This window comes from Ekhidna sp., from assembly GCF_964218185.1.
In the GTDB taxonomy this organism is placed as follows: domain Bacteria; phylum Bacteroidota; class Bacteroidia; order Cytophagales; family Cyclobacteriaceae; genus Ekhidna.
Genome location: NZ_CAXPLV010000012.1, coordinates 57672 through 115342, shown reverse-complemented (window position 1 = coordinate 115342; position 57671 = coordinate 57672). Strand labels below are relative to the sequence as shown.

Below are 57671 nucleotides of genomic sequence, written 5' to 3'. Positions count from 1 at the left end.
AGTCAGATACCTCAGAAAAATGATGATGAGAGTTGATTTCCAAAACGAATTGAAATCATGATTGCAGTATCGCCAATATTCAGCCAACAGGACTAAAAGAATAATAATAGATACTATGGCATCAACCAGCTTATCAGGCATCCCCGACACGTCATAAAACAGCAGATTTCTATATTGATATTCACCTGAATTTGCAGAGAGATTATCAATACTCTCGTGCAGTAATTCACTCCTATCTTCAGTGAGATATTGATTGGTAATTGAATACTTTTTTAGGAGCTGATGGCATGACAGATACTCACATGTTTCATCAGAAATCTGCTGTACGAGGAATACTCCAAGTTCATTAGTGACAACCTGAATCGTATCATTCGATAAGTTGGAAATAAAGGGTCGATTGTCACTCCATGATTCTAATCTTCCTTTACAAACTGTTCGTTTGCTAAAAGCCTCATTCGTAGACTGACCGGACTTCCAAAGCATCAGGTCCTCATATTGAAACTCAACAATCTCATTCAAGGCTCTATTCGCCTTTTCTCGAGTCACATTCTCCCAGTCAATAAAGAAATGATTCCCAAGCAAAAGAAGGATACAGCCGATCAGTAACCCAATGGATATCTTTTGATTCACAGCCTGAATATAACAATAATCAAGCCTTTAAGGATAGCTAGCTTCGCCAAATAAGGTAAAGAAATATAACGCGCGAATACCTGAAATTGAATGGAAACAAGAGAAGTGAGGCACTCACTATAGCTATCAAATAAACACTGATCGATGGATCATTAAAGAAATAGTAGAGAATGAAAGCCGTAACTAAAAAAATAGCTGTGGAAAAACCATAGCTTACATACATAGCCCCATAAAAATTGCCGGGCTCTTTCTCATACCTAAGATTACAATTTGGACAATTGGCATGCATGGATGCCATCTTATTTATATTGAGGGTTGGATGGGTGAAAATTTCACCTTCTTTGCACCTGGGGCATTTAGCTTTTAAAACGTTCGCTAATACTGACACGATTATTCACTTTACTGTTTTTATACCAGAGAAAGATTAGGACGAAAACTACAATGTAGGGTGTGAAAAACAGGAACATGATTCCGTTGTTCAGTCCTTCAGCCATCGATGTTTCGCCAGCACTCACATTGTTTTTGATTTGCGTTCGGCACATGGCGCACTGTGCCCAGTTTATCAACGGAATCAAAAACGTCAGTACAAGTATGCTAGCCCTCTTCATTAGAAATAATAGGGTTTGATCAAAAAGTATACAATTACCCCTGTAATTGAAACATACAACCACACAGGATAAGTAAACTTCACTATCTTTTTGTGTCGCTCAATTTGGTTAGTCAAGGCATAATAGAATGCAAAAAGAACAAAAGGAACCACCAAAATAGATAGCAAAATATGACTTGCAAGAATAACCAAATAAACGGTGCGACTGGTTCCAGCTTTTAGCAGTTCTTCTTCACTTAATTCCCCATCGAAATTGAGATCTCCAAACTTTACGGACTCCACACTGGAATGGTAAAGCACATATGATAGCAAAAACAGAACACCCAGAAATAGTGAGGCAAACATGAAAGTACGATGGAGCTTTATATTACCCTTTTTGATTGATATGAATGCCGCTACAAGTGTCAGTACGGTCAAGGAATTCACAGTGGCATGTAAGCCAGGTAATAGCTTTACCCAATCACCTGCCAATCCCAGCTTCGCAGGAAAATAAATTAAGAAAGCCACCACCAGAGGAATAAGTATGGAGATCAAATAGATCATCCTAAGATAGACTTTATTATCGGCTTGTTCCTTTACCATAGTTCTGTTGAAGTGTAAGTATGTCTAATTCAGTGAGAAGTTGGTCTACCCCATCCCTAGATAATTGATAGGTACCCCATAAACCTTTTTCATTGACCAAGGCTAAATCCGATTCTAATTCGTCAATGCAATTGAAGAAATCTGAATTTTGATAAACTAGATTAGCTTTCCTCTTCTCAGCGCCGAACTTGACTCTGTTCATATAGTTAGTTTCTACCAGCGATAATGAATCAGAGATGGAGACGATTGTGATAGCCGTGTATTTTCCACATTCCTTAGGAAGCTCCTGCTTCAATGAAAGCGCAAAATTATTGCTCCCAAACAATTGGAGTATGAGATACCAGGCTACAGGTATCAGAAAGACAACAAAAATTAAGAGTCGTTTGAGTCCTCTACTTTGCAATGTATTTAGCTAAGCGCTTCAAGAATGGCTCCTCCCTGGTAAATCATGATGAAGATGAAGAATACTACGAAAAGCATAGGCAAAACGATAGACATTTTCAGCGACTTCTTCTCATGACCGAGGTGCATAAACTCAGCAACGATGTAATAAGCTTTTACAATTGTCAGAGCGATGAAAACGATGATCCGAACCCACTTGTGCTCGTGAGGCACAGTAAATGCGATACCGAATTCCACAGCTGTGATGAGTGCTAAGTACCACATCACTTTTAGGAAGTTCTTCACTTTAGCCTTATTTACAGGCTGTACTTCGACTTGTGGAGTTTGTTGTTCCATTTATATAGACAATTATAAGATTATACTAAGTAAAAGAATGTGAATACGAAGACCCATACAAGGTCTACAAAGTGCCAGTAAAGACCTACTTTTTCTACCATTTCGTAGTGACCTCTCTTTTCAAAGATGCCAACAGTGGCCTGATAGAAAATAATGAAGTTTATCAATACTCCACTAAACACGTGGAATCCATGGAATCCTGTAATGAAGAAAAACAATGCCGCAAAGTTTGGAGGTCCGTACTGATTCGATGAAAGTCCAGCTCCCTGGAAAAGGTTACCAACAGCATTCATAGACATATCCGATCCATGGATGAAGTGAGCCCACTCCCATGCCTGACATCCCAAGAATGTAAGTCCACCAAGAATAGTCCAAAGCATCCACTTTTCTACTCCTTTTCTGTCCATTCGCTCACCTGCTTCTACCGCAAGTACCATTGTCACACTACTAACGATGAGGATAAACGTCATTAACCCCACAAAAACCAATGGTGCGCTCTCAATTCCCAAAGCGTGCATTCCAGGGAATGCTTCAAACACTTTTTCCGGAATTGGCCACCATTCTTGAGAGAATTTAAAATCTGCTACACTCCCGGCATACGCAGGGTGACTGAATCGGATCAGACCATAAGTAATCAATAAAGCTGAGAAGGTAAAAGCATCTGACAAAAGGAAAAACCACATCATCAGTTTGCCGTAGCTTGCTTTCATTGGTGATACACCGCCACCCCAGATATTCTTCTTGTTTTCGTCAACTATTACAGCCGTGTTAGCCATTCCGTTTAGGTTTTGTTAGATTAATTATTGAGTATCAAAAATAAGTATAAATACAACCAAAGTCCACCAAGAAAATGCCAGAAAGTGGTGCACATTTCAATGCGAACCATACTTTTTGAATGCACCTTATACTTGAAAGCTTTGTTTAATACAATGAGTAAGAAAACGATAGCACCAAACAGGTGAACAATATGTAATCCTGTGAATACATAAATAAATGAACTAGCAGGGTTTCCCACAAAGTGATAGCCTCCATCCACCAATTGACCCCAGGCCTGAAACTGACCGATAACAAACACAATAGCCAGTACCGCAGTCACAGCAAGTCCAATTCGAATATTCTTAATGTTATTTCGCTTTGCCGAGATATACGCAAAGTGCATGGAAACACTGCTTAGAATGATAATAGCAGTAGTTGCCTGAAACAATGGAGGAAAGTCAATATATAACCAATCTCCTACTGACTTTTTTACGATATAGGCACTGGACAGTGATATAAAAATCATCACTACAGAAACCAGAAACAGCCACATCGCAAATTTCTGCGGGTGCATCGATCTTACCTTATTTGCTGGCATCTCTCCCGTCATAGCTTATCTATTAAAAAGGTAATTTGTACAATTGGCAAATAAATGAATGATCCAAACATGATCCTTCTTGCCTTTTGGTTAGAGGTATCTTTCATAAGGCTAAAAGTAGTAGCCAGGAAAAGAACACCACAGATCGTTGCTACTACTCCACTTGTAAGTCCTGTCAGTCCAAAAATGGTCGGCAAAAGACCTAATGGGAGTAAAAACAACGTATACACCATAATGTTTATCGCCGTATTCAAATCTTTGGCTCCACCTCCAGGTAGTAGCTTGAATCCAGCTTTCTTATAATCTTCATCCGACACCCATGCGATTGCCCAGAAATGAGGAAACTGCCAAATGAATTGAATACCGAAAATGATCATCGCTTCATAAGAAAGCACTCCACTGGCTGCCGCCCATCCAATGAGTGGAGGTAATGCTCCTGGTATAGCTCCAACAAACACGGCGATAGAACCAACTCTCTTTAATGGTGTATATACAAATGCATATAAGATTAGCGAAATCAGCGAAAGTCCGGTGGCCAATGCATTAGTAGATAGAAGCATTAGCCCTAGTCCTGCGATTCCTGTGAGAACACTAAACCAGATAGCTTCGTTTTCACTAATTCTTCCAGATGGGATTGGACGGTTTTTCGTGCGATTCATGATCGCATCATATTTCTGCTCGATCACCTGATTGATCGTGACGGACGATCCTGAAACTAAAAAACCTGCCAGAAGAAACAGGATGAAACTCCCCCAGTTAATCACAGATTGACTAGCCAAAGCATATCCAAAGCCCGATGAGAATACCACTAGAAATGACAAACGTGGTTTTAGCAACTCATAATAAGCTTTTGCCTTTACAGCAGTGTTGATTTCTATATGTGAAACAGTCGTACTCACCTGACAAATTTGAGTCGCAAAGTTAAGTAAAACAGGAGGCTAAAGATGCCTACAGCCAGAATTAAATGCAGTGGCTGAAGCCAAAAAGGAAACGAAAATCTCACCATTCCAATCCCAGCTATCATAGCCAGAAAAGTAAGGAACACAAGTCTCATCGATATATTCACCAGCCAAACCTCCTTCACCTTTTTGGCATAAAAGAATATCATCACAGAACCTATCAAAATCAACCATGAATATGATCGATGAGTCAGGAAAACAGATCCTAGCTGTTTGCTCCAACCAGATCGTCCCAATTCAGAAATCAATAAATCATCGATCACTCCTCTTACTTCTGTTCCTAGAATAACCTGAGGAATGAAAAGGATGGTGGTAAGCAAACTCACAATGAAAAGTGGATTATGCTTGTAAACCTCTTGATCCTTTGCTTTGACATTCATCCAAATCAATAACGCAACAATCAGCAACGCTAGCAACATGTGAAAGGTGATGAATCCGTGGAGCAAGTTGGTAGAAACTACAAGTGAACCAACCCAGCCTTGGAATCCTGTTAATATGAATATGCTTACTCCCATTACTGGGATCCAAATAGATTTATTTCTGAGCGAAAATGACAAAACCATATTTAGGAACACCAGTAGGCCAATCACTACACCAATCAATCGATTGACATATTCTATCCAGGCCTTGGTCACGTTAAATTCCTGCTCAACTAAAACCGCCGGATCTTTGGTTATCCTCTCGCTTAAATCCTGATAACCCAGTCTATCAAAAGTTCTGGCTAGTCTTTCATTTTTTGAAATGCGTTGCTCTCTGAAAATATCCTGATAGTTTTCGGGAAGTCCTTCCGCTGAGGTAGGAGGAATATATGAACCAAAACACTTAGGCCAATCGGGGCATCCCATGCCTGCTCCGGTCACACGCACAATGCTTCCCACCAGGATCAGTACGAATACTGATCCTAGTGTGATTGCATTGATTCTTAAAAAATTCTTTTGATTAATTAGCTTTCTCAACTCCAGTCAAATCTTCATCCTTCGTTAGCTCATTTTCATGCTCAAGGTTAGATTCAGGAGTGTGTGAGTAAGGTACAGTTTGAGGGATAAAATCATCTTTCGCTCCCGGCTTACTATAGTCGTATGGCCATCTGTACACCTTCGGGATTGCGCCCACCCAGTTGCCATGCTCTGGGAATCTCGGAGTTGTCCACTCCAGTGTGTTCGACTTCCATGGGTTTGCCGGAGCAAGTTTTCCCCTAAAAATCGAATAGAAGAAATTGAACAGGAAGATAAACTGAGCCGCAAATGTCAGTATTGCCGCAATACTTACTAGCGCATTCAAGTCAGCATACATGTTGAATGTCTCAAACGACGTGAACGAGTAATACCTTCTTGGAAATCCTGCAATTCCGATATAATGAAGCGGGAAGAAGACCATGTAAATCCCAACGAATGACAACCAGAAATGTAGCTTGCCGAGTTTATCATCCATCATTCTACCAAAGAACTTAGGGAACCAATGGTATACCCCTGCAAGCAATCCGAAGAACGACGCACTTCCCATCACAAGGTGGAAGTGAGCTACTACGAAGTACGTATCGTGAAGATTGATATCTAACACTGAGTTTCCAAGGAATATACCTGTAAGACCACCAGAGATGAAGAAAGACACCAAACCAATAGAGAACAACATAGCTGGAGTGAAAACGATGTTTCCTTTCCACAGTGTTGTGATGTAGTTAAATGCTTTGATAGCTGAAGGAACCGCAATTACCAGTGTTAAGACTGTGAATACAGATCCAAGGAATGGATTCATACCTGTCACGAACATGTGGTGTGCCCACACGATGAATGATAGGAAACCAATACCCAGCATTGAGCCAATCATTGCTTTGTATCCAAAGATTGGCTTACGTGCGTTAGTAGAGATAATCTCAGATGTGATCCCAAGTGCCGGAAGGATTACAATATAAACCTCAGGGTGTCCAAGGAACCAGAAAAGATGCTGGTATAGAATTGGGCTACCTCCTACATTTGGAAGTGCTTCACCAGCAATAAATATTTCAGACAGATAGAAGCTTGTACCGAATGATCTATCGAAGATCAAAAGCAATGCTGCTGAAAGAAGTACCGGGAAAGATAAAAGTCCAAGAATAGCAGTGATAAAGAATGACCAAATCGTCAATGGCATTCTGCTAAAGGACATTCCCTCAGTACGTAAGTTGATAATCGTTGTGATGTAGTTAATACCTCCTAACAGAGATGAAGCAATGAACAATGCCATAGAAACTAACCATAGTGTCATTCCCAGTCCAGATCCCTGGATAGCTTGAGGCAATGCACTCAAAGGAGGATATACTGTCCATCCGCCCCCTGCAGGTCCTGTCTCGATGAAAAGAGAAATGAACATTACAACACTGGAAGCAAAGAAGAACCAGTAAGAGAGCATGTTCATAAAGCCAGAAGCCATATCCCTCGCTCCAATCTGAAGTGGAATGAGGAAGTTAGAGAACGTGCCACTTAAACCTGCTGTAAGAACAAAGAATACCATGATGGTGCCGTGCATGGTAACCAACGCAAGATAAAACTCTGCATCAAGCTTACCTTCAGCAGTAATCCACTGACCAAGCATTGGTCGCAACCACTCAAGATCCATTTCTGGAAATCCAAGTTGAAGTCGGAATATAATAGAAAGACCCCCTCCTATCAATGCCCAGAAAATTCCTGTAATCAAGAATTGCTTCGCGATGGTCTTGTGATCAGTCGAGAAAATATACTTGCTTACAAACCCTTGCTCATGATGTTCGTCGTGGTGATCACCATGGTCTAAATCTTCGTGTAGTTGTATATCTGTTACTGACATATCTAATTATTTTGAACTGCTTGCCGCAGATGTAACCTTTTGTTCGTTCTCAATGTTTTCAATTCCTGCAGCAATCTTAGCTGCCTCTTTCAAATCTTCAGGAACCTGACTCAAGTAACTTGGATTTTGCTTTAGGAAAGTGTTTTCCTGATTCTCTTTATACCAGCTATCGTATTCATCCTGCTCCAATACTGTGATGATACCTTTCATGCCATAGTGGCTCTTTCCGCAGATCTTATTACAAACCAGTTCGTAGTTAAAATCAGGATTTTCTGTGATTTCTCTCATCTCAGCAGTACTCACCGTTGGTGTAAACCAAAACTGAGTAGGCATACCCGGCACGGCATTCATCTGCATTCTAAAGTGGGGATTGTACACACTGTGAATTACATCCCTACCTCTGATTTTCAACAATACCGGTTTTCCTTTTGGTAATACAAGCTGAGAAGGCATGAAGTCATCGTGTCCGCTCTGATCCTCAAGGTCTATACCCATTGAATTGATGGCATCAATCTTTCGGAAGTCGTGTTTTCCAAGCGCTCCGTCCTTACCAGGATATCTGAATGCCCATGCATATTGATATCCCATCACTTCAATCAATTCAGCATTTTCAGGGGCAGGACCAGTCACTACATTCCATTGCTTTAGACCTGAAATGATCAACCATGCCAAGACAATCGCTGGAACAATTGTCCAGATCATCTCTAGTTTGTTATTGTGAGGGTAGTAATGTGCTGTATTAGACTCCTTATATCTGTACTTCCATCCGAATCCAAACAGGAATATCTGAGTGACTATGAATACCGCTACAGTAACCCACATAGTCGTCCAGAACAGTCCTTCTGTAATCACCGCATGCTCAGAAGCAATTGGCAAATTGTAATTATCGTACTCCGTCATGGAGAAGTAAAAGAATCCTGCAATTCCAGCAACCAGGAATATGATCATCAGCACTCCCTGAAAGCTGTTTCCAGAAGGAACGTGACTCTTGTTCTTATCTTTTTTTACAACATCAACTAACGTAGTAACACGGTAGGCTGTGAACACCACAGCTATGACTAAAACGACCGCTATAACAATGATTAAATTAAGCATAACCTATCCCTCACTTATTAAATATGATGATGCAAACTTTCTTTCAACATTGGGTGATTCTTGGCATAAAGTGGAGCCTTTGCCATGGCATTGAACACCACATAAAGGAATGCACTCGCATAAACCAAAATCAATCCTATTTCTAAGAATCCAAAACCTCCATTGTCACCCACAGTTCCAGGAGAAACCATCAGGTAAAAATCTAACCAATGGCCAAACACAACAGCAGGACATACCACTTTCAATATTCTTGACTGTCTCTTCGAATCCCTTGTCATTAAAACTAAGAATGGGAAGAAAAAGTTAAATATCAAATTGATATAAAATACAGGAGCATAATGATCACTCTTCCATCTATCAAGGAAATAAACTGTTTCCTCAGGAATGTGTGCGTAGTAGATCAATAAGAATTGAGAGAACCATACATATGTCCAGAAGATCGTGAATGCAAATACGAACTTACCCAGGTCGTGAATATGATTCTCATTTACTACTGATAAGTAGCCTTTGTCTTTCAGCATGATTACGATAAACAGCGTAAGTGCTAGACCAGCAACCCACCAGCTGGCAAATGAATACCATCCGAACATCGTAGAGAACCAGTGTACGTCGATTGACATAATCCAGTCCCATGCAGCCATAGATGATGAAACAGCGAAGAATACCAAGAAGATCGCAGATGTAGATCGCATCTTATACCACTTCTGAGTACCACCTTCTAGATCTTCAGCGAATGCCAGAGATCTCAATTTTCTAAATAGCAAGTACCACACGGCGAAGAAGATCACCAATCTAGCTACCCAAAATAATGGAAACTCTCCACCTTCTAATGGCCAGAAGAAATAAGGAGCTTTTCCCTGTACAATTTTATCTCCTCCCTCTCCATAAAGATCGGCATGTGTCCAGTGAAACAGGTCGTGGCTCCCGAATAGAAATACTACAAGCATCAACAAGAATGCGATAGGAAGCCAGCTACCAAAAGCAAATGGAATCCGCTTGATTCCGGCAGACCATCCAGCCTGGGATGCATACTGGATCGCAAAGAAGAAAACTCCTATGATTGATAATCCAGCAAAAAACACATTGTTAATCCAAAGGTTGGACAATAGTCTTTTAATAGAAGGACTGCTACCATGATGAGCTTCTTCACCATGTCCGTCTTTCTCACTCTCACCATGACTCTCAGCGCCATACGGCTCTTCACCATGGCCATTTTCTACTACCTCTGAGTGATCTTCATCTCCATGACCTGAACCATGATCGCCCGATCCAAGAGTAAAATACCCTAGCACAGATAGCACCAATCCCACCAGTAAGGTGATAATCAGTCGCTTCTTTGCGGTAGCCGTAAATTCATATCTTTCTTCTGATACCATGAGTAGACTTAGTTCTTCTTTTGCAATTCTTTAACATAACGAGCAATTCTCCACCTGTCTTCAGGGCTAACCTGAGAACCGTGAGCACCCATCAATCCTTTTCCGAATGTGATCACGTGAAAGATGTGACCTTCGGTAATTTCTAGATATGCAGCACCATTAAGGTTTGCTACACCTGCGTATGCATCTGCTACTGGTCCATCCGCATTTCCGCTAGCTCCATGGCAGTGTAAGCAGTAGCTTTCATATAATGCTTTACCATCCTTAACTACACTTTCATCATCTGCAGCAAACGGGCTTACCAAAGTAGCTGCAGCCTCTTCTAAATCATCTTTAGTCAATCGAACTGGAAGCGGCTGACCTCTTCTTACCGTGTTAGCAACAGGCTCGCGCATGTTCATTTTGAATTCATTGTAAGGATTTGAGTTGTAAAACTCGCCATGTCCATCCTCGTCATTAGAATCCAGCCAGGTTCCTGCATCTTCATCCTGAATCTGAGTAAGCGGCTCGTAAGGAGTTGTGTGATACATCTGAGGTGCGTACTCCAGACCTGTATCATCTACACCTGCTGCACATGAAGCCAGAATAGCTCCCGCTGTGATAATTCCTAAATATCTAAATGCCTTTAGTTTCATTATCAATCAAACTTTTTATTGTTCACCTCAGAAGCTCCGCTACCCTGCAATACCTTCTTAATATCAGCCTCAGATTTATCATTTCTATCAAGATCGATTGCCATTACATGCTTATCGTCTGTGATTCGAATGTCATAGATTCTAGGTCGTCCCCATGGCTTCAAATTTGAAATCACAAAGAAAGTACCTACCATACCGAAAGAGGCAAGCAACACAGTCATCTCGAATGTTACCGGAATGAAAGAAGGAATAGGAATGTAATCTTTTCCTCCTATGATCATTGGCCAATCTACGCCCATCATCCCCACCATCATTGTTAGTGCCAAAGTGGTACCAGTGATACCGAAAAGGAATGCTGCTATTGAAAGCCAGCTTCGCTTGTACCCAAGCACATCTTCGATTCCGTGAACAGGAAATGGTGAATAAACCTCTTCGATCTTCACACCTGATTCCCGAACTGTCTTGATGGCATCCATCAAAACATCCTCATCTTCATAGACGCCCAGTACGTAATTCGTTCCTTGAGACATAATCTATCTTTTATTTACTCGACTGTGTCGGCTTTTCGCCAGTTGCTTTAATAATACTCTTTACTTCAGCCATGTTGATTACAGGGAAGAACTTCGCAAAAAGGAAGAACGCCGTGAAGAACAGACCGAAGGTGAACACATAAACTCCAATGTCATACATGGTTGGGTAGAACATTGCCCAACTTGAAGGGAGGAAGTCTCTGTGCAATGAAGTAACAATAATTACAAATCGCTCGAACCACATTCCAATGTTTACAATGATTGAAATGATGAAAGTAGCAGCGAGATTTGTTCTAATTTTCTTAAACCAGAATAGCTGTGGTGAAATCACATTACAAGTCATCATTGACCAGTAAGCCCACCAGTAAGGTCCAGTAGCTCTATTGATGAAGGCGTACTGCTCTGCTTCTACTCCGGAATACCATGCAATGAAAAATTCTGTTATGTAAGCTATTCCTACAATTGATCCAGTCACAATGATGATTATGTTCATCAACTCCACGTGTTGGATTGTGATGTAATCTTCTAGTTTATAGACTTTCCTCGTTACAAGTAGAAGCGTCAATACCATTGCAAATCCTGAGAAGATCGCTCCTGCCACAAAGTATGGAGGGAAAATGGTCGTGTGCCATCCCGGAATTACCGAAGTAGCAAAGTCAAAGGATACAATGGTGTGTACTGAAAGTACAAGTGGAGTAGCTAAACCAGCAAGCACGAGAGAAACGGTCTCATAGTGCGACCAGGTCTTAGCACCACCTGTCCATCCGAAGCTCAATGCTCCATAAATGGCTTTTGAAATTTTGTTAGTTGCTCTATCTCGGATTGTGGCAAAATCGGGAATCAGACCAATATACCAGAAAACCAAAGAAACCGAGAAGTAAGTTGAAATTGCAAATACGTCCCATAAAAGTGGTGAGTTAAAGTTCACCCACAAAGAACCGAACGTATTAGGAAGCGGCAATGCCCAGTAAAATCCTAACCATGGGCGACCCATGTGTAGTACCGGGAACATAGCAGCACAAATTACGGCGAAAATCGTCATCGCCTCAGATGCTCTGTTGATGGACATTCTCCATCGCTGACGGAAAAGCAGGAGTACCGCAGAGATCAAGGTTCCTGCGTGACCGATACCTACCCACCATACGAAGTTGGTAATATCCCAGGCCCATCCTACAGTTTTGTTAAGACCCCACATTCCAATTCCATCCCAAAGTGTGATGGCAACCGCATACCCTCCGGCAAGGAGAAGTGCTAAAGAAACAGCCATTGCCAACATCCAGGTGATGGTTGGCTTCTGCTCTACTCTTCCAGCAATATCCTCAGAAACATCGTGGAGTGTCTTTCCACCCGTTATTAAGGGTATCCGTACTTCTGATTCTGCGTGCATTATGCTTCTATTTTATCGTTTTTGTCTTTATTTCTGATTTTAGTCAAGTACCAAACGTTTGGCATCACTCTCAGCTCTTCCAGCACGTGGTATGCTCTATCCTCAGTAGCCTCTACGCTCTTCTCGTTGTACTTAAGCTTCAATGTTTTAGAAATTCTGCTTTCAGGATCTTTCATATCCCCGAATACCAATGCATCGGTAGGACAAGATTTCGCACAAGCAGTTTGGATTTCGCCATCAACTGGTCGTCTTCCTTCTTTCTTCGCATCAAGTTTTCCAGACTGGATTCGCTGCACACAGAATGTACATTTCTCCATTACCCCTCTAGCTCTCACAGTCACATCTGGGTTCAATACCATTTTACCCAAATCATTATTCATTGGAGTGTTCTTATCGAACTTGGAATTGTCGTGATACTTGAACCAGTTGAATCGACGTACTTTATAAGGACAGTTGTTCGCACAATATCTTGTACCGATACATCTGTTGTAAGTCATTTGGTTTAGACCCTCGCTAGAGTGCGTAGTTGCAGCAACAGGACATACAGTCTCACAAGGAGCGTTATTACACTGCTGACACATCATTGGCTGGAAGGTCACTTCAGGATTTTCAGCAGCTAGTTCTTTCTGCTTCACTTCCATCAGGTTCTTGTCCTCAGCGGTAAGCTCATTTTCAGGACGCTCACTGTAGTATCTATCGATACGAATCCAGTGCATCTCCCTTCTGTTGAGTACTTCTTCCTTACCTACTACCGGAATATTATTTTCCGTCTGGCACGCCACTGTACACGTACCACAACCTGTACATGAGTTCAGGTCTACAATCATTCCCCAGTGGTGATTCGGGTACTCATGACCTTTCCATAAGGAAACTGCATGAGGTCTTACTTTCGAACCATCAGCCTTAGAAATCATCGGGAAGCTTCTTCCTGCTTGAGGATCCTTCTGGTATTCTCCAAGCGTTGCTTCCTGAATAACTGTCTCTCTTCCTGCGTAAGTTTGTGAAGTTTGTGTTTGAGCTACTTTTCGCTGCTCACCATTCAACTCCAACGTAGCTTTTCCGCTGTAGCTTAAACCATTGGCTGTATTTCCTATTAGCTGATAAGCGTTTACTCCAACACTATTTCCTACTTTACCAGCTTTGGTACGTCCATACCCTACCGCCAGTCCAACAGTACCGTATGCCTGACCTGGCTGAGGGACAACAGGAGCAGTAACCGACTGACCATTTACGGTAAGAGTCGCCACTTTGTAATCCATGTCTCCACCTTTGACATCCCATCCATTCTCTCTGGCCTGACGTGGAGAAACAGTAAAGTAGTTATCCCAACATGCTTTGGTAATTGGATCAGGCATTTCTTGCAACCATGGGTTGTTTGCCTGAACACCATCACCTACTGAGTAATTTGTATACAAGGCAAGCTCAAGTCCATCTGACTTAGCTGAGTATCCTTTTAGATTTCCTGCAACAACAACTGCATCTACTGAAATTGATTTTGATGCTGCTGGTGCTTCTACATTGTAGAATCCATCGTGCAGGCACTTATCAAAGAAACTGTTGAAGTTTCCGGAAGAAAGTGGCTGCCATCCTTCACGCAAGAAATCGTAGTATGAAGTTGAATTATCAGACCATCTCAAGAATGAATCCTGAGCTTGTCTGGTGTTGAAAATATTTTTAATCGTTGGCTGAGAAAGGGTAATATGCCCAGTCACAGGCTCGAAATCATTCCATGACTCAAGGTAATGGTGATCCGGAGCAATGTATTTAACCGAGCTTCCAGTCTCATCCATTCTATCCGATGTAGAGATGGTTGTCTTCACTTTTCCAAGTGAGCTAACCAACTGAGCACCCATTGGGTGGTCGTATGCAGGATTACAGTTGTAGAAAATAACCGTTCCAACCGCACCACCTTTCACATCATTCACCAGTTGAGCAAATGCACTATCACTTCCCTGACGAGTATTGATACTCTTGGTTAGATCAATAGTAGCTCCATAACTTTGAAGCAAGTCATTGATGGCTATAACCAGAAGCTGTACATTCTTATCATTTGACCCTGACACAACCAAAGACTTACCTCTGGACTTCCAAAGGTCATTAGCTGCTTTTTCAAGGATCACAGTATCTTCCAATCTTGCCACACCAATTGCTGATGCTCCGGCTTTCTGAGCAATCAGATTGTAAAGGTTAGCAACATAAAGCCCTTCCTGAGAAGGTTTGATTGGCTGACGGTAATCAGCGTTTGAACCTGTCAATGAAAGATTTGATTCAAAGGCATATAGCCTTGACATTTCTTTCTTATTAGGTCCTAGTTTTCTTGTTGCAGCAAATTGCTTGTTGTTCAATGCCTGATTTGGCCATGCTCCAAGGAAATCAGCAGTGATTGAAACAATGGTGCTAGCCTTTGAGAAGTCATGCATCGGGAAGCTTCGTGCTCCGGTGGCATCACCATAAGCGTCTAGCAGACCACTTACAGAAACCGGATCGTACTGGATGTGTTCAACCGTTCCATACTTTTGGCCAAGTGCTTGGATTGCTCTCTTAGTGCTTGGGCTACAATTAGAATATGATACAATTGAAATTTTACCGCTATTTGCTGCTAGCTCGGTTTTGATTCTGCTATCAAGTGTATCCCAATCAGTATCCTCTCCTCCTATTTTAGGATTTTGAAGACGCTCACCATCATACAATGAAAGAACAGAAGACTCTACCTGGGTGGTAGTTCCTCCCTGGCTGATCATTGAAAGATCATTGCCTTCAATTTTAATAGGTCGTCCTTCTCTTGTTTTCACAACAACAGAAGCCACGTCATTACCCATTGCGTAGGTAGACGCATAATAATTCGCTACACCTGGGTCTACGTCAACAGGCTTATTTACGTAAGGGATCGCCTTTCTTACTGGAGCCTCACATGCTGCTAATGACACAGCTGCCACTCCAAATCCCATCATTTTCAGAAAGTCCCGACGTGACGGCTCACCGTTATCATTACCATTGATTGGTAAATATTCGGGGAATTCCTTTGAAGATCGACTCTGGAAATCAGAAGTGTTTTCCAGTTGCTCTAACCCTTTCCAGTATTTCTTAGTTTCTTTCATTATACTTTTAGATCAGCTGTTTCGAATATTAATAGTGACATTTAGCACATTCCAACCCACCAATATCTTCTACTTTCATTGGCTCCTTGCTTTGCTCTGAGTGGAGCTTTACAAGCTTGTCGTAATATTCGTTTCCTTTCGTATTTACGTCAGTTTCTCTGTGGCAATTGATACACCAGCCCATGGTAAGACTTGAGTATTGATACACTACTTCCATCTCTCTGATTGGACCGTGACAAGTTTCACAATCTAAACCAGCCACTTTCACGTGCTGTGAATGGTTGAAGTAAGCTAAATCAGGAAGGTTGTGAATTCTTACCCACTCGATTGGCTTAGTATCCGTACCGTATGTTTGAGTAGCAGGATCGTAATCGATCGCAGCGTAAATTTTTGCAATTTCCTCTGACACACCTTCTTGTCCACCTACATTCTTAATCTGCGAGTGGCAGTTCATACAAATGTTTGGTGATGGAATATTTGCTGATTTAGACTTATTCACCCCTGTGTGGCAATACTGACAGTCAATTTCATACTGGCCGGCATGCAACTCGTGAGAGAAGGCTATTGGCTGAGTAGGCTGATAACCTTGCTGCACACCAATGGTAAATGCTCCATCGATCAATGTCTTCAAGACAATGATTGTGAAAACAAAAATCACCAAGCCAACAAAATTGTTGCTTTTAAGGAAAGCTGCCACATCAAACTGTTGTGACACAAGCTCCTGCTCCGCCTCATCCAATCCTTTTACATCCTTCAGATGCTTCACCAAAGTTCTGGCGGCTATAATAAGCGCAACTACAGCCAGTGCAAGCACTACCACCAAAATGATGATGATCGCCATCAGGTAAGATGATGAGATGGAATCTTCACCCTCCGTGCCAGAAGTTGTGGTAACTTCTGCAACAGGGGGGCCCTTAGCAGTTTCAGCTTTTATGTACGCAAGGATTTCCATGACCTGCTGGTCATTGAAAGGGAAAGCCTGCATCAAAGTTTGATTGTATTCTTCGTAAAGTGCTACAGCATCTTCATCCCCTGAGGCGATCATCGCCTGAGAGTTTTTTATCCAGGAGTTCAACCACTCCACAGATCTTCTTTCTGTAACATTATTTAACGCTGGTCCAATTCGGACTTCCCAGATTCTGTGACAGGTCGTACAGTTCGTTTTGAATGTAGCTTCACCTGCAGCAATTACGCTTTCATCAGTTGGGATTTCCTGAGCTTTAGTACTCAGCATTGTAAATACTCCTAGCGCAAGGCTCAGAAATATTCGGGTTAGATTCGGTGTTGTTTTAAACATGTATTCCGATGGCTTGAGATCAAACGCGTACAAAAGTAACATGGGGCTTTTGTTTTTCAAAGGTGGGTTATATCCCCACTTTGGCACTAAAACCTATCCGTTCATAAAGGCGTGAATTTCAGAAGATTAGAAATAAATAAAAAGACTTTCCGGTGCTTATTTAGAATAATTTTAAATAATAAGATTGAGTTGCTTATTTGGAGTTTCCGACAGGGTCAGTATTAACCCTGATATCGGACCTGATATAATCACTTAGAACTTGGTGAATAGTTGGTCTGACGTTGAGTCGATATAGTGCCCGATTGTTACGGGAGGGATAGACACGGTTGGTCAAAAAGATGAATAAAAAGTCATTGGCCGGGTCTGCCCAAACGATGGGACCAGTATATCCTGTATGTCCATAGCTTTCAAAGCTGGCGCTTTTAGCTACACTGCTTATGATGGAGTCATATTCTAATAATGGCTTATCAAATCCAAGCCCTCTCCTATTATCATTATTTGGATATTGAGCTGTAGTGAAAAGTCTGATAGTCTGGGGTGAAAGAAAATCAACTGTATCTACTCTACCATCATTTAATAGCATTTTAAAAACCTTGGCCAGGTCTTCAGCATTGCTAAACAACCCGGCATTGGCTGAGATTCCTTTCATCATAATCGCTCCCTCATCGTGTACTTTTCCATGAATAGACTCCATCCGAAAAAAAGTATCAGTTTCTGTTGGCACTATCTGGCTCAGTGAAAATTTCTCAGTCGGATTGAATGTGATCGACTTGCTACCCAGAGGTTCGTAAAAGTGTTTATCCAAATAATCAGCATAAGGTGTATCTGTAAGAGACTGAACAAGCTCTGGAATTAGATAAAAAAACAAACCTGAGTATCTATATTTTTTCTCATCGGAGACCTCACTCCGCCGGATCATTTTTTTAATCTTACTGTAAAAGTCGCTATGCAGATATAGGCTATCTGTAAGGGGATAATTAAATTCATCTTCTGTTTTGGTGGTCACCGTCTTCCTTTTCCACTTGCCATTTTTCTTTTTTATCTCAGCGTAATAAGGTATCCAGGGATATAGTCCGCCCTGATGTGCCAATGCTTCACGGAAAGTCACCCTCCCTACTTTTCTTCCAAGCCCATCTATATAATCCCCAATAGGATCATCCAGATTATAAAGCCCATCATCATACAGCTTCATCATGGCGAGCGTGCCGCCAACTACCTTAGTGATAGACGCCAAATCATAAATATCATTTACAGCCACTCTCCTTGTAGAATCATATGTATGGTGTCCATAAGATCTCAGAAAAAACACACTATCGCCCTGGCTCGCGTACACCACACAACCCGGAAATGCCTGAGCCTGAATGGCTTCTATGACAATGCTATCAATATCCATAGTCATCTGATCATAGCTTTGTGCAGCAGCGAAAACAGCTACGAAAAAGAAAAGCGAGGATAACGTATGACTAAGTTTTTGCATGTTCTATTTTTGATGCTTACCTAAAAGTATCAATGAATCAAACCAAGTATTTCATTATTGATTTTGACAGCACATTTACACAAGTGGAAGCGCTGGACGTGCTGGCGGAAATCAGTCTCAAGGATAACGAAAATCAAGCGAAAGCCATCGAGGAAATCAAGTCAATTACCGATCAGGGTATGGAGGGCGGTATGTCGTTTCGTGAATCGCTGAAAGCCCGCATTGATATTTTAAAGGCTAACAAAAAACACCTACCGGAGCTTGTTGATCGGCTAAGTTCATTGGTATCACCATCCTTCCAGCGAAACACAGAGTTTATAAACAAGTATACCGATCAAATCTTTATCGTCTCTAATGGGTTCAAAGACTTCATTGTGCCTATAGTAAAAAAGTATGGAATCAAAGAAGAAAACGTCTTTGCCAATGAATTTGAGTACGATGAAGCTGAGAATATTATTGGATTTGATGAACGCAACATCCTTTCTGAAAATAATGGAAAACCAAAACAGATCGAGAGTTTGAATCTTAAAGGAGAAGTATTTGTGCTAGGAGATGGATTCACGGATTATGAAATCAAGAAAGCGGGACTGGCAAATAAGTTCTACGCATTCACAGAGAACGTGAGAAGAGAGAAAATTCTAAGCGAAGCTGACCATGAAGCTCCCTCATTGGATGAGTTTCTGTTCACTCAAAAACTAGAGCGAGCACACTCCTACCCCAAAAACAGGATCAAAGCCCTACTATTGGAAAACATTCATCAGGGTGCAATCAACAGATTAAAAAGCGAAGGCTATCAAGTAGAGGTATATCCTGCTGGAATGACAGAAGACGAACTCTCAGAAGCCATCAAAGATGTGAGTGTTTTAGGTATTCGGTCAAAAACATTAGTAACAAAGAAGGTACTTGAGAATGCCAAGAGGCTGCTCTCCATTGGAGCTTTTTGCATTGGTACCAACCAGATTGACCTTACTTCAGCGCAAAAAAAAGGAGTTGCAGTTTTCAATGCGCCTTTTTCTAATACCCGATCTGTTGTGGAGCTGGCATTGGCAGAGATCATCATGCTTATGCGAAATCTGCCGGATAAAATGGCTCAAATGCATCAGGGCAAGTGGAATAAGTCCGCTAGTGGCAGCTTTGAGATCCGGGGTAAAACGCTGGGAATCATCGGTTATGGTAAGATTGGCTCGCAGCTTTCAGTATTGGCAGAATCTATCGGTATGAACGTACAGTACTTTGATTTGGAAGAAAAGCTAGCTCTGGGCAATGCGACCTCATGCGAAAGCCTGGAACAACTCCTAAATACTTCAGACATAGTCAGTATCCATGTAGATGGTAGACCTGAGAATGAATGGATGATTGGTCCGAGGGAATTTGATCAAATGAAAGAAGGTGTGGTCTTCGTCAACCTAAGTCGTGGACACATTGTAGACATTGAAGCATTGGCAAAAAATATTGAATCCGGTAAAATCCATGGTGCTAGTGTAGATGTCTTTCCGGAAGAGCCTTTGAGCAATGATCACCCGTTCAACTCCCCTCTTATGGGTAAAAGAAACACGATTTTGACTCCACATGTAGGAGGAAGTACACTGGAGGCTCAGGAGAATATTGCTGATTTTGTTCCGTCTAAAATCATTGAATATATCAATACCGGCTCCACTACAAACAGCGTGAATTTTCCAAATATTACCCTACCTGGACTAAGTCAGGCTCATAGGTTCATTCATATTCACAAAAATGAGCCTGGAATACTTGCTGAGATTAATAATGTACTGGCAAAACATGGCATTAATATTGGAGGACAATACCTGAAAACCAATGATATTATTGGGTATGTTATTACGGATATAGACAAGAATTATAAAGAAGAGGTAATAAAAGACCTTAAAATGGTCCGAGGTACCATTAGATTCAGAGTTTTATATTAAGTTTATAGCAGAATTTTATTAACACCACCCAACCCTAAGAGCTTGTAACAACGTTTATAAGTTAAATTATTAACAATGAGTTATCCGCTTAATTGGAAATCTTTAAATACACGCGCTGAGTTTGATCGCCTGGTAGAAAACTCGAAAGATAAGCCTGCTCTTATTTTTAAGCACAGACCATCTTCTCCTGAAAGCACTCAGGCTCTGGAGAATCTGGAGAAAGAATGGACCATTTCTCCTGAGAATTTGGATTTGTACCTTCTGGATGTGATGAAGGAAAAAGAAGTGACAGAGGTTGTGACCGACATGGCTGGTGTGATGAATGAATACCCTCAGGTATTACTCTTTGCTGATGGTGTCACCATGTACGATGAGTCCAGGGAAATGATCAGTGTGAAAAAAATCAAGCTTGCACTGAAAATCATCAACAGGACCTTTAAATGGATGGAAACCCGAGTTTAAGGAACCAAATTCATCATTAAGAAATTATATTGCTCTTTATTCTTAAAGGGCTTTTTTTATGTCTAACAAAATCTATTTTACCCCTGGACCGGCACAATTGTTCTACACTTTTGAAGATCATTTAAAAAAGGCGATCTCAGAAGACATCCCGTCCCTATCCCACCGGAGCAGCGCCTTTATCAAAGTAGTGCAGGAAACGGACGAGGCTCTGAAAGAGCTACTTGAATTACCAGAGGGGTATCACATCTATTTTTTGAATTCTGCAAATGAAGCCTGGGATCGGATTGTTCAAAATCTGGTAGAAACATCTTCACATCATTTTGCTAATGGATCTTTTAGCAAGAAGTTTTATGATTTTGCAATCGCTCACAATAAGCAAAGCACACTCACCGAAGTGGGTGATGGAGGCTCTTTCGATGATTTATCGGTACCTGAACAAGCCGAGTTGATCGGGATCACTAAAAATGAAACGAGCGTAGGTCATTCATTTTCCGAAAAAGAAATAGAGCAGATTAGAGTTTCATATCCAGATAAGCTTATTGCCCTGGATGTGGTAAGTGCTGTACCATCCATTCCGGTAGACTTTAGCAAAGTTGATACGGCTTATTTTTCAGTGCAAAAGGCGTTTGGACTTCCTGCCGGACTTGGCGTCTGGATTGTAAATGAAAAGTGTCACGAGGTTGCTGAAAAGCGAGCAAAAAACACATCGTTAGGTTCCTACAGAGCATTGCCGAATCTGAAAAAATTTGGTGCTAAGTATCAGACTCCTGAAACTCCCAACATGCTTTACATCTATCTGTTGGGGAAAATCACTCAGGATATGATTCAAATGGGTGTGCAACGAATGAGGAATGACACTACCTATAAGGCAGCTATTCTCAATCAGGCTGTAGAAAGTCATCCATTGCTTGCTCATTTTGTGGAATCGAAAGATCACAGATCAAAAACTACCATTGTGGCTGACTCCCCAAGGGCAAGGGAAATACTTAATCACTTTGAAAAGAAAGGACTTATTCTGGGCGGAGGATATGGAAATCACAAGGAAAAGCATATAAGAATTGCTAACTTCCCTACTCACTCAAAAGAGTCAGTAGAAATGCTGTGCGATCTACTTGATAAAGTAGAATAATATTCTGTTTGAGTGAAACATTTTAGCGTTATCAGAGTATTAATCGGAAACATTGATATTTCAAGAAAAAATATTTCGAAAAATGGATTATTCGTGTTGAAGGATTGTTAATCAGTAATAACTTTGCACTCAAATAAACACCTAGAACATTGATCGCACCACTAAAAAAAATCATCGTCTGCCTGGACCATACTGAAATGGATCAGGGATTAATTGAAAATGCCTGCACCATCAGCAAGGTGGCTGGAGGCACTCAAATTACATTTTTAAATGTCATCAAGGACTTTAACCTTCCTGAGTCGGTACTTAAGGAGTTTCCTGATTTGCTAGATAAGGCACTTTCTGAGCGAAAAGAAGAAATCAAGAGATTGGTAAAAAAGTACTTTAAGTGTGATGTCCCAACAAAAATAAAAGTTTGCCAGGGTGGTGAGGAAAAAGAAATACTGAGGGCAGCCAATGAAACTAAATCCGATCTTATCATCCTAGGCAGGAAGAGAATTAGTGATTCTGTGTTGAGCACACGTATCGCCCGAAAGTCACCCTGCAACCTTCTGCTGATTCCGGAAGGAGCGAAAATTAAGTTTGACAAAATCTTCATCCCTGTAGATTTTTCAGACTACTCAGCCCTCTCATTAAAGCGTACCCTCCTACTTACAAAGGACTTAAAATCAAAAATTTATCTTCAAAACGTTTACACTGTTCCTTCAAGCTACCGTTACTCTGGCAAATCATACAAGGAGTTTGCTGAGATCATGAAGGGACATGCTCAGAAGGACTTAGAGGTTCTGATCAAAAAGGCTGAAAAACAATCTCAGGAGCTAATCCCTGTTTGCTCCCTTGATAAAAACGGAAAAATTATCGACCTGATTCTTGAAGAAGCAAGGAAGAAAAAGGTAGACATCATTGTGATGGGTGCAAAAGGAAGGACCACCACCTCTGCCCTATTTATAGGAAGTAAATCAGAGCGGATGATACGAATCAATGACAGTATTCCATTGGTAATAATTCGAAAGAAAGGAGCTGTAGCAGGTCTCTTTGAATCTCTAAAAGATCTTTAATTATTTCCGCATTTTGTCAAGAAGGGAATTCAGCGTTGCTGATTCCTTCTCTGTCAATTTTCTAGTGCTATTTTCCCACTCTTCCGTTTTCACATCCATATCGCTGAGGAGTTTCAGCCCTTTATCGGAGATAAACACATCAACAGCTCTACGATCCTTGGAGCATTGACTTCTTTTCACAAGCCCTTTCTGCTCCAGCTTATCCACGATCCGGGAGGCATTTGAGCTCTTATCCAACATTCTGTCAATCAGTAAATTGACGGTGGCGGGATTAGGGTGTTGCCCTCGCAATATCCTTAGAATATTGTATTGAGGAACCGTAAGGCCATTTGATTTAAAAAGTCTCAAGTGCTGCTGATTCAGCCAAGCGTTTGTATAAATAATATTTACAATCGCCTTCTCATATTCACTTTTGAATTTCTCCTGCTTTATTTCTTCAGCTATTCCCATATGTATCATTCAAACCAGCTAAAATAAATACAATTACATTAGATGTAACAACATCTGAATAGAAAGGTTGCATTAATGCTATTATTTAAGGCTCCAATTAAACCATCGCTTATCTTTAGCATCTAAGCTCCGAACCCACCTGGAATACATTGGAAGAACTGATCATAGAGAAAATAAGAGCAGATGAAACCCGTAACTATGGATTTAATCTATTGGTACGAGAGTATCAGGAGCGAATCTATTGGCATGTGAGGAAGATGGTGATAGATCACGATGATGCTGATGACCTGGTTCAGGAGGTTTTTGTAAAAGTGTGGCACAACCTTGGCAAGTTTAGAGAAGACTCGAAATTGTATACGTGGATATACAGGATCGCTACAAATGAGTGTCTCAACTTTCTGAAAAAGAAAAAAAGACGCTTTTTTCTCCCCATACATGATCTGGAAGGAGAGCTCACTGAAAAACTGACAAGTAACATAGAGCCTAGTGGCGATGAGGTGCAGATGAAACTTCAAAAAGCACTACTAAAACTACCAGACAAACAGCGTATCGTTTTTAATATGAAATATTTTGATGAGATGAAGTTTGCCGAGATAGCAGAAATAACAGGAACAAGCGTAGGTGCTTTAAAAGCTAATTATCATCATGCCGTAAAAAAAATTGAAGATTTCATCAATCCGGATTAAACCATTTGAACAGAAAAGAATCTAAAAGACACGAGATGAAATATAAACTCGACGATATTGACAAAAGAAAGGCTTTCAAGGTACCAGAGGGGTATTTCGAGGACTTACCTATGAAAATCCAACAACGGATTTCGGAGAATCCTCAGAAGCAACCATCTGGTGCTCCGGCATGGGCTTTAGCTATGGCTGCCTCGGTGGCATTGGTTATTGCTTTTATTTTCCTTTTCCAAAGTGACCAATCATCAACCGAAAAATTATTAGCAGATATACCTCAGGAAGAGTTGATCGCCTATCTGGATCTACTAGAGATTGATGAATATGACCTGGCACATGTAATGGGTGATGATGCGGATGAGCTTTTACTGGAGGATACGAATGTCCTTGATGGTATTGATCTGGGTGAGGATGCAATAGAAGATATGTTACTTGAATACGATTTAGAAGACGAATATTTATAAAGATGAAAAGATTATTGACTTTAATAGGATTGATAGCCTGCTTAGGAGCTTTGGCACAAAGCCCGGAAGCAATGGCTAAAATTGAAGCTGCCAAAATAGCGCTCATTACTGAGCGGCTGGAGTTGACTCCACAGCAAGCAGAAAAATTCTGGCCGATCTACAGAGAGTTTGGCAAGCAAAGGCAGGAAATCAGGCGTGACTTTGATCAAGCCAGAAGAATCTTTGATCCCAACAAAGCTTCTGAGGAAGAGAATAAGAAAATGCTTGAGATGGCGAATCAGGTGAAAGAACGTCAACTAAAATTGGAGCGCGAGTACTCTGACCGAATACTCAAAGTGATAACCACACGACAGCTAAATAATCTTAGAAAAGCTGAAAATGACTTTAAAGAGATGCTCATAAGGAGAATAAGGGCGGAGCAAATGAAAAGGCAAAAGCAGCAGAGAAATGATGGCCGACTAAACGACCGACGAAACTAAACCCAACCTACCCTACCTGATGTTTCGAACGGTCACCACATCGGTGCTGCTCATCATTGCTTTTTCTTCTTTCTCACAGGAAACACTAAGTTATGCTGAGCAGCTTAAAGCTATCGAACAGGAGATGGATTCTCTCTCCATTTTCAACCTGATCGATAGCCTATTCACTTTGGACATTGAGCCATCCAGTGAACTAAATATTCGGGCAGGGTTTACCACCAATGTAACTAGCGCTGGTCGAGACTATGATTTGAGTCAGAGTGGATTTTCCCCGGGCATCTCCTATTATCACAAATCTGGAATGTATGGAGATTTGGCGGGGTACTGGAATAGTGGAGTTGATCCAAACTATAACCCCACTGTGCTTTCCGCAGGTTATTTGGGTTCATTCAAAAACCCAAAATGGAGCTATTCCGTCGATGCAGAAAGATGGTTTTACAATCCTAAAGACTCATCAGAAAACCCACTCACCTATTCGGCAGGCGGCTCACTTAGCTACGATTTTAAAATAGGCTATGCTTCCGTCGATTATTCTTTTCTTTTCGGTGAGGAGACTGCCAATCGAATCATCACCAACCTAACAGGAACCATCAACTTAGGTAAATGGTGGATTTTCAAAACAATCAATCTCTATCCTACAGTAAACATGATGGCCGGAAATAGTGATATCACACAATTAAGAATTAGTAATCGGCAAGTAAGTGATGTAAATGCAGATCGAATTAAACGTCTCACCACGTTTGCAAACCTAACAGACGAGCAAAGGAAGTTTATGGCACTTTTGATTTTTCGAGCATATAATAACGGGGTTATAACAGAGGATGCCAGAAATCAACTGCTTATTGATTTAAGAAACTCCGCAACACTTTCAGATCAAAACCTAGCTAATCTTCAACAAATTGCGGATCAAGGCTATGAAGTAACAGAATATGTAGACTCTAATAAATTTGGCGTTTTAAACTATTCATTCACTCTACCCCTTTCATTATCTGCTGATAGATTCTACTTATTATTGAGCTATACATATAGTGTCCCCATCCAGCTTCCAGGGGAATTTATTAAAGTCGAACCCATCGGCTATTTCGGCGCATCACTTTCTTATAGAATACCTTTCAAATAATCGTTAGCGAAAAGGAATAAAAGCCTACCTTTGCATCCCGTAACAAGGAAAAGGAAAACGCTCTTCATGTCTAAAACGAAATACATTTTTGTTACGGGCGGTGTAACATCTTCCCTCGGTAAGGGAATCATCGCAGCTTCGCTAGGTAAACTACTCCAGGCCAGAGGCTTATCCGTAACCATTCAAAAGTTTGACCCCTACATCAATATAGATCCGGGCACACTCAATCCATACGAGCATGGCGAGTGCTATGTGACTAATGATGGTGCAGAGACAGATTTGGATTTAGGGCACTATGAACGTTTCCTAAGCATTGAAACCTCACAGGCAAATAATGTAACCACAGGACGGATTTATTATAATGTAATCCAGAAAGAGCGTCAGGGAGAATTCCTTGGAAAGACTGTTCAGGTAATTCCTCACATTACCGATGAAATCAAAAACAATATCTATAAGCTTGGGGAAACCGGAAAGTATGATGTAGTAATTACAGAAATTGGCGGATGTGTCGGTGATATTGAATCCCTTCCCTTCATTGAGGCAGTAAGGCAGGCTAAGTTTGAACTTGGGCCAACGAACAGCATCTCTATTCACTTGACACTTGTCCCTTACCTTAAAGCTTCCGGGGAATTAAAAACCAAGCCCACACAACATTCCGTGAAAGAACTTCTGGAAGCAGGTATCCAGCCTGATATATTGGTTTGCCGATCAGAGTATCATATCACTCAGGAAATCCGAAAGAAACTGGCACTTTTCTGTAACGTTCCAATCAACTCGGTCATCGAAGCATTGGATGCTCCTACAATCTATGACGTGCCGATACTCATGCGTAAGGAAAAGCTTGACGAGCGTGTGCTCACCAAGTTTAAAATGCCTTATAAAAAGGAGCCGAAGATTGAAAAATGGAAGGAATTCCTTGGACGTCTTAAAAATCCAACCGACTCAGTAAACATTGGATTAGTGGGTAAATATGTTGAGCTCCAGGACGCTTATAAGTCTATCGCGGAATCATTTATCCATGCCGGAGCAGCCAACGAATGCAAGGTTAATGTTCGATGGATTCACGCCGAAGAACTGGATGGCGACAATGTACATAAAGAACTGGCAGGACTGGATGGAATATTGGTAGCACCCGGTTTTGGAGAGCGTGGAATTGAGGGTAAGATATATGCAGTACAATATGCCCGTGAAAACAAGATTCCATTCTTTGGTATTTGTCTGGGTATGCAATGTGCCGTTATCGAGTTTGCCAGAAACGTACTAGGAATGAAAAAAGCCAACAGCAAGGAAATGGCAAAGACCTCCTATCCAGTTATAGACTTGATGGAAAGTCAGAAAAACATCAAAGATATGGGAGGAACCATGCGACTAGGGGCTTATGTTTGCGAACTGAAAAAAGGAAGCAAAGCATATGCAGCCTATGGATCAAAGAAAATCATGGAACGTCACCGCCACAGATATGAGTTCAACAACAAGTATCTGGAAGACTATGAAAACGGTGGTATGATTGCCACAGGGATCAATCCGGAAACAAATCTTGTGGAGATTATGGAAATAAAAGATCACCCATGGTTTGTAGGTACACAGTACCACCCGGAGTTAAAATCCACGGTGATGGACCCACACCCACTTTTTGTAAAATTTATCAAAGCATCTCTTGACTTGAAGAAAAGTCAGGAAGCATAATTCATACTACATGGACAGAAATCAATTCACAGGACTAATCCTAATGTTTGGACTATTGGCGGTTTACTTCACCTGGTTTGCTCCTGAACCACCGGTTACTGAGGAGCTAACCACACAGGAAGAACCTATTGCCGAAACAATCGAGCAAGCATCACCAGCCGATTCTATCACTACACTTCCTACAGTTTCAGACTCAGCAATGGCCTCACTTAATGTGCAGAAGTATGGGGCATTCGCCTTTGCAGCTCAGGGAGATGAATCTGTTCAAACAATCGAGAACAGCGAGATGTGGATAACCTTTAGTAATAAAGGTGGAAGAATCATCAAGGTTGTACTAAAAAAGCATAAGGATTACCTAGGAAATCCATTGGTACTTGTAGATGATACTAAGTCCAAAACAGACTTGATTGTTGATCACAATGGAAGGAAAGTAAACCTTTCAGAACTTGCATTTAAACCAACTGTAAAAAACATCGGTGACACTACCCAGATATCATATGTACTTACTGATGGTAATTTTTCAATCGTTCAGAAGTATCTCATCCCTCCTACGGGATTTGAAGTGGCCTATAGTGTGGCTGGTAAAAACTTAAATACGATACTGAACCCATCAGACATCAATTACAATTGGAATCACGCAATCAATCGAGCCGAAAACAATCTTGAAGACGGACGATACAACAGCAACGTGCGGTATTATCTATCCAATGGAGACTATGATGAATTGGCAGAGCGTTCTACAGAGTTCGAAGATGAAACACTTGGCACGCAGGTAAAATGGGTTTCTTTCAAACAGAAGTTTTTTACAGCAGCAATCATTGCAAAAACTGCATTTAAGTCAGGTTATGTAACACAGACCGTAAATTTTGCTGATACCACATCAGTTAAAAATCTATCCATGCAGATGTTGATCCCTTATTCGGATTTTGCAAATGGATTTGATGCTCGATACTACTTTGGATCAAACAATTACGACATCCTGAAAAAAGTAGCTCCGGAATTTGAAGAAAATCTGGATATGGGTTGGGGGCCGCTACCATTAGTAAATAAATACTTGATCATCCCAATCTTCCATTTCCTGGAAAGATTCTTTACCAACTATGGTATCATCATTTTGATCATTGTGGTAGTGATCAGATTATTGCTGGCGCCATTGACATGGAAATCTCACATGTCTATGGCTAAGATGAGAGCGATGAAACCAGAGCTTGATGAAATAAAAGCCAAGCATGATGGTGACATGCAGAAAGCTCAGCAGGAGCAAATGAAACTGTATCAGCAGGTTGGTATCAATCCAGTAAGTGGTTGTATACCGATGTTGCTTCAGATGCCAATTTTGTTTTCGTTGTTCTTCTTCTTCCCAAATGCAGTAGAGTTAAGACAGCAATCATTCTTATGGGCACACGATTTATCTACTTATGATAGCGTTTTAAGACTACCTTTTGAAATCCCATTTTATGGAGATCATGTGAGTTTATTCACCTTGTTGATGACCTTGTCGACCATACTATACACTTGGAGTAACAGCCAGATCACCACAATTCAAGGACCCATGAAGACACTTCAGTACATGATGCCAATTATGTTCTTATTTGTGTTAAATAGCTATGCATCAGGTCTTACGTTCTATTACTTCGTTTCAAATATGGTGACCTTTGGTCAGACTGTTCTTTTCAGAAAGATCATTGATGAGGATAAAATCCATGCGCTGCTTCAGGAAAACAAGAAAAAGAACGCAAACAAGAAGAAGTCTAAATTTCAGCAAAGACTGGAAGATGCAATGAAAGCAAATCAGGAAGCACAAAAAAATAAGAAAAAGAAAAAATAGATTGTTGATATCTACGTTAAAAACCTTGGTTCTATTCATCTGAATCAAGGTTTTTCTTTTTTACACAAGTTATTCACAACATGACTATCTTGAGATTAGGTTGGATATATTTGTGTCCTTTACACTACCAAAAATCACTTTACTAAAAGAAATTTATATGGGTAAGATTATTTCTATCGCAAATCAAAAAGGAGGAGTTGGCAAGACAACCACAGCCATAAACCTGGCTGCAAGCCTTGCAGCTCTGGAGTTCAAAACCCTCATAGTGGATGCAGATCCACAGGCAAATGCAACTTCAGGTGTAGGTGTGGATCCTAAAAGCGTGGAAGTAAGTATCTATGAGTGCATGGTAGATGGAGCAAGTGCTAAGGAAAGCATCGTAGAAACTCAGATCAAATTTTTGGATCTTCTACCCTCTCACATTGACTTGGTAGGTGCAGAAGTGGAAATGGTAAATATCGAAGAACGTGAAGAAAAAATGAAGCAAGCACTGGTTGAAGTTCGAGACGACTATGACTTTATCATTATCGACTGCTCTCCTTCCCTTGGCCTGATTACTATCAATGCCCTCACCGCTTCTGATTCTGTGATTGTACCTGTACAGTGTGAATACTTTGCCTTGGAAGGACTTGGCAAATTATTGAACACAATTAAAATCATCCAAACAAGACTCAACCAAAATCTTGAAATTGAAGGTATCCTCCTTACCATGTATGATGTGAGACTAAACCTTGCAAATCAGGTAGTGGAAGAAGTAAAAATGCACTTTGAGTCTCTAGTGTTTGGCACGATGATACCAAGAAACATAAAACTAAGCGAGTCTCCAGGATTTGGAATGCCCGCAATTACGCACGATGCTGATAGCAAAGGCTCTATCAGCTATCTGAATCTCGCAAAAGAGATCATGGAACGAAACGAAGTAAAAGCAGCCTGAAGAGAACATGGCAGAGAGTAAATTCAAGAAAAGATCAGGACTTGGAAGAGGCCTTGGAGCCCTTCTGGAAGATTCAGGAGAAAAGGAAAAAATCAGCGGTTCAGGCGCTACTCCCAAGGGGGCGATCAGTGAGATCGAAATCTCCAAAATAGAAACCAACCCATGGCAGCCTCGAACAGATTTTGATGAAGAGGCACTAAATGACCTGGCAGAGTCTATCAAGGTGCAGGGCATTATTCAGCCGATCACTGTTAGAGCATTAAGCGAAAAAGAATTTCAGCTCATTTCTGGAGAGCGTAGACTTCAAGCCAGCAAAAAAGCTGGGTTAACGACCATCCCGGCCTATATAAGAGTTGCCGATGATCAGCAGATGCTGGAGATGGCACTAATTGAAAATATTCAGCGTGAAAACTTGAATGCAATTGAAATTGCATTGAGTTATCAGCGACTCTTGGCAGAATGTGATCTGAAGCAGGAAGAACTTGGTGACCGTGTGGGAAAAAACCGAAGTACGGTCACCAATTATCTTCGCCTGTTGAAGTTGCCGCCAGATATTCAGGTAGCCTTGCGTGACGGCAAGCTTAGCATGGGACATGCCCGTGCCCTTATTTCCATCGACGATGTTTCAAGACAGCTTGACATTTTCAATCAAATCATCAAGCAAGATTTATCTGTTAGAAAAGTCGAGGAGCTTGTTCGATCTTCCGGCAAGAAAGAGGAAAAAGAGACAAAGCCAGCAGAGGTAAATCCTGAGATCAAAAAGCTCCAAGGAAAACTATCTACCCATTTCGGGTCAAAGATTGCTATCAAATCAAACGATCAAAACAAAGGGGAAATCAAGATTCCATTCAACTCTACCGAAGACTTGAATCGGATCCTGGAAATTCTGGATGTTTAATCGCTTCTGCTTTTTGTTAATCTTTCCTGAATATTCAGCAATTATTCGCTAATAGGCGCGAACTTTGCAAGCAATCGCCGGATGATGAAAAGATTACTATTCGTTTTTGGTTTTGTCCTTCTTTCATTTGCCATCAATGCACAGGATCAACCAGTCCTGATTGATGATTCTACTTTTGTGAAAGCTGAGGAAGATGCAGAGCTTTTCCAGGAAGTATCTGAGCTAGACCCACAGCGAGCAGCCTTGCTTTCTGCTGTATTCCCAGGAATGGGACAAGTGTACAATAAACAATACTGGAAAGTGCCTATCGTGCTTGCAGGAGTTCTTACGTTCGGACATTTCATAGATTATAACAACAAAGTATATCACGGGCTTAGAAATGCCGCTCTACTCACAAGCAAAGGAGAAACAAACCCGTATTCCTCGATTATCACCACCGAGTCAGCACTTGTTCGAAATAGAGATGTATTTCGAAGGAATCGCGACTTTCTCATCATCCTTGGTTCAGCTTTCTACATCCTACAAATTGTAGACGCCCATGTCTCTGCTCATTTGGATGAATTCAAAGTGAATGACAAGCTTGCGTTCGGAATAGAGCCATCTATTCAGTCAACTCCATTATTTTCGCAGGCTGTAGGTGTTTCATTCGTTCTGAAATTCTAGCAAATGAATATTGCGTTAATCGGGTATGGAAAAATGGGGAAAGCTATTGCACAGATAGCCGTGGCTAATGGTCACGCGATCGCTCATATCGTTCAGTCCTCCGCCGACCTTGCTGAGGTTACAAACAAGTCAGCGGATCTAGCAATCGAATTTACCCAGCCGGAATCTGCTTTCGAAAACCTCTCCTACTGCATTGAAAACAACATTCCCGTTATCTCAGGAACCACCGGATGGATAGATCGATTGAGTGAGATTCATGAACTGTGCAAAAAGGAAAACGGCACCTTTTTGTATGCATCCAATTTCAGCATTGGAGTAAATCTTTTCTTCGAACTGAATAAATGGCTGGCGGATAAAATGGCTCAGTTAGACTTTAAACCAGCCATGAAAGAAATTCATCATACCGAGAAAAAGGACAGCCCAAGTGGTACAGCCATCACTTTAGCTGAAGGAATCCTCTCCTCTCACCCCCACCTGAATGGATGGATAAATGCTGAATCTGCCGACCATAAAAAATTAGGAATAGTTTCCGAGCGGAAGCCAAACGTACCCGGTACACATACCGTAAGCTATTCGTCTCCTTTGGAGTCCATCGAAATCACCCATACAGCGCATGACAGAAGTGTATTTGCGGAAGGTGTGGTGAAAGTAGGTGAATGGATTCATAAGAAAAAAGGAGTCTTCACTATGTCTGATTTTATAAACGATAACTAACCATATGTACTTTCACGATTTCAATCCTGTTTTTGTAATCACGTCACTTATTCTATGGTACGTGCTGCAAGGTACTGCCTACTACAAATTCTTTGAAAAAGCGGGCAAAGAAGGCTGGAAAGGCTTTGTCCCTGTTCTTAACTATTACATCCACCTGGAAATTGTTGGGCGACCAAAATGGTGGGTTTTGTTGCTATTTGTACCTGTGATCAACTTCTTCGTAGGCCTGACAATGCACTTGGATCTAATGAAGTCATTTGGAAAGTATACCTACCTTGATCAAGTACTTGGAGTGGTTTTCGCACCCATATATATGAACTACATCGCTTGGTCAGACACCTCTTACATTGATAAAGCTACCAGTATTCCAAAACCGAAGAAATCGTTTGGAAAAGAATGGTTTGAAGCAATTGTTTTCGCAGTATTTTGTGCCACGTTTGTTCGATGGATTTTTATGGAGGCCTATGTGATTCCTACAGGATCCATGGAGCGATCGCTTTTGGTAGGTGACTTTCTCTTTGTAAGCAAAGCTGAATATGGTCCGAGAACGCCTCAAACCCCATTGCAACTACCATTGACCCACCAAACAATCTGGGGAACAGAAATACCTTCGTACATTCCCGGGGTATCATTACCAAGCCTTCGATTACCATCTTTGGGGAAGGTAGAAAGAAACGACGTAGTAGTATTCAACTACCCTGTGAATGATCACTACAATCAGCGTAAAGATGGTGAATACCATCCTATGGATCTGAAGACACATTACATTAAGCGCTGCGTTGCAATTGCCGGTGAAACCATCGAAATCAAAGGTGCGCAGGTATATGTGAATGGAGAAGAAGCAGAAAATCCACCACTCATGCAGCATGAGTATTTTGTGAGAACAAATGAATCCATCCGTGAGCGAATATTTGAGAACCTCAATATCAACCCACATAATAGTGTAACAAGATATCCTGAGGGTTATTCTGTGCTAATGCCTTCTTCTGTCGCTGCGGAATTTGAAAAACTCCCATTTGTGGAAAGTGTCACTCTTCAGATGATTCCCGAGAATAGATCGGAGCAAAACATCTTTCCTGATGCTCGCTACTTCAGATGGAACAGGGACTTCTTTGGGCCACTTACCGTTCCGGCAAGAGGCATGACCATCGAGGTAACCGAAGAAAACCTCGCAATGTATGGTTCTACCATTTCCAATTATGAAGACAATGAATCAGTAGAAATTGATCTTGATAAATTGATCGTAAATGGAGAAGAAGTCTCTGAATACACCTTCAAGAAGGATTACTACTTCATGATGGGAGACAACCGGCATGCATCTGATGATTCTCGTTATTGGGGATTTGTGCCTGAGGATAATATCGTGGGAGAAGCCTCTTTCATTTGGATGTCATACGATACCAATGGCAGCTTCTTCAACAAAATCAGATGGAGTAGATTATTTGATGGCATAGAGTAAGCCACTGAAAAGATCTTACAAAAAAGGCTCTCAAAATTGAGAGCCTTTTTTGTAAGTCATGATATCCACCGCACAAGCCAAACCAGGCCAACGAAGAAACCTGTACCCAAAGCGAGAAAAAGAAAAAGCATTATGCATCCCGGAAGGAATGCCTTCTTCTCATCATCAGTTTTATAGAAGTGCTCCAGATGGTGACTCATTGAGTCCTTAGCAGGTTTGAGTTGAATACCACAGATAGATCCTTATCCAACAATATGGTGTTTATCTGCTCTTTTTCCAGATTCGAATCATAGATCACTCTCATACCATTATCCGGCTTGCGCACAGATCTGGCAGTTCCTGTAATAATCTCCAAAGCTTGTGCCAGTAAAGGTTCATTTATATCTCCCAGTGGACTGAGGTTCTCCAGATAATCCTTTTCGTCAATCACAAAATCAGGCTGGAAGCCTGTAACATAATCGATATCATTAATATTGGTAAATCGTGCTACAATAGGCTGTATTGCATTCTTATGGTTTGGATTAGTATGATTCACCTGACTATCCGTTGGTGTTTTTCCATAATTTGGAGAATCGTACAACGTTACCGATCCCAAATTCTTTCCCACTGTTTTGGTTCCAATTAACGTCAAATCCAGGTAGGGATCCAAACCTGATATAATTAGCTCAGAAGCCGAAGCAGTGTTACCTGAAGTCAAGATAAAGACTCTGCTTACACTCAATCTATTAAGCTCTGTGGAAGTGTCGGGTATCTTATTGATGAAGTAGTCATTTGGATCCGAGCCGACACTCGCTAGGGCAGCCTCTATATTATCATTATATCTGGAAGTAGTAAAAACAGTTGTCGTTGTTCCTGCTCCGTATATCAATGATCCTAATATTTGAGCGGTTGTCACTGACCCCCCCGGGTTGTATCTAAGATCTAAAACCAACTCGGTCACACCATTAGATTTAAAATCACCAAACTTCTGATTCAATTGAGTATGGTAAGTGGCATTATTAACAAATTGGTTGTACATCAGGTAGCCAACCTTCACTCCTTCTACATCAAGTGTTTTTGATATTAGAATCGGGTTTTCACTAAAGTTTTCTACAGCTGTCAATGAAACAGACTCATCGGTAGCAGTAACTGAGCCATCAACAACTGCTCCTAGATTTAGGGTGTACTGATCTTTTGATAGCAGTGACTGGTAGTTATCGATCGTCAAATCCTGTCCATTGATACCTACAAAAATATCTCCGCGTGTTAATCCAGCCTCAAATGCCGGACTAACCTGATTACCCGTTGGAACAACATATTTCACATACCCATAGACCTGATTTGTTCCGCTAGGATTCAGTAACCTGTATTGAAACCCAAAGGATTTTGAAGTCCCCTGGAATGATGCTTCCAATTCTTCATAATCATCAACAAACCATGAAAAAGGTCTCCCCGAAGATTGATTTAGATCATCAGGATGAAGTAGATCATAAAACAGATCGTCCGGTTGACGATAAGTATTCAAAAAAGTATACAGCGCATTGTATGTTGGATACTTCTCTATCGACAAATCATTAACTTCGTCGACCCAATAGTAATAGTCATTCATGGCAAACCACACGAACTCATTTACTTCATTCTGAAGCGGTACGCTGATACCATCATCCTTTTTACAACCAAAAGCCAATGCCACCATGAGCATCAGACAAGTCATCTTTTTAAAAACTTTCACTTTCATTCTCACTCAAAAATCAACAGCAAAACTCATTGCCATCCTTATTAAGGTAAAATTACCAATTTATAGGTATAAGACCCTTAGATGTCAGGTATTGGTTGGTTTTAGAAAATGGTTTGCTTCCAAAAAAACCCGAATGCGCTGAAAAAGGAGATGGGTGAGGCGATTTCAAAATCAAATGACGGGATGAATCTATAAACGCACCTTTCTTCTGGGCATAGGCTCCCCAGAGTATAAATACGATGTTTTCTTTCTCTTCAGAAACAATTTGCAATACTCGATCAGTGAAATCCTCCCATCCTTTGTTTTGATGAGAGCCTGCTTTTGATGCTTCAACCGTAAGTGTCGCATTCAAAAGTAAAACTCCCTGATCAGCCCACCGCTCCAGATTTCCGGATTGGGGAATGGGGATATTCAGATCAGTGTTTATTTCCTTAAAGATGTTTTGCAAGGAGGGTGGGTGTCTTACACCATCTGCAACAGAGAAGCATAGACCATTGGCTTGTCCTTTTCCATGGTAGGGATCCTGCCCTACTATCACCACTTTTACTTCATCAAAAGGACAATGATCAAAAGCACTGAATATCAATGATCCTGGGGGATAGATTTGCTTAGAAGCGTACTCCTCTTTCACAAACTCAATTAGCTTCTGAAAGTAATCTTTCTCAAACTCATCTTGCAATCTCTTCTTCCAGCTCTCTTCGATTTTTACACTCATCCTAATTTTAATCTGGCTTTTGGTAAATTAAATTGAAATTCTATTAAATTGTCCACCAAGACATGATTACTGGAGTAACCAAAGGCATCAAAGTTTCTGTGGAAACAACGTATCAACCGGAGCACTCGCAACCGGCGCAGGAGCATTTTGTTTTTACGTACAGGATCACCATTGAAAATAGTTCCAATAACACCGTTCAGCTAAAAGCACGGCACTGGGACATCATAGATGCTGCTTTTCCCGTTCATGAGGTGGATGGCGAAGGTGTGGTAGGTAAGCAGCCGGTACTGGAACCTGGAGAAATTCACCAGTATGTTTCGGGATGCAACCTCAGGTCCGGGATTGGAAAGATGAGGGGACACTACATCATGGAGCGCATTGTAGATGGTCGACTTTTCAATGTAGAGATTCCTGAGTTCATCATGATTGTTCCTTTCAAACTCAATTAAAATTTGTTGCGATTGTTCCTTTTCAGGTTAAAAAACTACCTGAATTATCGTTTGAAGGCGGTTGGCCCGCATGGGCTGCATTCCCCTTTTCTATACGATTTATACAACAAGGTCATAAAGCCTTCACAAAATTTCAGGTATGAAAATGTAGAAAGGCTAAGAAAAGAACTCTGTCATGACCATAGAGTCGTCGACCTATTCGACCTGAAAAATCAAATCAATTATCGAAAGACGGTCAGCTCTATCGCCAAAACTTCTTTGAGTCAGCCACGATTTTCTGCATTCCTGAATTTACTAATTGACTTCCTTCAAGTGTCTAGGGTATTGGAAACAGGAACCTCGCTGGGAATCAACACTTTGTACATGGCCGGTTCTGAACCTGTCGAAAGAGTATCAACGATTGAGGCTTCCCCTATTATCTCATCCATAGCAAAAGAGCAGTTTACCAAACTGCTGCAACACAAAATTGAGACCGCCACCGGAACAATTCAGGATGTATTTGAATCTGTGGTGGTAAGGGATTCTCCACAGCTATGCTTTATCGATGCGGATCACAGATCTGAAGCTGTTAGGTTTTGCATTGATACATTAATGACTCATGTGCCGGAAATAAAATGCATTGTCGTACACGACATCTACTGGTCAGAAGACATGCTGCAGGGGTGGCGCCAACTAATTTCTGATGAGCGATTTCCCTTGACGGTAGATCTCTTTCAGGCAGGATTGATCTTCCCGAATGTAGAAATGCCTAAGCAGCATTTCACTTTGCGTTTTTAAAGAAGAGGCATTTTTCTACTTTTGCCAGCATAATTCAATCAAAAATGGACGAAAACAAGTCACAAGAGCAACCATCATACATGAAGCCAAAGAAAAACAGAACTCCTGTTTTTATTGTAGTCACTTTTCTTCTACTCACTGCAGTAGTCTTCTTTTACTACCAAAATCAACAGCTGGAAGATGAGAAGGAAAAGCAATTTCAGGAAATTCTTTTGACTCAGGCTAAGTTGGATTCAGTGGGTAAAGAACTGGATATTAGAATCCAAACCATCAGAGAGCTGGGTGGTGAAGTAGACACATTGGAAGCGATTAAGGCTCAATTGGAGGCCGACAAAAAGCAACTCTTAGTGGATGCTCAATATCAGAGAGGTCAGATATCAAAGCTCAATAATAGAGTGGATGGGTATAAAGAACTGCTGCTGATCAAGGATGAAGAAATAAAGCAGCTAAAAGTCCTAAACGATCAGCTTGCTGAAGAAAACACAACGCTAAAAGTTGAAAAGAATCAACTAAACCAAACCGTTCAGCAGCTTGAGCAAAATAAGAAGGAACTAGCCAGCAAGGTTGCTGTTGCTTCCAGACTGGAAATTGAAGGCATGCAGATAAACGCCATCAATGATAATGGCAAAGAAAGAGATGGTGGTGAATATCGTAATAGACACATCCAGCAGCTCAAGATTCAATTCACTGTCGTTGAAAATGAAATAGCTCCGATTGAAGGGAAAGAGCTTTTGCTCAGGGTCATCGCTCCAGATGGCAATGTGTTATTTGATGTGACACGAGGGTCAGGCTCATTTACTTTTGAAAACAGAGAAATGTTCTACACTGCCAAGCAGGAGATTTTGTACGATCGCAATAGCCAGCTGGTCACTTTTCTATACACCAAAGGAAGCGAGTATGCAGTTGGTCAGCACAAGGTGGAAGTATACACTGACGACTACCTGATGGGCAAGGGATCATTTATGGTGAAGTAAGCTGGCAAGCTTGATCTATAATCGACGGTCACCCTGATTTTATTTCAGGGTCTGCAAGATGCTGAAACAAGTTCAGCATGACTTATTCATTTTTATGACGGAAGGTTATCCAATATACTTTCCAGAAATGGATTGGCTTTTCTGTATAATTACTTACTTTTGCACCTCATTTTTAAACATTAGTTCTTAATTTATTTACAATTATGAAGAATTACGAGACGGTATTCATTTTGACTCCCGTTTTGTCTGAAGCTCAGATGAAGGATACTGTCGGAAAATTCAAAAAAGTTCTAACTGATAACGGAGCAGAGCTCGTTAACGAAGAGAACTGGGGATTACGCAAACTTGCCTACCCTATTCAGCACAAAACCACCGGGTTTTATCAGCTGTTTGAATTCCGAGCAGAGCCTACATTAATTTCTAAGCTAGAGACAGAGTACAGGAGAGACGAAGCGGTGATGAGATTTCTCACCACTACGCTAGACAAGCACGCAGTTATTTATAACGAGCGAAGAAAAAAAGGCGAATTCAATAAAAAGAAAGAAAAGGAGGCAGCCAAATGACATTACAAAACGAACCAATAAACAGAGAGCAGAAGAAGGATAAGTACTGCCGATTCAAGAAAAACGGCATCAAGTACATCGATTATAAAGATCCTGACTTCTTGCTAAAGTTTGTAAACGAGCAAGGTAAGATCCTTCCTCGAAGACTTACTGGTACAAGTTTGAAGTATCAAAGAAAGGTATCTCAGGCGATCAAACGATCGAGACACCTCGCGTTGATGCCATATGTAGGAGATTCCCTTAAATAAGTACTGACATGGAAGTAATACTAAGAGAAGACATACAAGGACTTGGCTACAAAAACGATACTGTTGAGGTAAAGCCAGGTTACGGCAGAAACTTTCTGATCCCAAGAGGAATGGCGATCATCGCCAGCGACTCTAACAAGAAGATGATCAGTGAGAACATTCGTCAGGCAGCTCACAAAGCTGAGAAAGCGAAGAAAGATGCTGAGGAAATCGCTAAGAAAATTGGCGAATTGACCATTGAGATCAAAACCAAGGCTGGAGAAAGCGGCAAAATATTTGGAGCTATCACTCCTATCCAGGTTGCTGAAGCTCTTGCAGCTCAGGGTCACGAGGTTGACAGAAAAAGAGTTTCTTTTGAGCAGAAGATCAAAGAACTGGGTGAGTATACTGCCCTTCTTGATCTGCACAAAGAGGTACACCACCCTATCCAAGTGAAGGTGGTAGCTGAATAAGCATTATAATTCTTAGATATAGAAGCCCTGGATCGAAAGATTCAGGGTTTTTTTGTGGACAAATGCGCAAGTTTTCTAATTATCTACAGCCATATTCTAAGTTAAGATATATCGCATAGAAAAACAGCAACACAGCAACAGCTGCTAAACCACGAGCGAAGGGTGCCAATTTAAAACTCACTGATTTTATACACATGTAACCACTTCTATTCAATAAGATTAAGTATAATATTGTAAACGCCATTAGAATAAATAATAGCGGGACAAGAATCATTATAATATCTAATACATCACACATTTTAAAGATTATCTTATCTAATTGGGTTTAGGTTTAGATCATAATTTCATAAATAGAGGTTGTACTTCCAAACCAAATTCATCGAAAACTGAGAAAGCACCGAACTAAAATTTCTGTTAATTCAAATAATTGATTTTCTTTTCGGCCGAATCTCATGATTCAGATCAAAAGAATATGGATTTAATTCGGGAAATGGCTCACGTAATAGAAAAGGATCGCCCAAAGTCCTTTAGTCTGCTTATTCCCAAAGACTCCAAACTCAGAAAGCTCTACCAGCTGGCACTCAATCCCAAACTGAGCGAGGCTGATATTTCCACCAGAATCTACAAAAGCAAACCCGGAGACAAGCGGTTTCTCATGCTCAAGGGAAACCTGATCAATAAACTATCCGAGCTTATTCTCATCGGACAGCACTCAGATGTCAATAAAAACAACTACATCAAAGTGCAGTTTGAGTGTGATAAGCAACTCACCATCGCTCGCAAGCTGCTCTTTGTCAATGTCTATCACAACGCTGAAAAGATTGTAAAGAAGACACTGAAGGTGGCTATTCGCTATCATTTGGTTAGTGTAGAGGCCGAATGTTATACATTGATGAGAAAAATCAATTACCTCAAAGGGTTCAAAGATGAAACAGAGCAGTTTCATCAGCTATCCGTAGATAAGCTAAAGCTGACCTCCAAGATCAATGAAGCCAGAGGCATGACGGAGGTATTCCTGGCAGAGGTGAAATTTCTACGCTCACAGTCTAAAGCTATAGCCAAAAAATGCAGTCAATACATCCTTTCCCTTATCGCCTATGATGCTGAATCTCCGTTTATTGCTTTGGCGATTCTTCGGATTCGGCTAATCAAAGCGCATCAGGAAAACGACCTGGAGGCATGGAGCCAGACTTTGGAAGAGTTGCAGGAATTCATCAAAAACTACCCACACCTCCTCACGGAGCATCTCTTGCTTGAATATCAAATTTCGATCGTCAAGTACAACCTTGCAATCTCTGATTATAAAGCGGCCAAAAAAAGCATCAATGCCCTTCAGAAGTTTACAACATTTGAAGCATTCAACCACTTTGAGGTGCTGGCCGAAAGTTTTCTAGTTTACTGCAGAAAAGGAAATTTAAAACAGGCCAATAATATCCTAAACGAAGTTTTTGAGAGCCTGCAATTTGACATGCTGGACAGCATGGATAAGGCCGCCTGGGTCATTCGTGCCGCCTACCTTTTTCTTGCTGTCAAGTATTCTGAACAGAATATTGACATCAAATGGTTTTCAGAAAGAGAATTGACTTCCTTTTTCAACACATGCAAGCCTATAACGAAGGATAAAGCAGGATACAACTTACAGTTTGTGATCATTCGTATTTTACTTCTTCACTCCAAAGAGTCCATTGATTACGCCAGTGAGCACAACAGTCTGAAAGTATACCATTCAAGATACCTCAAAAGAAACCTTCCTGTTCGCAGCTCGGCGTTTTATGCTATTCTAACTAAACTCACCAAGGCTAATTTCAAAAAGAAGAATTACGACGATTTGAGTAAAGATTTGAAGAAGAAGCTAAAAGAACATCCCTCCCACATTGAGTATTGTGAACTCTTCATGTATGAAGATCTATGGGAGCTAATTGGAAAAACCCTTAGAAAATAAAAAAGGGCGACACCTTGTGCCGCCCTCCGCAAAAGCCTAAGCTCTTGCTTCCTTAGTTGTCTTACTATTCTTTGATGATCTGGCGCTTCGCGAGCTCTGCACTGTTTTCATCAGTGATCACGATCACATACACACCACTATTCAAAGAAGAGATATCATAGGTATTGCCTGTTTTCTTCACGGACATTTTAGCACCGTCGAGGGCAAACACTTCCACTGAAATAGATTTACCTGAATGATTATTGATTTCAAAAACATTCTTAACCGGGTTTGGATAGATCACAAAATCTAACTCATCATCCAAGCCAAGAGCAGGCTCCTCATCATCAACGCCCGCACCGGAAACGCTCAATGTAATGTCATCAAAACCAGTAGACTCCACAGTTACGTTTCCACTGAAGCTACCTGCTGCTGTTGGGGCAAATCGTACAAACACCTGCTGATCTACTGCACCATCTGTTGGTGAAATAGTAAGTGCAGAAGTACTTGTTCCTTTAGCAGCAAAGTTGCTGGTAGTAGAAACCTCAAACTGAGCAGGAGGCGTGATGATCACATCAGCAGTGAGTCCAAAACCTTCCACAGTGAATGATTTGTTAGCTGAGACTGATCCTACATCTACCTGGTTGAAATCACCAAGGCTAGCAACATCTGTTGATAGGAATGGCTGAGTTTCTGTAACCTTGACATTGTCAATAGACCAAGTAGCGGCTCCATCAACTGTACTGGATGTATATAGGAACCCGATATAGATGGTTGAACCTGTATAGTCAGATAGATCAATATCTCCTGAAGAAGTCCAGGTATCAAAGTTATCAGAATCTTCATCCAAAACCACGGTTAACTTAGTCCAGGTAGCAGCATCTGCATCATTGGTGTAATCACTTGAAACATAAACCTCTAAAGCAGGACCATCATACCGAACGTCGCTATCAAAACTCAAATTCGCCGCATCAACAGCTGAAAGATCAATTCCTTGAGTGATTAACCAGTCTAAGTTATCCTGAGCTCCTCCACTATATCCATTCATACGAGCTCCACCACCTGTTTCTCCATTAGGAGTACATTCCCACACTTCATCACCACTAATCGACTGGGAAGTCATTGTATTTAGTGCATCGCAACTTGAAAAGTTCTCAAAGTAAATCACATCATCACCTACCGCAGTACCGGATACCGCAAGCGTCTTTGTCAGTGCATCGGTACTTTCGTGAGAAATGCTACCAGTGAACTCACCTTCAGCATCTGGAGCAAACTGAACCGTAATGGTCGTTGATTCCACTGTACCATCCGTCGGTGAAAGGTCCACGGAGGCAGTAAAAGTGGACCCATCGGTTGAAACTAAGAATCCTGAAGGTGCAGTAATCGTTAGATCTCCAAGTAAATCAACTGCTGAAACCGAATAAGCTTGTTCAACAGTCGATCCAGCTTGAACAACACCAAAATTGGTGCTAATGGAAGAAGTCACTGTGATGATTGGATCTCCTTCTTGCTCCGTACCATGACTTCCAAGCCCAGATGTCTCTGAATCAGATAAAACGATCCACTCTGAATCCTCCTCACTTGTTCCAAAGGAGGCAAGAGCAACAGGATTTCCTTGAGAAACAGATGGTTTTCTCACAAGAACATGATCCTTTGTACCATCGGCTACTCCGGCTACTTCCCATCCATCACCCGGATCAACACCAGAGTTTTCTCCTATAATATCAATGATAATTCCGTCCTTCAAAAGTGTATAAACATCATCGCCATTATGATTGATGAAGGAATCTTCCAAATCCGCTGCATCTAACACTTCCTGAACAGTAGAATTGGCTATTACAATTACTGCTCCCGCATCCATAGTAGCAGAAATTGTAGACATTTCAAAAGTTGCGGTTGACCCGCTTCCCCCATTCGTAATTCTTTGAATTTGATACTTGGTTAAGTCGGCCACTTCACCTGAACCATTGTAAATTTCCAATGCCTTATTTGTTCCTACTGAACCTTCCAAATACTCTGAGAAAAATAAATCAGGCAACAAAACACCCTCTTGACCACTTACTGGAATGGTTTTAGAATCAGCACCTGTACTTTCATGATTAATATCACCACCATAAACAGCCCCATCCGCTACGGCTGGGTTGAAACGAACAAAAACTTCCTGATTTACATCACCATCAATCGGTGTTATTACCCAAGCACTTGAATTTGTATAAACTGTACCATCAAAAGCAGCTGTCGCAGAAAGCTCAAAACCTGTTGGCGGAGTAACGATAAGGTCTTCTGAAAGGTCCGTCGCAGTAATTGTATACGAAGAAACTTCTGACTGATTTCCAAATTCAACAAATCCAAAAGCACCATTAAATCCATCATCTACAAGAGTTATGAATGGAGTAGCTACTGCAACACCCTCTTCGACGATGACATCATCAATTCTCCAGGCTGACGTTGTGCTGCCAGAAGTTCCTGTGGTTGTATATCTGAAAGCGATATACACGTTTCCACCTATGTATGGAGTTAAATCAACATCACCTGAAGCTGTCCATGTCGTTGAGTTCTGTGCTGCCAAAATCGCAGATAGGTCAGTCCAATTTGCCACAGTTGGGTCACCTGAACCTGAATAATCTGTTGAAGCCTTCACTGTCAATGGTGGATGAATCGCATCCGAGAATTGAGTCCAGGAATAGAAGCTTAAAACAGCATTGCTAACCTCGGAAAGATCAATTGCTGGTGTTATCAACCAATCGTCACTCGCCACATCTCCTCCAAAACCATTCGCTTCCATTGCATTATTAGAATTTCCATTAGATGTACAACCCCAATCTTGGTTACTTGCCACACTGAATGTGGTCATCTGACCTGACGGACATGATGCAAAATCCTCAACAAAAATGACGTTCGCAGAGATTCCAGATCCTGAGACTTCCACAGTTCTCTGATTGGCCCCTGCTGAGGTATGAGTGATAGTTCCTGAGTAACTCTGCACCGAAGTTGGTTCAAATCTTACGAACACCTCAGTACTTGATACCGTACCATCCTCTTGAGTTAATGTTACACCTGGGGTAAATGTAGAGTTATCAGTTGAAACTGAGAATCCTGACGGGGCTGCTATAGTAATGTTCTCTGTTAAGTTGGAACCTGAGACAAAATAAGACCTTGATTCACTGGTCTCATTTTCAATAACACTTCCAAATACTCCGTCAAAGCTAGATTGATCCACAACTATACTGGGTGAAGTTCCAGAATATGTAGTCCAAGTAATATTATCAATAGTCACTTGACCTGCACCAGACGGCTGTCTGAAAGACAGAACAAAATCACCTGAAATATCTACTGCAACATCACCTGAATTTTTCAATACATCCTGCTCACTACTGGTTGTGACTGTAGTTATTAGCTCATCATTAACATATACTTCAAGGTTTACATTAGTACTGAAGGCTTGCTGGTAATCAAAACTTAAAACACCAATACCTCCTGATATTGTACCTGAGGTTACTTCTGCAGCCGGAGATTGATTTCTTCCCAGGATAGGACTGGGAGCATTAATTTGCTCTCCACTATTACCACTAGTTTTGACGTAACTCCATGTAGAACCATCATTTCCAGTAAATGTTCCTGTGTTGTAGCTTGAGGATGTTTCTGGGAAATTTGAAAAATCCTCAACATTTGTAATTACTGATGAGGCAGATATCGTTTCTGTTGTTGCTGCTAACCCACCACTTTCAGCAGCGGTGAGTGTGTAGTCCCCAGCGGCATCAAGTTGTAGATCTTGAAATGTGATCGAACCACCAATCATCGCCTGATCAGTTAAGAAATTAACTGATGACAAATTACCGGGTCCTGTCTCTTTTGTGAGTGAGACTGATCTAAATACATTGTCAAGATTCCCATTTTCATCTTCTGCAGTCACTGTTAAATCAAAATCAGTATCTATTCCAACTGAAATTGGATAATCCAAAACAAACGCTGTTGCCTCTACATCCACTGTATGCTGCGCACTTGTCACAGCTGAAGCTATTGGATTTAAGAAAAGAGAGCCATCAATAGTAGCAGAAAATAAATGCGAAGTTCCGATCTCAAATTCAAGCACATCACCATCCGTAACAGAAGTATTCAGCCAGATAGATAGTGTGAACTCTTGTGCTGTATTATTAGCCAACTCATAAGGAGCAGAAGAGAGGTCTGCATACATAGAGCCTGCATCTACTGTAAGAGTAATATCCGTAGTGCCGTCGGACAATACCGCTCCGGCAATGGTTGTACTCCAGTCAGCTGTGTTGTTCGTTCCTGCCGTGATCACAATACCATCCACAAAGGTGCTCACCCCGTCAGTACCTTCGTCCGTCAAAGTGAATCCAAATACATCTACAGCTTCCAGATCAGTGTCTGCAAGCGAAGAAATGTCTGTCTGTGCGATTGGTGATGCCAACGCTGTGATGTCAGTGTTTTCATCGTTGGTGATTTCAGGGATTGTTAGCTCAAGCAACACATAAGCACTTTGCTGATTTGGTGAAGTTTCATCATCTTCAGCTGCAATGTAAAGGTCATAGCTCTGCCCATCGGCCAAATCAAAAATAGTGAAGCCTGTTTCTGTTCCCACAGCTGTATATCCTGATGTTGTTCCGGTTACAAAGATGTCTCCGACCGTTGGTGCAGCTGTACCACTCAGCTGAACAACGTAATATACTGTACCAGGTTCATCAGCCTGAAATGTGATATCAGCGCCATCCGTATACACATTCACGATTGCAGGAGCTACCGTAAATTGTGGCGCATAGTTGTCTACTATATCCGTAATACTTTGTCCTAGCAGCTGTGGGGTTGTATTATATCGACCTGCTGGTGAAGTAATGTCTACCCTACCGTAAGGAATATCATTTCCACTAAACGCAAACACCTCTGTTCTGAAGGCACCTGTAGTACCTCCATCAACAATATCATAATTCACACCATTAGAGAAACCTGTGCCAGCGTCACTGAATGTAACTGCCTCCACAGTAATTAATTGACTCTCCAAGTCTTGATAATTGGCATTATAAGTACTTAGTGCCATAACCTGTGGAGCTACTTCATTTCCTGTTGATAGTGCAGTTCCAGGATCATATCCATCAATTGGTTCAAATTTTAACTGACCATTAGAGAGATCTAATGTTCCAGTAAGTCCCCCTGGAATTTCATCACCTATCTGATAGTCTGTTGTGATATATCCGGCACCAAAATTTCCATTAGGATTATCATTTATTAAGATAGCTGCTGTCCCATCCTGAATCCATTTTTGATTTCTAAAACTCTGCTTAGAGTGAACGATGGCACTGCCTCCTAGTTGGTACACTGTCCCATCAGTAGCACCAGTTCTTAGTGTAGCAATATCATCAACCAATACTGTAGTAGCATTATTGATTACTGCCTGATCTGTAAAAGAAGCCAATGCATTTGCTGCCAAGTCAGCAACATCTCCTTGAGTATCATCATAATCTACTGTTATTACATCTCCTGCATAAATTGGCTCATTCAGAAGGAAGCCTATGCTATTGTCTACAACTCCAAAATCTGAGATAGTAGCAGGATTTCCATTGATGTTAATAGTAAAACCTGATTCATCCGTTGCAGTTACATTTTCTGACATGGTCAGGTTTACATCGTAAGAAACATCACTTACAGAAGTAGCTGCACTTTCAACAGTTGGTGGGGTGGTATCCGTCGTAGTGCTCACATCTATCATGGATGGTGTTGCCTGCACATTCGGTGTGGTCTCATCATCTACTGAAACGACATACACATCATAAGCAGTAGCAACTGACAATCCTGATATTGAACTTGAAAAATCCATTGACGCAGATGTAACATCAATTGTTCCGCTGGCGATTGCTGCTGCATCTGATCCGTCTGTACCGGCCATTACCTGTGCACTTGAAGGTGCTGGTGTTGACCCGTCTGCAACAACCACATAATATGCCGTACCTATTTCATCAAACTGAACTGTCAGGTCAAAGGATACATCCGTAATACTTGATGCACTTGGAGTACTATTTTGATAGACAGGTGCTGCTGCATCAGCTGCTGCTGTAGTTACGTCAGTAAGTGTGGATACCGCAGTTAAATTTCCTGCAGCATCCTCCATAGTAAAGTGTATATCATAAGCGGTAGCACTAGCCAAGCCCGAAATGGTGACTGTACCTTCCTCAGCTTCTAAAACCGCAAGTGAACCAGCGTAGGTTGCTGTAGCTCCTCCACTTAACTGACCATCTTTTATTTCCTGAGCTGTAGGCGTGCCGCTATCATCGATTACATAGTATAGCGTTGCATCTTCATCTGACTGAGCAGTAACCTGAAATCCATTCCCGGTTATGTTTACTGCTGTAGGTCCTGATGTAAAGGATGGAGCGGTTTCATCAGCACCTATTGTTTGATCATTGTTTGCTATACCTGGTGTAGCAGTAGCCTCATCTTGCCACGTAAAATTTGAATATAGAGTTCCTGATCCTGCCAACTGAAGTGAGCTTCCTTCAACAGATCCCGATTCGCTAACCCCTACATCTATAGAAGTTAAACCATCTGCCGGGCCTCCAACAGCCGTAAGAGTACCTTCATAACTTAAAAACTGTAATGAAGTGCCCTGATAGCTTAAATCAAGACCTTCAGGCGCTCCGTTCTGTAAACCATTTGTGGGGTAGATTATATAATATAAAGTAAAATCTCCGTAAACATCCCCTACAATAAATGTGCTTACATCATCTGATCCATAACTGGCGCCTCCGCTTCCATTATATTTCGTTACAACAAAATCAGACAATGTATAACTTGAAGCATTTTCAATTACAATTTCTACCATTTCATTTTGATCGCCACTTGCGTCATCGTAATGAAATTCATTGATCCAAGCATTCTGCCCACTGGCAAAATTTGTGAGGGCGAACAGTCCGAAGAACAGTAGCCCGATGCGGTATAAGTGTTTCATAATCGTATTAATTGCGGTTTAGGTTTATATCAATTAAGGTTTTTATTCAAACAAAAAAGGGCACTGCATTGCTGCATTGCCCCTTTTCTATATTCATTTAACTTCCGGTAAAAGTCAGATCATCTATCGTCCAAGATGATGCATTTCCGGAGCTGGACTCATACTGAAATGCAATATGAATCGTCTTTCCTATGGCTGCATCAAGATTGGTGCTCACCAGCACAAACCCACCTGAGCCAGATGCTGGGAATTGTGAGGTAGCGTCTGTTACCTCTGTCCATGTTGCATTTTCAGGATTTCCACTACCAGCATAATCTTCTGACCACAATAGCTTGATTCCTCCATCTCCATCGAAGAATGATTCTACATAGAATTCCAGCGTAGTAGATGTAAGTCCCGAAAGATCGAACCTTCCGGCAGAGATCATCCAAGCATTATCCGATGCTGCATCTCCATTGTGCGCACTTGCCTGCACACCGTTACCTGATCTTCCAAATGGACGGCAGCCCCATCCCCTATCAGTATTGAACCCTGGTACAAGCTCCTCTATCCAGTTTTCCGGCATATTGTACTCACCAGCCTCAGAACAATTTTCAAAATCATCACTAAATGGAAGTGTTAATTCGACATTCAATTCATCCAGTACAATATTGTCTATATCGTAAGATGAAGAACCACTCTCAGTACCTCCCACAAACTGGAACGCCAGATATACCACATCGCCACCAGGTATAGTAGTATTTACCGTAGTATAAGTATCAGAACCCTTTGTAGGTAGCTGTGCTGTCACGTCAGTTAGTTCCTCCCATGTAGCCAGGGCTAATACACCAAAGTAATCTGTACTGTAATAGACTTTTAACTCTCCATCACCAGCTGATGCTGATTTTACATCAAACTGTAAAGAGGCTTTCCCAACAGTTCTCAAATTGAATTTGTTTTGAGTGATCAGCCAGGTGTCTGCAGTACCCGCATCTCCCCCAAAAGCATTTACACGCACAGCTCGGGAATTATCTACCCCAAACTGACGGCATCCCCATCCTCTGTCATCTTTGGAATTGGAAGCATACTGCACATCAAACGCTGATGGAATAGCGAAATCGGTAGTACAATTTTCAAAATCTTCTGAGAATGGTAGATTCACTAAATTCTCATTTCCACCTCCACTGGCATCCGGGTTGAACACCGAGATCGCAAAGTCATCGATGGTCCACTGTGCGGATACATCCGTATTTGAGGTGTAATAGAAAGCAAAATAGGTTTCTGCCTCCAGGTAATTGCTGATATCTATTTTTCCGCTAGGCGTCCATGTATCAAAACCGGTTTGCGTATCATAAGAAGCCTCAAGTGTTGTCCATGTCGCAGTAGTAGGATCACCCAAACCATCATAGTCAGTAGATACTCTAAACTCCAGCACAGGCTCCACTTCGAAAGCCACGTCAGACACAAACTGTGCAGAAGCAGAGGTCAAGCCACTTAAATCCACAGCTTCAGAAATAAGCCAGTCTTTATTGTCTTGCGGACCGCCACTGAAGCCACTCATTCGAGCACCTGCACCTTCAAATCCAAAATCAGTCTCTCCCCACTCCTGGGCACCTTCCTCACTGAAAGCAGTAAATGATCCTAATCCAGCGTTAAAGTCTTCCTGGTATATTGGAACATTATCATTGTCCAGTACAAACAGGGTGAATTCGCTGGTTCCTATCCCTCCCAGATCACCGGAAACATCCGTGATTCTGAACTTAGCTGTATAATCTTCCGGTGTAAGGTCATTAAGCACCGTCACTTCGATTTGTGCAGTGGTGCCCTCTGTGATATCCAATGTCAGCGTATTGCCGGAAAGCGGCGGGTTAGTAAAAATGGTTCCCTCTGCAGAGAGGCTTACCTCTATAGTAGCTGTACCTGAATTCACGAGACCTGAAGTCTCCAATGAAAGTACATACGTGATTTCGTCCTCCTCCACTGCAGTAGCTACGGTGGTTGGGTAAAAGGAAAGCGCAGGACCTGAAATCACATCCTCTGGTTTACATGAAGCAAAGAGGCAAACGATTGAAAGTATATAGATTAATTTTTTCATGTTTCTTAGAAATCAATGCTTAAACCAATGGTGTATGTTCGTGGGTAGCCATAGCCTCGCTGCACCTGGCTAAAGAAATAACTCGCCCAGCGGGTGTATTCTGCATTGAATACATTCTGCACGCTGATGGAAAGTCTACCGGACATATTCTCACCAATGTCAAAGTAGCGTCCAGCATATAGATCGAAAGTGGCATAATCATCAAATTCATTTTCAATGACTTCACGGGTGATGAAGCCTTCCGCTATGTCTTCGGGGCTGTATCGAATAGGAATTCGATCTGCGTATCGTAAACGACCTCCAATGTAGGCGCTTCTGATGCCTCTATAGTGAAAACCAAAACCAGCGGTAGTTTGTGCTGAGGTGCCTACTGGCAGACCCTCCATGATTGACAGATCATCCACAAAAACAGATGAACCATCATCGAGGAAAACTTCTTGTCCAGGTACTTCTTTCCAGGTCCAGTCTCCCAAACCAAGGAATCCGTTCAACTCCAATGAAGAAATCACATTGTAAGTAAAGTCGATTTCTATCCCCTTATGCTCAGAAACAAGTCCATTCAAGACAATTGGAATAAAGTTAGGCGCTCCATCAGGCCCCTGATTCTCCTGGTTAAACTCAGTTGTCCGATCTGACCACAGTAGATAGTAGGCGTTCACATTTGCCTTTAAGAATGAAGTCCGATAGCCATACCCTAATTCACCGGACAACACCTGCTCTTCAGTTAGACCCGTCCTGTATTGGTTTGAATACCGGGCGTCATTGAAAGAGCTTCTGAAGAATGGCGGACGTGTGAAATAACCAGCATTTCCGTAAACATTATGTCTTCCGGTAATTCTGTAGTTAGCTCCAGTCTTGAAGGTGTATGTAGCAAATGTTTTCTTTTCTGATTCACCAAGAGAATTCAAACTGTAGTCATTAAAGTCACTTCCATTCCAGAAGTATCCAATTCGCTGCATGTCAGAAAAGGTGAGCGTAGCAGATGCAAATAAATCCAGCTTATCCAGCGAGTATTCAGCCTGACCAAAGAGGGAATACCAGTTTACAATTCCGTCATAGAAATAATTGGTCTTATCTCCCTTTCTGCCAATGGCATTTTCTGTATCCAATTTGTTAAATGCATCACCAAATCTATTTTCCTGAAGGATAAAATCTCCCCCCATCAAGTCAAATACTTCAGCATAGTGTTCACCACGATAATACCTTAAGTCAATTCCTCCTCGGACTCTTAAACGATTGATGGTCTTGGTGAAATTACTCACCAGCCCCACCCAGTCATGATTGTTATGCCTAGACTCCAAATAATATTGAGAAGCAAAGCCTGTTACACTTGGTGTGTTCGGGTCACCATTTGGATACGGTACAGTCATCTCTCTTGAAGCATCTCTATTTTGCTCAGATAGATAGTCCCAATTGATTAGGTTATCCGGAGTAATCTCGTTTCCAACTAAATTCGGATTTGATCGATCCACAAAGAACACAGAAGATTCAGCATCCTGAGGCTGAACCGAGTAAACTTTAGCTCTTGAATAATAGATAGAAGTAGTAATGTTAGTATTAGCATCCAGATCCCAATAATGAGTCAATGCCGTCAGTGGCTTATTCACTTTGTTTTGACGAGCATTAAATAATTCACCTCGGTAAATACCAAGCGCATTGTTTGCCATTGGCTCATCAATGTTGAATATCTCACGCGTTTGATCATCTACTACAAATGCAGTTCCTCTGTTCACCGGAGCTCCGAATGCCCAGAACATCAACTGGTGATTGTTATTAATTTTCTTCGATGCAGCAATGTAATAGCTCCATGCGTCTGTGTAAGCGCCCGGAACAATTGATCCTTGCTTCAATGAGGATAGCCCTCCAAGTGGTGCGCTTGTAGTAGTTCGTGTACCCTGAAAGCTAAATGCCCATCCATTCGACTCTCCTGTGTTGTATGTGAATCTTAGTCGGTTATTCCAGGATCCCGTTCCGGTTTGATATTCTATTCTTCCTCCTTCGCTTCGGTCAGAAGGCTTTGTGATCATGTTTACCGTACCACCAATAGAGCTCACAGCTAATTTAGAAGCTCCCAATCCTCTTTGTACCTGGGTGGTACGTGTTACCTGACTCAGTCCTGCAAAGTTTGACCAAAACATTCGTCCATTCTCCATGTCATTTACCGGGATTCCATTGACAAGAAAAGCCACATTGGACTGATCGAATCCTCGAATGTATACTTCCTGATCACCATACCCTCCGGCACCTTGGATGGTATATACACCAGGGGTGTTTTGGATGGCTTCAGCAAGGGAAACATTTCCGAAACGTTCATCCAGTTGCTGTGCATTGAAAGTTGAAATGGCGATCGGTGACTTACGCTCTTCCACTACAGATGCAAAAACCTGAACTTCATCCAGACCTATAGCCTCTTCCTCAAGGTATAGATCACCAACGGTGGTTGTACCTCCTCCAACTGTTACTGACTGTTCGATAGAGCTAAACCCAATGTATGATACTTTGAGAGTATAGGTGCCTGTCGGTACATCTTTGATGGTGAAACCACCATCTATCCCAGTCATAGACCCATAGGGTGTTCCTTTTAAAATCACTGTGGCTCCAATGAGACCCTCGTCCAGTCGTTTATCTTTAATGGTACCACTAACTACTCCGGTACTTTGAGCGGTGGTTAAATGAATTACAAACCCTAAGATGAGGGTGAGTAATAGTGCCTTCTTCAGCATAGGTAAGGTTGTATTGTGGTTTATATCTTTCCGACAAATTTCTCAAAATCAAGGCGTAACAGAAATTACAGAAAGTGGTGAAAAGTAAATTCAACTGTAGGTATTCAAGTACAGAATTCTTTATAGAACTAAATAAGCTCAATCTCATTTTTCACTGCCAGAACTTTTTAAAGCAGTTTTCAAATAGTTAGACAAACAACAAAGGGGTAAAATGGACAGAGCAGAGCAAACCCATCAAAATGGCAATACGTCCACTTATGAGATGAAAAACATTACGTGAACATTACCTTTTTGAGATTATAGTTATTAAATAGCTAACAATCTCATTTAGGATAATAACTCAATGTGAAAATAAAATACCTCAATTTTGCAGTATGAAATTTAGAATCTGGACGAAAGTCTTTCTTGCAGCCTTTTACTTAAATACCGTATCAGCTCACGCTCAAAAGCAAGTAGTGGGAGCTATTGGATTTTACAACGTGGAGAATCTATTTGACACCACGGATGATCCTGAAATCAATGATGAAGAATATCTGCCGGATGGCAGCAAACAATGGGATCAAGAAAGATATCAAGACAAACTTTCTCAATTATCTAAAGTATTGAGCACCATGGCCCGGGGTGCCGACATCATCGGCTTGTCAGAAATTGAAAATCGGGGTGTGATCGAGGACCTGGTGGCTACTCCACAGCTTAGAGGCCATCAATATGAAATTGTGCATAAAAACTCACCGGACAGGCGCGGAATAGATGTGGGGTTGATATACAAGAAAAATCGATTTGAGGTGCTGAATTCTACATGGCTGACCTATCCTGAAGAAGGCTATTTCACCAGGGACATTCTTCTTTGCACCGGTATTTATTTTGGTGATACGATCACCCTGGCTGTGAATCATTGGCCATCCAGGAGAAGTGGCCCTGAAAAAAGAAATCAAGCCGGGGCACTATTAAGACAAGCGGTCGACTCTATCCTCACAGAAAATCCAAAGGCAAAAATCATCTTGATGGGCGACTTCAATGACGACCCCAGGAATGCTTCCATCAAAAAAGAATTGCGGGCTTCAGATCGATTGAAAAAAATGGAAGATGGTGATCTTTTTAACACATCTGCAGAGACGTTTAAGCAAGGGTTTGGTTCACTTTCATATCGCGGGGCTTGGAATATGTTCGACCAGATCATCATCAGTCAGGGCTTAATTGAGGACTCAGGCATCACCTATAAACCAGAAACTTTCAGTGTGTTTGGGCCTGACTGGATGCGCCAAAAAAGCGGTCAGTATGCCGGATCACCATGGCGTTCGTTTTCGTATGATAAGTACATTGGTGGTTACAGCGACCACTTTCCTGTTTATATTTTAATTGAAAAGTAGAGGAGTGAAAAAATTATTGATTGCCATTGCCATTGGTGTGATGTTTGTGAGTTGTGGTGGTAGCAACGATGAACCTGTAGGAACTGAATTAACTGTTAGTTTCAGAAAATCGACTCAAAATATTTCCGAAACGCAAACAGCTGATGTTATCATCATTCAGTTTGATTCGGAGGCTGATTTTGATGGAGCCATCGAAGTAGAGCTGACAGAGTATAATGCCGAGTATGACACGGACTTTACCACTCAACCAGGCACACAATCCAATGTGCTAACTATTCCTTTCAGCGTGGGGTCAACACAAAGTACCATTGTAGTAGCTCCTATCCCTGACTCGGATACAATAATTGACTCACTACAATTCACAATAACGGGAGGAAGTTCAAGTCTGATCAATGTTGGGGTAAATCCTACGACCAAAATTTTTATAACCGAACCTGGTGGTGGATCTGGAGGAGGAAACAACACGGGTTCCGGAAGTTGTAATGGAACCACTTATACGACCGGCACCACACTTTGTACACCTGGCTTAAGTAGTGACGATTTAGATATTGTAACATGGAATCTTGAGTTTTTCCCAACCTCTGGGAGTACCACCATATCCAAAGTAAAAGATATCATATTGGATTTGGATGCTGACGTTTATGCCATCCAGGAAATCAATGACATTTCCTCATTCAATTCATTGGTGAGTTCTCTAAATGGCTATGATGGTGAAGTAGTAAACATTGGAGGTAGCCTCGATCTCGGCTTCATTTTTAAAACCAGCGAGATCATCTCTCACACATCTCCTGCGGAGCTTAACCTTGGGATCGGACCTAGAGATCCGGTAGTTGTTGATATCACTCACAGCAATGGGCTTTCAGTGAAGCTATTGAACATTCACCTAAAATGTTGTGGCGGTTCCGGAGACATCAGCCAACGAGTGGATGCTAGCAACAAACTCAAAAGCTACATTGACTCAAACCTACCGGATAAAGAGGTGATTGTTCTTGGTGACTGGAATGAGGATTTTGTGAATGGGGCGAACTCATTTAGCAATTTTATCAGCGATTCGGAGGATTACATCTTTGCTGATCTACCGATTAATAGTGGCTCATCCTCGGATTTCAGCTATCCTAGCTGGCCTAGCCACCTGGATCATATTCTATTGACAAATGAGCTCTGTGATAATTTGTTGTCATCCTACACCGTAAAACTTGACAACTGTGTTTCCAGCTACTTTACTCAAGTATCTGACCACAGGCCAGTGATGGTGAGTTTGAAAGCTGACGAGTAAATCAGCTAATTTTGGTGAAAAGAGACACCATTGTTTAAACTCAACTTCGACATACCTAAATCTGAGGATAAGATTCGTCTTTCTGACCCCATCTACTTGATGGGCTCCTGCTTTTCAGATGAGATCGGGACGCTCCTAAAAGACAATAAGTTTGACACTCTTTCCAACCCATTTGGAACGATATACAATCCGATCTCGCTTTTCAAATTGCTACAAAATGATGTACAAGTTGATAACCTGATTGAAAGCCATGGAGTGTTTTATCACTGGGATGCTCACGGCTCCATTTCAGGGTTGAGTTCTAAAAAGACCATCGAATCATTTAGGAGACAGGTAGACCTATCGAATGAATTCCTTACTCGAAGCAAATGGTTGATTATCACCCTGGGTACATCAATTGTTTACGAACTTAAGGATAGCTCGATTGTCGCCAATTGTCATAAGGTTCCTTCCTCATCTTTCTCGAAAAGGTTTTTAAATCACAACGAAATCATGGAGCGGTTTAACAAGCTCTACTCCTATCTGAGAGCAGCTAATTCAGAGCTTAACATCATTTTTACAGTTAGCCCTGTCCGACACGTCCGGGATGGACTTGTTGAAAACAATCGAAGTAAGGCGATCCTAATCGATGCTGTACACGAGATTGTTGAACCCTATGAAAATGTTTCCTACTTCCCTTCCTTTGAAATAGTAATGGATGAACTGCGAGACTATCGTTTTTTCAAGCCAGACATGATACATCCATCTGATCAAGCTATCCTTTATGTCTGGAAACGATTTGTTGAAACTTATTTTGACAATGAGTCTAAAGCATTTCTAGATGACTGGGAAAAGTTAAAATCAGCTATCAAGCATAAACCATTTCAGCCCAAGTCAAACTCACATCAGCAGTTTATCAAAAGCACGTTGAGCAAGCTTGAAAAGTTGAATCAAAA

Annotated in this window: 51 protein-coding genes (2 of these 51 cut by a window edge); 25 read left to right on the top strand and 26 right to left on the bottom strand. The window is 41.4% G+C overall.

Going from position 1 to position 57671, the window contains the following annotated elements; all coding sequences use genetic code 11:
• From ACEQZT_RS16450 to ACEQZT_RS16360, 19 genes are all read right to left on the bottom strand, one after another.
• A protein-coding gene (locus tag ACEQZT_RS16450; protein WP_370090567.1) for an ATP-binding protein crosses the window boundary here: on the bottom strand, positions 1-630 show its start. 2787 nt of this gene lie to the left of the window's left edge; 630 of the gene's 3417 nt are visible here — the first part of the coding sequence; it begins with the start codon at positions 628-630; its stop codon lies off the left edge, out of view.
• Between the two features lie 37 nt (positions 631-667).
• Positions 668-919: a DUF983 domain-containing protein gene (locus ACEQZT_RS16445; protein WP_370090582.1), complete on the bottom strand. Its 252-nt coding sequence runs from the start codon at positions 917-919 to the stop codon at positions 668-670.
• Positions 920-986: 67 nt separating this feature from the next.
• Positions 987-1238, bottom strand: a complete 252-nt coding sequence (locus tag ACEQZT_RS16440) for a hypothetical protein (RefSeq protein WP_370090566.1) — start codon at positions 1236-1238, stop codon at positions 987-989.
• A complete protein-coding gene (locus ACEQZT_RS16435) occupies positions 1238-1819 on the bottom strand; it encodes a DUF420 domain-containing protein (RefSeq protein ID WP_370090565.1) in 582 nt (193 codons plus the stop codon). The genes ACEQZT_RS16440 and ACEQZT_RS16435 overlap by 1 nt, the downstream gene beginning before the upstream one ends.
• Positions 1797-2222 carry a hypothetical protein gene (locus tag ACEQZT_RS16430; RefSeq protein WP_370090564.1) on the bottom strand — a complete coding sequence of 142 codons (426 nt, stop codon included), beginning with the start codon at positions 2220-2222 and terminating at the stop codon, positions 1797-1799. Before ACEQZT_RS16430 ends, ACEQZT_RS16435 begins: the two co-directional genes overlap by 23 nt.
• A 5-nt stretch (positions 2223-2227) precedes the next feature.
• Positions 2228-2557 (bottom strand): cytochrome C oxidase subunit IV family protein, encoded by a 330-nt coding sequence (locus ACEQZT_RS16425; RefSeq protein WP_370090563.1) that lies wholly within the window; start codon positions 2555-2557, stop codon positions 2228-2230.
• Positions 2558-2577: 20 nt separating this feature from the next.
• Complete coding sequence (locus ACEQZT_RS16420; RefSeq protein ID WP_370090562.1) at positions 2578-3333, bottom strand: cytochrome c oxidase subunit 3; 756 nt, start codon at positions 3331-3333, stop codon at positions 2578-2580.
• 20 nt (positions 3334-3353) lie between these two features.
• Complete coding sequence (locus ACEQZT_RS16415; protein WP_370090561.1) at positions 3354-3923, bottom strand: heme-copper oxidase subunit III; 570 nt, start codon at positions 3921-3923, stop codon at positions 3354-3356.
• On the bottom strand, positions 3920-4819 hold the full coding sequence (cyoE, locus tag ACEQZT_RS16410; protein ID WP_370090581.1) for a heme o synthase: 900 nt from the start codon (positions 4817-4819) through the stop codon (positions 3920-3922). The genes ACEQZT_RS16415 and cyoE overlap by 4 nt, the downstream gene beginning before the upstream one ends.
• On the bottom strand, positions 4807-5826 hold the full coding sequence (locus ACEQZT_RS16405; RefSeq protein WP_370090560.1) for a heme A synthase: 1020 nt from the start codon (positions 5824-5826) through the stop codon (positions 4807-4809). The genes cyoE and ACEQZT_RS16405 overlap by 13 nt, the downstream gene beginning before the upstream one ends.
• Positions 5810-7672 carry a cbb3-type cytochrome c oxidase subunit I gene (locus ACEQZT_RS16400; RefSeq protein ID WP_370090559.1) on the bottom strand — a complete coding sequence of 621 codons (1863 nt, stop codon included), beginning with the start codon at positions 7670-7672 and terminating at the stop codon, positions 5810-5812. The genes ACEQZT_RS16405 and ACEQZT_RS16400 overlap by 17 nt, the downstream gene beginning before the upstream one ends.
• 6 nt (positions 7673-7678) lie before the next feature.
• Positions 7679-8767, bottom strand: a complete 1089-nt coding sequence (locus tag ACEQZT_RS16395) for a cytochrome c oxidase subunit II (RefSeq protein ID WP_370090558.1) — start codon at positions 8765-8767, stop codon at positions 7679-7681.
• 17 nt (positions 8768-8784) lie between these two features.
• The gene (locus tag ACEQZT_RS16390; RefSeq protein WP_370090557.1) at positions 8785-10143 is read right to left on the bottom strand and encodes a quinol:cytochrome C oxidoreductase; all 1359 of its coding nucleotides are present in this window, start codon (positions 10141-10143) and stop codon (positions 8785-8787) included.
• 8 nt (positions 10144-10151) lie between these two features.
• On the bottom strand, positions 10152-10778 hold the full coding sequence (locus tag ACEQZT_RS16385) for a cytochrome c (protein ID WP_370090556.1): 627 nt from the start codon (positions 10776-10778) through the stop codon (positions 10152-10154).
• A 2-nt stretch (positions 10779-10780) separates the two neighbouring features.
• Positions 10781-11308 carry a DUF3341 domain-containing protein gene (locus tag ACEQZT_RS16380; protein WP_370090555.1) on the bottom strand — a complete coding sequence of 176 codons (528 nt, stop codon included), beginning with the start codon at positions 11306-11308 and terminating at the stop codon, positions 10781-10783.
• A gap of 10 nt (positions 11309-11318) precedes the next feature.
• On the bottom strand, positions 11319-12695 hold the full coding sequence (nrfD, locus tag ACEQZT_RS16375; RefSeq protein ID WP_370090554.1) for an NrfD/PsrC family molybdoenzyme membrane anchor subunit: 1377 nt from the start codon (positions 12693-12695) through the stop codon (positions 11319-11321).
• On the bottom strand, positions 12695-15793 hold the full coding sequence (locus ACEQZT_RS16370; protein ID WP_370090553.1) for a TAT-variant-translocated molybdopterin oxidoreductase: 3099 nt from the start codon (positions 15791-15793) through the stop codon (positions 12695-12697). Before ACEQZT_RS16370 ends, nrfD begins: the two co-directional genes overlap by 1 nt.
• A 28-nt stretch (positions 15794-15821) precedes the next feature.
• Positions 15822-17132, bottom strand: coding sequence for a cytochrome c3 family protein (locus ACEQZT_RS16365; RefSeq protein ID WP_370090552.1), 1311 nt, complete (start codon positions 17130-17132; stop codon positions 15822-15824).
• 151 nt (positions 17133-17283) lie between these two features.
• Entirely contained in the window at positions 17284-18567 is a 1284-nt protein-coding gene (locus ACEQZT_RS16360; protein WP_370090551.1) for a serine hydrolase domain-containing protein, read from the bottom strand.
• Positions 18568-18599: 32 nt separating this feature from the next.
• On the opposite strand from ACEQZT_RS16360, the gene serA reads away from it, so the two are divergent.
• The 4 genes from serA (at position 18600) to ACEQZT_RS16340 (ending at position 23141) form a co-directional block, all read left to right on the top strand.
• Positions 18600-20492 (top strand): phosphoglycerate dehydrogenase, encoded by a 1893-nt coding sequence (gene serA, locus ACEQZT_RS16355; protein WP_370090550.1) that lies wholly within the window; start codon positions 18600-18602, stop codon positions 20490-20492.
• A 75-nt stretch (positions 20493-20567) separates the two neighbouring features.
• Positions 20568-20954: a monothiol bacilliredoxin BrxC family protein gene (locus ACEQZT_RS16350; RefSeq protein ID WP_370090549.1), complete on the top strand. Its 387-nt coding sequence runs from the start codon at positions 20568-20570 to the stop codon at positions 20952-20954.
• Positions 20955-21012: 58 nt separating this feature from the next.
• Positions 21013-22083, top strand: coding sequence for an aminotransferase class V-fold PLP-dependent enzyme (locus ACEQZT_RS16345; RefSeq protein WP_370090548.1), 1071 nt, complete (start codon positions 21013-21015; stop codon positions 22081-22083).
• Between the two features lie 149 nt (positions 22084-22232).
• Positions 22233-23141, top strand: a complete 909-nt coding sequence (locus tag ACEQZT_RS16340) for a universal stress protein (protein WP_370090547.1) — start codon at positions 22233-22235, stop codon at positions 23139-23141.
• Here ACEQZT_RS16340 and ACEQZT_RS16335 read toward each other — a convergent pair whose 3' ends face one another.
• The gene (locus tag ACEQZT_RS16335; RefSeq protein ID WP_372530170.1) at positions 23142-23591 is read right to left on the bottom strand and encodes a MarR family winged helix-turn-helix transcriptional regulator; all 450 of its coding nucleotides are present in this window, start codon (positions 23589-23591) and stop codon (positions 23142-23144) included. It abuts the gene before it with no gap.
• Positions 23592-23740: 149 nt separating this feature from the next.
• Here ACEQZT_RS16335 and ACEQZT_RS16330 point away from each other — a divergent pair, with 149 nt between their 5' ends.
• The 11 genes from ACEQZT_RS16330 to lepB all read left to right on the top strand — a co-directional run bounded on the left by ACEQZT_RS16330 (position 23741) and on the right by lepB (position 34516).
• The gene (locus tag ACEQZT_RS16330) at positions 23741-24277 is read left to right on the top strand and encodes an RNA polymerase sigma factor (RefSeq protein WP_370090545.1); all 537 of its coding nucleotides are present in this window, start codon (positions 23741-23743) and stop codon (positions 24275-24277) included.
• A 35-nt stretch (positions 24278-24312) separates the two neighbouring features.
• Positions 24313-24735 (top strand): hypothetical protein, encoded by a 423-nt coding sequence (locus tag ACEQZT_RS16325; protein WP_370090544.1) that lies wholly within the window; start codon positions 24313-24315, stop codon positions 24733-24735.
• Positions 24736-24737: 2 nt separating this feature from the next.
• Positions 24738-25214, top strand: a complete 477-nt coding sequence (locus ACEQZT_RS16320) for a hypothetical protein (protein ID WP_370090543.1) — start codon at positions 24738-24740, stop codon at positions 25212-25214.
• A gap of 19 nt (positions 25215-25233) precedes the next feature.
• Entirely contained in the window at positions 25234-26334 is a 1101-nt protein-coding gene (locus ACEQZT_RS16315) for a hypothetical protein (protein WP_370090542.1), read from the top strand.
• Between the two features lie 66 nt (positions 26335-26400).
• Entirely contained in the window at positions 26401-28020 is a 1620-nt protein-coding gene (locus tag ACEQZT_RS16310) for a CTP synthase (RefSeq protein WP_370090541.1), read from the top strand.
• A gap of 10 nt (positions 28021-28030) precedes the next feature.
• Positions 28031-29848, top strand: coding sequence for a membrane protein insertase YidC (gene yidC / locus ACEQZT_RS16305; RefSeq protein WP_370090540.1), 1818 nt, complete (start codon positions 28031-28033; stop codon positions 29846-29848).
• Between the two features lie 157 nt (positions 29849-30005).
• The gene (locus ACEQZT_RS16300; RefSeq protein ID WP_370090539.1) at positions 30006-30782 is read left to right on the top strand and encodes a ParA family protein; all 777 of its coding nucleotides are present in this window, start codon (positions 30006-30008) and stop codon (positions 30780-30782) included.
• 7 nt (positions 30783-30789) lie between these two features.
• Entirely contained in the window at positions 30790-31680 is an 891-nt protein-coding gene (locus ACEQZT_RS16295; protein ID WP_370090538.1) for a ParB/RepB/Spo0J family partition protein, read from the top strand.
• An 81-nt stretch (positions 31681-31761) separates the two neighbouring features.
• A complete protein-coding gene (locus ACEQZT_RS16290; RefSeq protein WP_370090537.1) occupies positions 31762-32343 on the top strand; it encodes a DUF5683 domain-containing protein in 582 nt (193 codons plus the stop codon).
• A 3-nt stretch (positions 32344-32346) separates the two neighbouring features.
• The gene (gene dapB / locus ACEQZT_RS16285; protein ID WP_370090536.1) at positions 32347-33057 is read left to right on the top strand and encodes a 4-hydroxy-tetrahydrodipicolinate reductase; all 711 of its coding nucleotides are present in this window, start codon (positions 32347-32349) and stop codon (positions 33055-33057) included.
• 4 nt (positions 33058-33061) lie between these two features.
• Entirely contained in the window at positions 33062-34516 is a 1455-nt protein-coding gene (gene lepB / locus ACEQZT_RS16280; protein WP_370090535.1) for a signal peptidase I, read from the top strand.
• 56 nt (positions 34517-34572) lie between these two features.
• Here lepB and ACEQZT_RS16275 read toward each other — a convergent pair whose 3' ends face one another.
• Genes ACEQZT_RS16275 through ung form a run of 3 tightly spaced genes read right to left on the bottom strand, consistent with a single transcriptional unit; the run spans position 34573 to position 36948 of the window.
• Positions 34573-34716, bottom strand: coding sequence for a hypothetical protein (locus tag ACEQZT_RS16275; protein WP_370090534.1), 144 nt, complete (start codon positions 34714-34716; stop codon positions 34573-34575).
• Positions 34713-36233: a S41 family peptidase gene (locus ACEQZT_RS16270; protein WP_370090533.1), complete on the bottom strand. Its 1521-nt coding sequence runs from the start codon at positions 36231-36233 to the stop codon at positions 34713-34715. Before ACEQZT_RS16270 ends, ACEQZT_RS16275 begins: the two co-directional genes overlap by 4 nt.
• Positions 36234-36285: 52 nt before the next feature.
• The gene (gene ung, locus ACEQZT_RS16265; protein WP_370090532.1) at positions 36286-36948 is read right to left on the bottom strand and encodes a uracil-DNA glycosylase; all 663 of its coding nucleotides are present in this window, start codon (positions 36946-36948) and stop codon (positions 36286-36288) included.
• A gap of 62 nt (positions 36949-37010) precedes the next feature.
• On the opposite strand from ung, the gene apaG reads away from it, so the two are divergent.
• From apaG to ACEQZT_RS16230, 7 genes are all read left to right on the top strand, one after another.
• Positions 37011-37397: a Co2+/Mg2+ efflux protein ApaG gene (apaG, locus tag ACEQZT_RS16260; protein WP_370090530.1), complete on the top strand. Its 387-nt coding sequence runs from the start codon at positions 37011-37013 to the stop codon at positions 37395-37397.
• Positions 37398-37403: 6 nt separating this feature from the next.
• A complete protein-coding gene (locus tag ACEQZT_RS16255) occupies positions 37404-38174 on the top strand; it encodes a class I SAM-dependent methyltransferase (RefSeq protein WP_370090529.1) in 771 nt (256 codons plus the stop codon).
• Positions 38175-38218: 44 nt separating this feature from the next.
• On the top strand, positions 38219-39148 hold the full coding sequence (locus ACEQZT_RS16250) for a coiled-coil domain-containing protein (RefSeq protein WP_370090528.1): 930 nt from the start codon (positions 38219-38221) through the stop codon (positions 39146-39148).
• Positions 39149-39351: 203 nt separating this feature from the next.
• Positions 39352-39711: a 30S ribosomal protein S6 gene (rpsF, locus tag ACEQZT_RS16245; RefSeq protein ID WP_370090527.1), complete on the top strand. Its 360-nt coding sequence runs from the start codon at positions 39352-39354 to the stop codon at positions 39709-39711.
• On the top strand, positions 39708-39959 hold the full coding sequence (rpsR, locus tag ACEQZT_RS16240; protein WP_348277622.1) for a 30S ribosomal protein S18: 252 nt from the start codon (positions 39708-39710) through the stop codon (positions 39957-39959). The genes rpsF and rpsR overlap by 4 nt, the downstream gene beginning before the upstream one ends.
• A gap of 8 nt (positions 39960-39967) precedes the next feature.
• Complete coding sequence (gene rplI / locus ACEQZT_RS16235; RefSeq protein ID WP_370090526.1) at positions 39968-40411, top strand: 50S ribosomal protein L9; 444 nt, start codon at positions 39968-39970, stop codon at positions 40409-40411.
• Positions 40412-40901: 490 nt separating this feature from the next.
• The gene (locus tag ACEQZT_RS16230) at positions 40902-42353 is read left to right on the top strand and encodes a hypothetical protein (RefSeq protein WP_370090525.1); all 1452 of its coding nucleotides are present in this window, start codon (positions 40902-40904) and stop codon (positions 42351-42353) included.
• Between the two features lie 64 nt (positions 42354-42417).
• Here the strand turns inward: ACEQZT_RS16230 and ACEQZT_RS16225 are convergent, their stop codons facing one another.
• The 3 genes from ACEQZT_RS16225 to ACEQZT_RS16215 form a co-directional block, all read right to left on the bottom strand.
• Complete coding sequence (locus ACEQZT_RS16225; protein ID WP_370090524.1) at positions 42418-49293, bottom strand: choice-of-anchor J domain-containing protein; 6876 nt, start codon at positions 49291-49293, stop codon at positions 42418-42420.
• 97 nt (positions 49294-49390) lie between these two features.
• Positions 49391-51367, bottom strand: coding sequence for a choice-of-anchor J domain-containing protein (locus ACEQZT_RS16220; RefSeq protein WP_370090523.1), 1977 nt, complete (start codon positions 51365-51367; stop codon positions 49391-49393).
• 5 nt (positions 51368-51372) lie between these two features.
• The gene (locus tag ACEQZT_RS16215) at positions 51373-54090 is read right to left on the bottom strand and encodes a TonB-dependent receptor (protein ID WP_370090522.1); all 2718 of its coding nucleotides are present in this window, start codon (positions 54088-54090) and stop codon (positions 51373-51375) included.
• A gap of 374 nt (positions 54091-54464) precedes the next feature.
• Here ACEQZT_RS16215 and ACEQZT_RS16210 point away from each other — a divergent pair, with 374 nt between their 5' ends.
• The 3 genes in view from ACEQZT_RS16210 to ACEQZT_RS16200 are tightly spaced (at most 30 nt apart) and all read left to right on the top strand, a layout consistent with a single transcriptional unit that may run on beyond the window.
• Complete coding sequence (locus tag ACEQZT_RS16210) at positions 54465-55460, top strand: endonuclease/exonuclease/phosphatase family protein (protein ID WP_370090521.1); 996 nt, start codon at positions 54465-54467, stop codon at positions 55458-55460.
• A 4-nt stretch (positions 55461-55464) separates the two neighbouring features.
• Positions 55465-56736 (top strand): endonuclease/exonuclease/phosphatase family protein, encoded by a 1272-nt coding sequence (locus ACEQZT_RS16205; RefSeq protein ID WP_370090520.1) that lies wholly within the window; start codon positions 55465-55467, stop codon positions 56734-56736.
• 30 nt (positions 56737-56766) lie between these two features.
• Positions 56767-57671, top strand: partial view of a GSCFA domain-containing protein gene (locus tag ACEQZT_RS16200; RefSeq protein ID WP_370090519.1) — the 5' portion only. 49 nt of this gene lie beyond the right edge of the window; 905 of the gene's 954 nt are visible here — the first part of the coding sequence; the start codon lies at positions 56767-56769; the stop codon falls past the right edge of the window.

What these genes read in the sequence shown, in the direction of transcription:
- ACEQZT_RS16370 (WP_370090553.1), bottom strand. Translation starts at nt 15,793, where the DNA reads ATGAAAGAAACTAAGAAATACTGGAAAGGGTTAGAGCAACTGGAAAAC.
- ACEQZT_RS16215 (WP_370090522.1), bottom strand. Translation starts at nt 54,090, where the DNA reads ATGCTGAAGAAGGCACTATTACTCACCCTCATCTTAGGGTTTGTAATT.
- ACEQZT_RS16320 (WP_370090543.1), top strand. Translation starts at nt 24,738, where the DNA reads ATGAAAAGATTATTGACTTTAATAGGATTGATAGCCTGCTTAGGAGCT.
- ACEQZT_RS16400 (WP_370090559.1), bottom strand. Translation starts at nt 7,672, where the DNA reads ATGTCAGTAACAGATATACAACTACACGAAGATTTAGACCATGGTGAT.
- ACEQZT_RS16425 (WP_370090563.1), bottom strand. Translation starts at nt 2,557, where the DNA reads ATGGAACAACAAACTCCACAAGTCGAAGTACAGCCTGTAAATAAGGCT.
- lepB (WP_370090535.1), top strand. Translation starts at nt 33,062, where the DNA reads ATGTACTTTCACGATTTCAATCCTGTTTTTGTAATCACGTCACTTATT.
- ACEQZT_RS16300 (WP_370090539.1), top strand. Translation starts at nt 30,006, where the DNA reads ATGGGTAAGATTATTTCTATCGCAAATCAAAAAGGAGGAGTTGGCAAG.
- ACEQZT_RS16415 (WP_370090561.1), bottom strand. Translation starts at nt 3,923, where the DNA reads ATGACGGGAGAGATGCCAGCAAATAAGGTAAGATCGATGCACCCGCAG.
- apaG (WP_370090530.1), top strand. Translation starts at nt 37,011, where the DNA reads ATGATTACTGGAGTAACCAAAGGCATCAAAGTTTCTGTGGAAACAACG.
- ACEQZT_RS16360 (WP_370090551.1), bottom strand. Translation starts at nt 18,567, where the DNA reads ATGCAAAAACTTAGTCATACGTTATCCTCGCTTTTCTTTTTCGTAGCT.
- rpsF (WP_370090527.1), top strand. Translation starts at nt 39,352, where the DNA reads ATGAAGAATTACGAGACGGTATTCATTTTGACTCCCGTTTTGTCTGAA.
- ACEQZT_RS16270 (WP_370090533.1), bottom strand. Translation starts at nt 36,233, where the DNA reads ATGAAAGTGAAAGTTTTTAAAAAGATGACTTGTCTGATGCTCATGGTG.
- ACEQZT_RS16380 (WP_370090555.1), bottom strand. Translation starts at nt 11,308, where the DNA reads ATGTCTCAAGGAACGAATTACGTACTGGGCGTCTATGAAGATGAGGAT.
- ACEQZT_RS16275 (WP_370090534.1), bottom strand. Translation starts at nt 34,716, where the DNA reads ATGAGTCACCATCTGGAGCACTTCTATAAAACTGATGATGAGAAGAAG.
- ung (WP_370090532.1), bottom strand. Translation starts at nt 36,948, where the DNA reads ATGAGTGTAAAAATCGAAGAGAGCTGGAAGAAGAGATTGCAAGATGAG.
- nrfD (WP_370090554.1), bottom strand. Translation starts at nt 12,695, where the DNA reads ATGCACGCAGAATCAGAAGTACGGATACCCTTAATAACGGGTGGAAAG.
- dapB (WP_370090536.1), top strand. Translation starts at nt 32,347, where the DNA reads ATGAATATTGCGTTAATCGGGTATGGAAAAATGGGGAAAGCTATTGCA.
- ACEQZT_RS16445 (WP_370090582.1), bottom strand. Translation starts at nt 919, where the DNA reads ATGCATGCCAATTGTCCAAATTGTAATCTTAGGTATGAGAAAGAGCCC.
- ACEQZT_RS16345 (WP_370090548.1), top strand. Translation starts at nt 21,013, where the DNA reads ATGTCTAACAAAATCTATTTTACCCCTGGACCGGCACAATTGTTCTAC.
- yidC (WP_370090540.1), top strand. Translation starts at nt 28,031, where the DNA reads ATGGACAGAAATCAATTCACAGGACTAATCCTAATGTTTGGACTATTG.
- ACEQZT_RS16250 (WP_370090528.1), top strand. Translation starts at nt 38,219, where the DNA reads ATGGACGAAAACAAGTCACAAGAGCAACCATCATACATGAAGCCAAAG.
- ACEQZT_RS16395 (WP_370090558.1), bottom strand. Translation starts at nt 8,767, where the DNA reads ATGCTTAATTTAATCATTGTTATAGCGGTCGTTTTAGTCATAGCTGTG.
- ACEQZT_RS16420 (WP_370090562.1), bottom strand. Translation starts at nt 3,333, where the DNA reads ATGGCTAACACGGCTGTAATAGTTGACGAAAACAAGAAGAATATCTGG.
- rplI (WP_370090526.1), top strand. Translation starts at nt 39,968, where the DNA reads ATGGAAGTAATACTAAGAGAAGACATACAAGGACTTGGCTACAAAAAC.
- ACEQZT_RS16385 (WP_370090556.1), bottom strand. Translation starts at nt 10,778, where the DNA reads ATGAAACTAAAGGCATTTAGATATTTAGGAATTATCACAGCGGGAGCT.
- ACEQZT_RS16325 (WP_370090544.1), top strand. Translation starts at nt 24,313, where the DNA reads ATGAAATATAAACTCGACGATATTGACAAAAGAAAGGCTTTCAAGGTA.
- ACEQZT_RS16310 (WP_370090541.1), top strand. Translation starts at nt 26,401, where the DNA reads ATGTCTAAAACGAAATACATTTTTGTTACGGGCGGTGTAACATCTTCC.
- rpsR (WP_348277622.1), top strand. Translation starts at nt 39,708, where the DNA reads ATGACATTACAAAACGAACCAATAAACAGAGAGCAGAAGAAGGATAAG.
- ACEQZT_RS16220 (WP_370090523.1), bottom strand. Translation starts at nt 51,367, where the DNA reads ATGAAAAAATTAATCTATATACTTTCAATCGTTTGCCTCTTTGCTTCA.
- ACEQZT_RS16335 (WP_372530170.1), bottom strand. Translation starts at nt 23,591, where the DNA reads ATGGGAATAGCTGAAGAAATAAAGCAGGAGAAATTCAAAAGTGAATAT.
- ACEQZT_RS16350 (WP_370090549.1), top strand. Translation starts at nt 20,568, where the DNA reads ATGAGTTATCCGCTTAATTGGAAATCTTTAAATACACGCGCTGAGTTT.
- ACEQZT_RS16440 (WP_370090566.1), bottom strand. Translation starts at nt 1,238, where the DNA reads ATGAAGAGGGCTAGCATACTTGTACTGACGTTTTTGATTCCGTTGATA.
- ACEQZT_RS16295 (WP_370090538.1), top strand. Translation starts at nt 30,790, where the DNA reads ATGGCAGAGAGTAAATTCAAGAAAAGATCAGGACTTGGAAGAGGCCTT.
- ACEQZT_RS16315 (WP_370090542.1), top strand. Translation starts at nt 25,234, where the DNA reads ATGTTTCGAACGGTCACCACATCGGTGCTGCTCATCATTGCTTTTTCT.
- ACEQZT_RS16290 (WP_370090537.1), top strand. Translation starts at nt 31,762, where the DNA reads ATGATGAAAAGATTACTATTCGTTTTTGGTTTTGTCCTTCTTTCATTT.
- ACEQZT_RS16435 (WP_370090565.1), bottom strand. Translation starts at nt 1,819, where the DNA reads ATGGTAAAGGAACAAGCCGATAATAAAGTCTATCTTAGGATGATCTAT.
- ACEQZT_RS16210 (WP_370090521.1), top strand. Translation starts at nt 54,465, where the DNA reads ATGAAATTTAGAATCTGGACGAAAGTCTTTCTTGCAGCCTTTTACTTA.
- serA (WP_370090550.1), top strand. Translation starts at nt 18,600, where the DNA reads ATGAATCAAACCAAGTATTTCATTATTGATTTTGACAGCACATTTACA.
- ACEQZT_RS16225 (WP_370090524.1), bottom strand. Translation starts at nt 49,293, where the DNA reads ATGAAACACTTATACCGCATCGGGCTACTGTTCTTCGGACTGTTCGCC.
- ACEQZT_RS16230 (WP_370090525.1), top strand. Translation starts at nt 40,902, where the DNA reads ATGGCTCACGTAATAGAAAAGGATCGCCCAAAGTCCTTTAGTCTGCTT.
- ACEQZT_RS16390 (WP_370090557.1), bottom strand. Translation starts at nt 10,143, where the DNA reads ATGGTATCAGAAGAAAGATATGAATTTACGGCTACCGCAAAGAAGCGA.
- ACEQZT_RS16365 (WP_370090552.1), bottom strand. Translation starts at nt 17,132, where the DNA reads ATGTTACTTTTGTACGCGTTTGATCTCAAGCCATCGGAATACATGTTT.